The sequence below is a fragment of the Gordonia sp. WA4-43 genome, assembly GCF_020520305.1.
Lineage (GTDB): Bacteria > Actinomycetota > Actinomycetes > Mycobacteriales > Mycobacteriaceae > Gordonia > Gordonia hongkongensis.
Genome location: NZ_CP084736.1, coordinates 692,058 through 749,728, shown reverse-complemented (window position 1 = coordinate 749,728; position 57,671 = coordinate 692,058). Strand labels below are relative to the sequence as shown.

Below are 57,671 nucleotides of genomic sequence, written 5' to 3'. Positions count from 1 at the left end.
GGCATCGCCGCGCGGTCGGGAACGACGAACGGTATCCGGGCGTCGCGGATCCGGCGTTTGGCTCGCACGAGACGCTGCGACATCGTTGCGGGGGCGACCGCGAAGGCGGTGGCGATGTCGGCGGCCTCGAAGCCGAGCACCGACTGCATCATCAGAGGCGTGCGGGCGGCTGCGTCGATGGCCGGATGCGCACAGGTGAACAACAACTCGAGGCGCTTGTCGGGAATGGCGTCGGGGTCCACATCGTCGAAGGGGGTCACTGTGGTTGCTCCGGGAGAGATGGTGTCGTCGAGGATCTTCGACGTACGGTGCGCCGCCGACTTCCAGACGTCGCGCTGCTGGTTGCGTGCGACCGTGAGCAGCCAGCCTTCCGGGTTCGCGGGTACCCCATCTGATGGCCACGAGGTGAGTGCACGTTCGAAGGCGGTGGCCAGTGCATCCTCCGCGAGAGCGAGATCCCCCGACGCGGCGGCGAGAAGCGACACCAGCCGCGAATAGGACTCGCGGGCAGCATGTTCGGCGGCGGTACGCGCTTCTCGCCGGGTCATGCGTTGGGTATCCACGCGCCATCGACGGTGTAGGTCGCGCCGGGCCTGATCTCCACGACACCCCACTCGATCGGCGGTGCCTGACGCGCCCATTCGATGGCGGCGTCGAGATCGTCGACATCGATGACGACGGTTCCGCCGAGCTGTTCCTTGGTGTCGGCGAAGGGGCCGTCCTGAACGACGAGCCGGCCGTCGACCTTGCGCAGCGTCGTCGTGACGTCCGAGTGCTGTAGGACTTCGGCACTCACGAGCACGCCGGCGTCCTGGAGGGCCGCGGTGTAGGCCGCGAAGGCGGCCTGGCCCTGAGCGATGGCTTCCTCACCGAGGGTCGACGCGTCCATCTCCGGGTAGTGCAGCAGCAGCGAGTAATGCATGATCAGGCCTCTCGTTCAGCGGGCCGCTCGTCGGTCCGTGTGCAGTGATGACGAGCGTGCCGGACGCCATTCGACACATTCGGCACATCGTTCTTCGATTACCGCTGCCCCTAATCAGAAGGAGCGCATAACCCCTGCTCCCTGAGGTGCGAGGAGCGCAAGCGACGAGCCACGAAGGGCCCGGCGAGACAAGTTGCCACACCCTTCGTGGCTCGCTTCGCTCGCACCTCAGGGAGCATTCCTTTGGGACGTTCACGAGTGTTTTTTATTGGTCACGATGGCCGCCAGGCCGCAGGTACTGAGGAGGCCCGGAGCTTGCGGAGGGCCGTGTCCCCCCGTTCCCTGAGGAGGCCCGGAGCTTGCGGAGGGCCGTGTCCCCCCGTTCCCTGAGGAGGCCCGGAGCTTGCGGAGGGCCGTGTCCCCCCGCTCCCTGAGGAGGCCCGGAGCTTGCGGAGGGCCGTCACGAAGGGTCATCACAAAACGCCACCACTAACGAAGCCGGTCAGCGCGGGCCGCGGCGTCGGGCCACATCGCAGGGCATGGGAGACCGGGTACCGTCGCGAGCTCGAAGTGCCACCACTCGTTGGCGAAGGTTCGGCACAGACCCCAGCGGTAACCGGTTCGTTCGAGCCAAGCGGCGCCTTCCCGGGGGCCGACGTCGATGGCGTGGCCGCTCACATGTGGCGACTCCTCCGCCGGCAGGACCCACCGTCGAGCGGCTTCCGGGCTGCCATAGGTCGCGATCGCATCGCGCCACATCTGACGCTGCTCCGCGTCTGTCCGCTTACCGGACGTAATCCACAGCGAGACCCCCTGTGCCCGTGCGCTGTTCGACGCCTGCTGGTACGCCACCGCCAGCGCTGGATCGAGGCCGGCGGTGGGCGGCGCGGCATTCGCCGGTACGCCGCCGAGTCCGGATAGCAGCAGGGCCCCGAGTAGGGCGGTACAGATGACCGTGATTCGCCGGGCCGCGATGTCGATGAACCTCATGACCGCAGTAAACCGTACGACCGACGCCTATCGCATCGAACCGTCGGAGCTATTACCGTTTACTGCGGGTGGGCCGCGTGCGAGCCTGTGGAGGGTCGGAAAAATGAAGAAGCGTCTGGTGGTCTGTTGCGACGGCACGTGGAAGTCGTCGAAAGACCCACGAATTTCGAATGTCGAGAAGATCGCCCGAGCCGTCACCACCGATGCCGACGACGGCGCTGTGCAGCTGGTCCATTACGTCAACGGCGTGGGAACCGGGTCGGGCTGGTCTGACCGCGTCATCGGCGGGGCGTTCGGTCGCGGCCTCGATGCCAACCTGATCGATGCCTACCGATTCCTCGCTCTGAACTACGAGCCCGGCGATGAGATCTTCGTCTTCGGGTTCAGTCGCGGCGCATACATTGCACGGAGTCTCGGGGGCATGATCTGGCACATCGGCCTTGTCACCCCGCTCGAACTCGCGCAGCACCCAACCGAGAACCTGTTTGAAACAGTCCTGCGGTACTACCGGATGAAGCGGGAGGATCGTCCGGCGAAGACCCCAGGCGCCCCGGTGCCGGTCAAGTTCATCGGGGTCTTCGACACCGTCGGTGCGCTCGGCGTTCCCGGCATCACCCGCGTCAAGCACAAGTTCCACGACGTGAAGCTCCGCAAGAACGTCGCAGTGGCCAGGCAGGCGCTCGCCATCGACGAACGTCGGCTGACATTCGATCCCTGCGTCTGGGAAGTCGACAAGGCAGATGAGGGCGAGATCGACGTCAAACAGGTGTGGTTCGAGGGGGTCCACTCCGACATCGGCGGTGGTCTGGCGGTCACTGAACCTCGGAACTGAGTCTGTCCTGGATGGTGCGCGAGGCGGAGCTTGCGGGCCTGCAGTTCTGCTACAAGCGATTTACGCCTATCAGCTTCCCCATCGACCCGTCGAACGAGAAGTACGCGACCAACAAGTCGATGAACGCTGCCTACCGCATCGTCAACATCTTCAAGCTCGCGTTCGGCCCGCTGCGGATGCGCGGAGAAACCGTGCGTCACAAGGGTCAGTCGCGATTGCTCGAGGCGAGCAAGAATGATCCGGCAAGGCCGCTGTACATAGCCGCGCCCGCGCTTACTCGGTGGACTGACGACATCGGGTCACGCAAGAAGAGGGCGACGAACATCGGCGCGTGGGAAGAGCTGGTCAAGGACCTATCGGTCCGCGCGGTCGACATTCCTCCGCTCGAGGCGCCGGTGACTACCCGACAACCGGCATCCCCCGCGTCAGAGTCGCTGCTTCCACAGCAATAGTCACTGCGGGTCAACGTCTTTCGTTGCAGCGATCTGGATCAGATTGCCGCACGTGTCGTCGAAGACCGCTACGACCGCAGGTCCGATATCGGTCGGTTCCTGGGTGAACTCCACACCGAGGTCGCGTAGCCGCTCGTACTCGGCCTGCACATCGTCGACGGCGAACTGCGCCAACGGGATTCCGTCTTCGATGAGCGCGTCACGGTAGGGCTTGACCGCGGGGTGGCCAGACGGTTCGAGAAGAAGTTCCATCCCCTCGGGATCGCGAGGGGAGACCACCGTCAACCACCACGTGTTCTCGCCCATCGGAATGTCATGGCGAGTCGTGAATCCGAGTATCTCGGTGTAGAACTCGTGCGCCTTACGCTGGTCGTCGACGAAGACGGACATCAGTGTCATTCTCATGGCAGGTCCTTTCGATGGGCGGGCCACCGCTCGGCGATCTCGCCGAGCGGTGTGGGGTCGAAGTAGTGGAATTTGGAGCGTCCGCGTTTCTCGGTGTGGATTAGCCCGGCTGTCTCCAGCACACCCAGATGCTGCGAAATCGCTTGTCGGCTCAGGTTGAGCCCACGCCGAGACGTGAGACGACCGCAGATCTCGAACAGCGTCTGGCCGTCCCGTTCGACCAGCTCGTCGAGGATTGCTCGCCTCGTCGAGTCATCGAGTGCATGGAACACGTCGGCCACACTTGAGAATAGGCAAGTCGCTGCTTGCATGTCAATGGTGGACGGCGCGCTCGCCCTGAGGTGCCCACCCATTGCTCCCTGAGGTGCGAGGAGCGCGAGCGACGAGATGGTCCTATAGATTGTCAAGCGCTCCGAGGTCGGTGGTGAAGGCTTTGTAGAGTTCGCGGGCGACGTAGCGTTTGAGGCATCGGATGATTTCTTTCTTCGTTTTCTCGTTCTCGCGGCGGGTGAGGTAGGCGCGGGTGGGGGCGTGGGATTTGATGCGTCCGACGACGATCATGTGCAGCGCGCTGTTGGCGCCACGGTCACCGCCACGGTTGAGGCGGTGACGCACGGTTTTGCCAGAGGAGGCCGGCAACGGCGCGACACCGACGAGCTTGGCGAACGTCGCTTCGGTACGCATCCGCTGCGCGTTCTGCCCGATCGTGATCAGCAACCGCGCGGCAGTGATCGGACCGACCTGAGGGAGCGCCAGCACCGTCGGCACCAACGACTTCAGCAACGTCTTCAGTTCCCGGGTCAACGTGGTGACCTCCCGGTGAGTCTGCCGATACCGCTGCGTGATGGACTTCGCGGTGAACACGAACGCCGCACGCGGGTCGGTCAACGACGCCGGGGCCGTCAACGATTCGACCAAGGCGAGTCGTTGCGGGGTGGTGGTGCGGGCTTTGAGTTGATCAGCGAACTCATCGGGCGCGGTGGTGCACAGATCACGCAGCTGGTCACCGAGTTGGGTGCGGTGATCGACCGCCATTCTCCTTGCCACGTAAAGCATTCGGATCGATTCGGTGACACCTGAGGTGTCTTTGGCGTGGCCGCTGGCCCGCCCGGTGAGCACCGCCATCGCTGCGGCGTAGGCATCGAGTTGATCGGACTTGCCCTGGGCTCGGCGGGCCCGCACATCCGGAGCGTTGACCTCGATCACCTCGACACCAGCCGCGGTCAACTCCCGGGCGAGTCCGGCACCGTAGGAGGCACTGGATTCGACCCCGGCCTGCTCGAGGCGGCCGTGGGTGCGGGCCCACGCCAGCAGCTGCCGGTAGCCGTCGGCGGTGGCCGAGAATTCCTGATCGGCCAATGGCTGGCCGAGGGTGTCGATGATCGCTGCGTGATGGGTTTGTTGGTGGGTGTCGACTCCGAGTACGACCACTTGCATATCCACTGCGGTCTCGGTCATTCTGGCGATGTCTCCTTCACTGCGGTGTTGGATGACCTCGCCGGGGCGGGTGGACACGACAGTGAGGAGTCACGGGCTCACGCCCGAACACGGCCCTTATTAGGTCACACCCGCCCCGGTCTCCCAAGGTCGTTTACTGCGGTGATCGCCCGCGGAATGAGGTCGACAGATCTCGTCCATGACACAAGGTCAGCCTCGAAGCAGGTCAGACCTCACCCCGGACAACCACCACACCCATTCTCACTGCCTCGAAGGGCTGGTGAGGCGCCTCGGGATGCCCTTCGTGGTTCGTCGCTATCGCTCCTCACACCTCAGGGAGCAAACGGGGCGGGAGCAGGGGACGGCAGCTCCCTGACGCTAGTGAGCACTCCCGAGGTACGCCTCCTCGATCCGTCCGATGTCACCGGCAAGCGACGCCGCGGAGTCCGTCAGGGCGATTTCGCCGTGGACGAGCACCACTGCTCGATCCGCGATGCCGAGCGCCAGGCGAACATGCTGCTCGACGAGAACCACCGCGGTGCCCTCGGTGTCGGCGACACCCCGCAGGACGGGCAGGATCGATTCGACGACGATGGGTGCGAGTCCCATGCTCAGTTCGTCGATCAGCAGCACTTTCGGCTGCTGCAACAGCGCTCGCCCGATCGCGAGCATCTGCTGCTCTCCCCCGGACAGCTCGCCCGCGGCGACCTTCAGCCGTGCGCGAAGGGCCGGGAAGTGGTCGAGTACCCGGTCGACGGCGTTGTTCCGAGCCGCCCCGCGTCGGCGAATGGCCAGCTGGAGGTTCTGTCGGGTCGTCAGCTGCTTGAACAGCGACCGGTCGTCCGGAACCAGGACGAGTCCGGCACGCACGGCCGCGCGCGCATCCCCCGCCCGGACCGCGTGACCGCCGACGCTGACCTCGCCGTCGAGGCGCGGCAGCAGACCGGCAAGGGTGGTGAGCAGAGTCGTCTTACCGGCCCCGTTCGGTCCGAGCAGGGCGACAATCTCTCCCGCCTCGACGGACAGGTCGAGACCGTGAACGCAGGCCTTGCCGCGCGAGTACCCGGCGTCGAGGCCGCGGCATTCGAGGACCGTCACGGTGTCATCTCCTTGGTCGTCGAATGTGGCTCGGAGACTGCGCTGTCCGGTGGCCATGGATCGTCGGACCCCGCAACCGCCGACGACGGCGTGCCGAGGTAGGCGTTGACGACTGCCGGTGAGCGTCGGATCTCGTCCGGGGTGCCTTCGGCGATGACGGCTCCGAGGTCGAGGACGATGACCCGGTCGCACAGGCTCAGTACGAGATCCATGTCGTGGTCGACGAGGACCATGGAAACCCCGTGAGCGCGGGCTGCCCGCAACCTGTCGCCCAGCCATCGACTCTCGGTGCTGTCGAGTCCGGCGGCCGGCTCGTCGAGCAGCGCCACTTCCGGCTGGCCGGCGAGTACGCGAGCCACCGCGACGAGCTGACGCTGACCTTGCGAGAGATCAGCGGCCACAACATCACTGAGATGGCTGATCTCCAGCATCCCCAGGACGTTACGGACGTTCTCTCCGGTATCCCCCGGCGCACGGCGAGCGGCGATCGCCAGGTTCTCCGCGACAGACAACTCGCCGTAGAGTTCGATGTCCTGGAACGTCCGGCCGAGGCCTTCGCGGCTGCGTCGATGCGGTGCAAGGCCGTTGAGGGTCGTGCCGCCAAGAGTCACTGTTCCGGACGCGGTCGCAAATCCGCTGATGGCGTCGATCAGCGTCGCCTTGCCGGCGCCGTTGGGTCCGATCAGGCCGACGATCTCGCCGGAGCGGAGGTCGAAGCTGACGCCATCGACGGCGGTCACCGCCCCGTAGCGCACCGTGACGTCGCGAGCCGAGAGCAGAACCTTGTCACTGGGCGGTGTGACCGGCGGAGTCGGCGCGGCCTGAGCGTCGTCGTGGGCCGATTGTGGTGCACGTCGTCGAGCCGGCATCGGGATCTTGTGCAGATACCCGATCACGCCGTCGGGACTGGTGACGACGGTGAGCACCAGAAGGACTCCGCTGACCAGCATGTAGTAGTCGCCGAACGACGCGTACTTGTCGGCGGCGAAGTACATCAGCCCACCAGGCGCGATGATGCCGGCGAGGATGGCTCCGGAGATCGAGGTGACGCCGGCGATGTAGAAGACCGCGAACAGCCCGATGCCGGCGAAGACGGCATAACTACCGGCGGTCGCGAGGGTCTGCTGGTACGCCAGCAGCGATCCGCCCAGTCCGGCGAGGAACGACGCGATAGCGAAGGCGATGAGTTTGGTTGCGCCGACGTTGATCCCGGCCGCGGCTGCGGACCGTTCGTTGGCGCGCACGGCCAGCATCGACGCGCCGAGTCCGCTGCGACGGAGAAGTGCCACCGCGTACGCCACCAGGGTCAGCACCACGAGGCACAGGATGCCGAAGGCGATCCGCGGATATCCCTCACCCGCACCAATTCCCAGATCGATGCCGAAGATCGACGGGGATTCGACTGGCGCACCCTGCAATCCGCCGTTGAGCGACGGGTTGCGGAACCAGAACGCCTCGCAGAACACGGCGAGAGCGAGCGTCGCGACCATGAGCGGTAACCCGCGCACCCGGAGAGCGGGCAGGCCGACGATCACGCCGATGACCATCGCCGCGCAGGCTGCGAGCAGCGGGGCGAGCGGGAACGGGATGTTGAGGTCATCGGTGAGTCGGCTGAGCGCGTAGGCGCCGACGCCGGCGAGCGTCAGTTGCGCCAGCGACACCTGGCCCGCGTACCCGGTGACGACGACCTGGGACAGCGCGATGATGGCGTAGATCATCGTGGCGATCACGGCGAGCCGGAGACTGCCGGAGGTGGTGACGAGTGCCAGTACCGCAACGACGACACCGACGATCCCCGGTATCACCAGACGGTTCGGACGCGGTGACCGGCCGAGGTCGTTGCGGGTGACCGCGCCGCGACCCGGCAATGGGCGCCCGCGGATGAGGAGAAACCCGATGATGAGGATCAACGGGACCGCCTCGGCGACACCGGCGTCGGGCATCCAGTCCCAGGTGGTCTGCAGTTTCGTGGCCTCGGACTGCAGCATGCCGATGACAAGCCCGGCGCCGACCGTGATCGATATCGCGGTGAAGTTGCCGACCAGCGCCGCCGCGAGGGCCGGCACGATGAACATCGTGTACGCCACGGGATTGAGTGGAACGATCGGTGCGATGAGCACGCCGCCGAGACCGGCAGTTGCCGACGACAACGCCCAGTTGGCGACCGCGATGCGGTCCGGTGAGAGGCCGGTGACCAGCGCACCCTTCTCGGATTCGGCGGCGGCCTCCGTCGCCACGCCGAAGCGGGTGTAGCGCAGAACGAGTCCCGCACAGATGGCGAGTCCGACGATGACCACGGCCAGCATCAGACGGTCCGTCGGAACTGCGCTGGATCCGATCGTGAACGTGTCGACCTCGAAGATGGGTCCGACGCTGGGCGCGTTCTCGCCGACCCGCAGCGCGATGAGCGCCTGGATGACGAGCATGAGGCCGATCGCAGCGACCGCCTTGGCCAGCGCCGGGGCGGCCCGCATCGGGCGGAACACCAGTAGGTACAGGATGACGCCGAGGATCGCGGCGACGACCACGGAGATGAGTAGCGCTGCAGCGACTCCCAGTTCGGAGCCGAGTGAGATGGTCGCAGGAAAGCCGGGGATGGGGTTGAGGAGTTCCCCCTGGCGCAGAAAGGCGTACGTGTAGGCGGCGTACAGCGCCACCGCGCCGGTCGCGAAGTTGACGACGCCGGAACTCTTGAACGTCATCACTAGCGCGAGGCCGAGAGCGGCGAAGACGGCTCCGTTGCCGAGGCCGAGGACCAGGAAGGCGAGATGGTCGGTCATGGAACTCCCACTGGGAAGTGCGGGGATCGGGGGCCGCGCGGACGCGACCCCCGATCTGGAGAGGAACTAGTTGTTGGTGACGACGGTGTTCTCGAGCTTGGCGTCGGCGGTCACGTCACTGACCAGGATCGCCTTGCTGCACAGCGACGTCAGCGGCGGGAACGCCTTCCCGTCGCAGGTGAAGGTGATGCCGGGTGCGGCCGGGAGCGGAACGTCCTTGGCCTGTGACAGAGCGGTGGTGAACGCTTGAGCGTCGACGGTGCCCTCGAGACCGTTCAGCTCGCCGAGCGCAGTCATGACCTGATAGCCGATGTAGGCGAGGCCGGCCGGGTCGGTGTCGGGCGCGTATTGCGCCATGACGCTGCGGTATTGGGTGACGCTCGGGTCGTCGGAACTGAGGTTGACCGTGGTGAACGCCTTGGCGCCGGAGACCGCGTCGTTGCCGACGGCGTCGAGGACGGGCTTGTCGAGGCAGCTGGCGATGAGGTACTTCGAGGCGTCGGGTGCGACGGTCTGCAGCGTCTTGAGGACCGAGATGCACTGGCGGGTGTCGCCGAGGATGCTGACCGCATCCGGGTTGTCGGCGAGACCGGCGGTGATCTGCGGTGTCGGGTCGGCGGCACCGACCGGCACGGTGACGACGTTGAGTGCGACGCCGGCACGCTGGAACATGGGATCGCCCAGTGCTTTTACCGACGCGGCCGCGTCACCGGAGTCACCGATGATCAGGGTGACCTTCTTGAGTCCGTCCTTGGCGGCGGTCGCGGCCTGTCCCGCGAGGACGGCGACGATGCCACCGGACAGCATGAACGATCCGGGAGTGGCCATCTCCGCTTGTGACACCGGAGCCTGTGCGACGAACGGGATCTTGGCGCCGGCGATGATCGGCAGCATGACCGCACCCTGCGCGCCCAGCGGCGAGACCACGACCGAAACCTGCTGCTCCACCATCTGATTCGCGCACTTGGTGGCCGAGGCGGGTTCTTCCTGCTGCTTGCACACCACCAATTCGATCTGGTGACCGCCGATGCCGCCGCCGTTGTTGTTCAGATACTCGACCGCGGCTTCGCTGCCCTCGCGCACCATCGGCGTCGTCACGGCACCGCCCTCGGGCACGATCAGGCCGACCTTGACCGGGTCGCCGGTGGCCGGATTGCTCGGGAGCTGGCTGGTCTCGCCGGCGGTGGAGCTCTCCGAGCTGTCGTCGGCGCAGGCCGTCAGCGCTCCGAGCGCGAGCACCCCGGAACAGCCGATCACCGTCGCGGTCCGAAGCACACGCCTGAGTGCACTGGGTGATTTCATGCGATCCCCTTCGATCGTGATTCGACAAGTCGCCGCCCCGCTGCGGAGACGGACGAAATGTCGGATTTGCTGACTCGGTGGCGACTGTAACCCGCAGGTCGCGGTCGTCGGTCGGATTCGAAATATTCTGTCCTGCAATGAGTCTCGGCTTAGGTAACGACTGGTGCGCATGGCAGCACAAGTCGTCGGTCCGGCGCCGGAAGATCCCCCCGCGGTCGACTCGCGTGACGTCGTCTCATGGAGCGACGACCTCACACTGGACTCAGAGCAAAAAGTTAGACGCCCATCCAAACTTTGGGGGCGGAATGCAAGAATTGGTCGGTCGGGGTCGCCCCGCCCGTACGGAAGGCACCACTTTGACCGAAGCTCCGGCCATGGGTCGGCGGGAACGCAACAAGCAGCAGACGCGCGAACGCCTGCTGATCGCTGCGCGCGAACTGCTCGCCTCCGAGGGGAGCGCCGCGACGGTCGAGTCGATCGCCGAGCGTGCCGAGGTGTCGCGGGCGACGTTCTTCAACTACTTCCCGAGCAAGGACGACCTGCTCACCGATCTGTACGCCCAGCTGATGGGGACGTTCTCGAACGTCGTCGACGCGATGCTCGAGAAGCCGCTGAGTACGTACGAGCGCGTGGTGGGTGTGTTCGTCGACTTCGCGCGTTCGTCGGTCGCCGACCCGGACTACATGCGGACGGTGACGAGCGAGATCGAACGGATTTCGTCGATGTCGGGGACGCTCGGTGAACGCAGCCACGTGTTCACCTCGGAGGTGCTGCGGCTCATCGAGCGCGGTGTCGAACAGCAGGATGTGCGGACCGATCACCCGCCGGAGTTCCTCGCTCAGATGGTGGCCGCGATCTATGTGTCGAGCATGCGGTACTGGCAGATCGATCCGGGCTTCGAGGTGAGCGAGAGCTTCGAGCGCGCCGGCCGCTATGCCGCGGAGTCGCTGCTGCCGCGGTAGGGCTGGTCAGTCGTCGGGTCGGGCGACGTCGGTCTCCCACCGTTCGCGGCGTTCGTCCTCGGTCTGCTCCCACCATGGGGTGCCGCGCTCTCCCAGGGCGACCTTCGCCGCCTGGACGCCCCGACGTGACTCGGGTGCGCCTTTCGTCCGCTTCACGTCCCGACGCCACGCCATGAGGATCGACTGCAGTTCGGACCGCCGCTCGTCCGGAATCAGCGGGTCCGTCGCCCGCCACTTCCGGCCGTTGACGACGATATGGCGGCCGTCGGGCGTGTGTTCGGGCTCGGGCATGGATTACACGGTGCCACGCGGTTTCGACGCCGTGTGTGACCGGGATCTCGTTTGGGGTCTCACCTGGGGCTTTGCGTAAGTCCTGGGAGTCCTGGGCTGACTCTCAGTGTCTGCTTATGTCAGAAAAGGTAACTTCGCCGTGTCCTTGCCGATACCGAACTGTTACCCAATCTGAGATGGACAACGCTTTGCCTCTTCACCGACTGAACGCCGTCTCTTCGACGCGCCCCGCCACTCGCGCCCTGCTCGACTCGACGTCGCGCACCCGGCGTCCCGGACGCCATCGTGCCACGTCGCACTCCACCGCCCGCACGGCCCTGCGAACGGGCGCGTTCGCCGCGTTCGTCGGTGCGGTCGGCCTGAGTGCCGGCACCGCCGCGCAGGCAGCGGCGCAGCCCGCTCCCCCGTCTGCGCCGAAGATCGCGCTCCCCGAGAACGTGAAGCTGCCGGCTGGCGTGGTCCTGCCGCCTGAGCTCGACGACTTCGCTCGCGACGTCCTGCCGCCGTCGGTATTCGGCCCGGGCAGCTCCGACCTCCCCGGTATCAAGAAGGCAGTGAAGCCGGTCAGCGGCACCGTGGCCTCGGGCTACGGCCCGCGCTGGGGCACCCACCACAACGGAGTCGACATCGCCAACAAGATCGGAACGCCCATCTACGCCGTGACCGACGGCGTCGTCCTCGAGTCCGGCCCGGCATCCGGCTTCGGCCAGTGGGTCCGCGTCAAGCAGGACGACGGCACCGTCGGCGTCTTCGGACACGTCAACGAAAGCTTCGTCCACCCCGGCCAGCATGTGCGCGCCGGTCAGAAGATCGCGACCGTCGGCAACCGCGGTCAATCCACCGGTCCCCACCTGCACTACGAGGTCTGGGATGCCAACGGCACCAAGATCAATCCCCAGGCCTGGCTCAACAAGCGTGGCGTTCATCCGTGACGGTTGGTCGTCCTCGCTATACGACGTCGGTCCTGTCGCAGGAGACCAGACAGAGGATCTGAACGTCGCCTGTTTTAGGTACCTAGACGTCAGCTGGATTGCGAGTACTGCTCGTCGCCGGAAAACGTGATGCAGGGCGACAGCGACGTTACTGTCCACGGCGGACCATACGAAATGATTGAACGAGTGAGGACGACGGAGAATCCCTCGTCGTTCGTGACCTTCCGTTCGTCCGCCGAATTCTTCCGCGCAATCTCAATGGGCTTGTATCCACGCGACTCAAGTACGGAGAAGCCGCGGTCAACCTGCGAGCGTGTCGTCGGTTCGTAGTAATCGACGTTTGTCTCCGACCGAACACTCCACGGCGGCCCGTCGACGAGCGAGTTCTTGCCGGTGCTGCATCCGTGGAGCTTTTCCGGATGCGTCATCGGCTGCTCGGGAAAAGGAAGTGCGACCTGCCATACAGGCACAAGTTCGTTGAGGTTCTGGTTGACCGTTCTCCAGGCCACGTCGACGGGCATCTCTAAAGACGGCCTCTCGGCGCGGATCGAACCTTCGCATCCGCCGGTGATTCCGATAAGGCATATTGCAAGAGTCGCCACTGCAGTGATTTGCCTCAATCCTAGGAACCTCAACGGAGTCCACGCTTGGGGTCAACGGCGTGACTCGTTGATCTTAGTTCGCGAATGTTATCAATTCGACGCATTGATTCTACGAGCGACTTCTCGCAGTTTCGCACCATTGGTCGCCTTCGCTTTGTTGGAGAAGTCGGTGTTGGGAATGACAAAAAAGCGCACCCACCCTTGGTGATACCGTCGGAGAACGCTCGTCGTCTCGAAGTCCAGTTCCTCTCCCTCAATGGTGAGGGTGAACAGATCGCTGTCCAGGGTCGTCTCGGTGGGCTTGACCGTAAACCCCCAGCCATACCCGAGATCCGCGTGGATACGGTTCTCAGGGAGCGTGTCGACTGAAACAAGTTCTATGTACGAGTCGAGCGCCCTTCCTCGTGGGACGTCTGACAGTTCCATGTAAATCGGCGTTGACGTCGAGTACGTGTTGAAGAACTGAGTCAGTGCGTCAATTGCTAGCTGACATTGATTCTCGCCCAAGACTGCACCTCTCTGACCGATGAGATCGGTCTATCGAATCCAAGAATTGGGAATCATCATGCCCGGCGTGAAGACTATCTGATTTCCACCGCCGAGAAGCACGCCACCTGCATAGATTTCCTGAGGCGCGACAGCTCCCTCGAAGTACTTCGTGCCAGCCGGAACTTCAATCCTGGTCACAGCTGTGGCTTGATTCATCCACTCCGGGTTCAGTGCGCTATCGATACGAGCCTGCAAAGGGCCGCTCGGTTCAGTCCGAGTCCAGAACTGACCAAGAGGACGTCCGCCTTCTGTGTACGTCCTGTACAACGTCATCGGGCTCGTCGACACTCTTTCTGTATAGCTGCCACCTCGGAATGTTTCGGCCAACCACTTTTCCAGGGGCCCATCTACGTGAGGACCGTATCTCTTGCCCGTTTCATCGCCAGAGCACGGGGTGAGGCCGAGTGGGTCGATAGTGGCGGTCGGGTCGGCGGGATAGGTGTGCGGGTTCGGCGCGGGCGCCAGCCCCAGCGGGTCTGGACTCAGATACCTTCCGGTCCCCGGTTGGTAGTACCGGCAACGGTTGTAGTACAGCCCGCTCTCGGAGTCCGCGTACTGACCGGGAAACGCCCACGGCGTCGACGAGCCCACCCACGTGCTCTCGCCGTATAGCGTTCTTGCCGCATGCCCGGCGACTCCGCCGGTGCGCGGGTCGACGAGTGTTGTTGGTGTTGCGACCTGATCAGTGACGATCGCGAAGAACTCTCGATCGACTTCGTTCTGGGTCCACTCGACCGGCATGGACGGCGCAACTGTAGGTGAGCCGAGGTTGAGGCTCACGTCCGCGTCGGGTGCGCTGTTCCTTGAGCCAGCACCGTCCGTCGCCGTGATCAATTCTGTACTGCGCGTCTGTGCGAGAGGTGTGTACGCATTTGGGGCGAACGTCCAGGTAGTCGCTGTGAAGCTGGCGTCCGGTACATCGGGCGTCGACTCGGTCTGCTCGACCATCTGCTCGCCGTGCCAGTGAAACCGAGTGACTGCCCCGGTTGCCGTGTTGGTCTTGCTGAGGCGTCGCCCGAGGTGATCGTAGGTGTACGTCCACGTCGTCCCATCAGGAGTGGCCACGCTGCGCAGGCGATCGTGAGCGTCCCAGACGTAATGCCACACATCAGGTTTTCGCGACAGACGCCTACGACTCATCGAGGTGAGGCGACCGGCGGGGTCGTAGCGGTACGACGTCCGGCCGTCGTCGACAAGTAGGGTGCCAGAGTATCGCCAACGGGGACCCTTCGAGGCTCGGCTAGCGCCTCGCACCTCAGGGAACGGGGGCTGGCTACCGCCTCGCGCATCAGGCAGTGGGGGCTGGCTGGCGCCTCGCATGCCGGGTGGCGGAAACTGGCCAACGTCTTGCATCTCGGTCGGCGTGGTCCCGGGAAGCGAGCCGCTGATCCCGTAGTTGGTAATGTTTCCGGTCGCGTCGTAGGTCAGCTTCTCCGAACTGGAGACACCGACCGCCGCAGTAATCCGTCCAAGTACATCGACCTCGTAGTCGGTCCGGCCGCGACCAGCGAGCGTCGTCGTCGAAGCGGTCAGGATGCCGTCGGCGCGGTAGGTGTACTCGGCTCGTGCGACGGTGCGCTCCGGTCCCCCGCCGGCCGATCCACCCGAACCGAGGTTCAACGTCGCCGGATTGGCAGAGACCGTCTCAATCGACCGCCCGACGAGCCGTCCGACCGGATCCCACGACGAATCGATGGCCGTGCCCTCGAAGCGTCGACGCTGCTCGCGACCGGACGCGTCGGTGGTGATGTCGCAGGTACGACCCGCCATCGAAATGAAGTCGAGCACGCCACGTGGGTCGTAGCCGTAACGCGTGTGCACTGCGGTCGGCGTCGTCACCGATGCCGAACGGCCCGCGCCCGTCCAACCAGACTCGATCACCCAGTCCGCGGATCCGTCGTTCACGCCGGTCAATAGCGGCATTCCCGCCGCCGTATACGTCGAGTGCCACCGCCCGAACGCGCCGACGACACTCTCCGGCCGCCCGGCGAGGTCGTAGCTGTACTCGGTGACATCCCCGTCGAAGTCGGGGTTGAGCGGGTCGGAACTACGTTCGGCGACAACACGACCGGCCGCGTCGTACTCGAACGCTACAGTCTGCCCGGCCGCGTTCGTCCGCGTAGCGAGCCGTCCGCCCGCGTCGTACGCGTAGGTCGTTGTCGCGTTGTTGAAGTCGACCTCGGACTGCAACGACCCGTCCGCGTTGTACGAGTAACTCCACACCAGACCGTCCGGGTTGGTGACCGCGACGAGTCGGCGGGCGGTGTCGTAGGTGAACGCGGTTCGCGACCCGTCCGCGTCGATCCGCGCGACCGGCAGGTCGTAGTGGCCGTACTCCCAACGCGTGGTCGCGCCGACGGGATCGACGTAGGCGGCGCAATTGCCCTCGCCGTCGTACTCCCACCGCGACTGTCCACCATCGGGAGCGACGAGACTGGTCCGATTCCCCATCGCGTCGTACCCGACGGTGATTCTGGCGCCCTCGGCGTCGACGACCTCGACCGGCCGCCCGAACGCATCAAATCTGATCCGCGTCGTGTTGCCGAGCATGTCGACGATCTCGGTGGGGAGTCCGGCCGCGTTGTTGCGGTAGCGAACCATCACGCCGTCGGGGTCCGTGAGCGACGTCAGTGCGCCGTGTTCGTCGTAGGTGTGCGACGTGACCGCGCCGGCGTTGTCGGTCACCGTCAGCGGACTTCCATTGTCGGTGTAAGCGATTCGCGTGGTGACCGGACCCGGTTCGACGATTCGGTCCGGCCGTCCTGGACCCGCGTAACTCACTTCCGTCGCTGCACCGTCGGGTCCGACGATTCGCTCGACATCACCGAAAGCGTTGTAGTGCAGCCGTGTCGAGAGTCCATCTGCACCGGTGAGCACCATCGGTTGCCGACTGTCGTTGTAGTCGGTCCGGGTGATCCGACCCAGCGCGTCGATTTCCTGCCGCACCCGATTGTCTGCATCGATGCCGTACAGCGTCGTCGCGCCGACGGCGTCGGTGTAGGTCGTTATCGACCCGGGGCCCGCCGTCCGGAGCTGGTAGTCGAACCGCCCGGACCACACTCCGTTCATGCCGGATTGAATGGTCACACGGCCGAGGTCGTCGTACCGGTTCCAGTACTCCATCCCGATCGAGTCGCGCCACCAGGTCATCCGCCCGGCGTCGTCGTAGCCGAAACGCGTTGTCGCACCGACGGCGTTGGTCGACGCGGCTAGATGGCCGCGGTGATAGGTGAATGTGCACAGTTGCTGGTTGGCCGGAACGCCGTTCACCCCGGCAACCAAGCGGTAGCCGAGGATCCGAGCGCTGTCGCACTGCACCTCTATGCGGTAACCGGCGGAATGCTCTACCGCAGAGGGTCTTCCGTGCTCGTCGAACACGAAGCGGATGCGGTTGTGATGACGGTCGGTCATCGCGGAGACTGCGATGCTCCCGGCCGTGACGTCGACGCCGTCCAGTTCTGGGATCGGGATGAAGAACCAGCTGACGAGCGTGCGGACATGGGTCAGCTGGTACCCGTCCGTCGCTGTTGCTCGCAGTTCCCAGTCGGTGTCGTTCACGCTTCGCGACACGGAGTCATCTTGCGGCTTCGGGAAATTCGTCATCGTGCCGTCGGCGTCGACGATGGTCACCAGGTCGTCGCCGACGATGGCGCGGGCGTCGAACGTCGACGGCGTGGTCGGCCCGAGCCACCGTCCCCAGCGGTATCGCGAGCGATGTCGGTGGGTGAGCCGCAGCGGTGAGACGCCCGGGAGGTCGACATCGGTCAGCGGAAGGAAGTACTCGCCTGTTGCGACGTTGACCGGCTCGCCGTTGCTCCGACACTGCTCAGGCGCCTCATTGCCCTCGCTGGTGTCGGCGCGATCCGTCGAGCCCGCGTCGGTGCGTTCGGGGTGGGCGGGGTCGATCGGTTCGCCGGTGTCGTTGTCCGGGGCGGAGTTATCGACGTCTGGGTTGTCGCCGTCAGGTCGATTACCTGGGGCGGGGTCGCGCGGCGATGACGGTGCATCGGGACTCGCCGGACGTGGGCTGGCCGGCGACGGGCGTTCCGGTGTGAACGGGCGGTCGGGAACCACCGTCGGCGGGATCGGACGGTCGTCGGGTCCGGTGCGCGGCGGGTTGGGTGTTGTGTCCGGCGTGTTCCGCACGGTGGGTTCGGGCACGTGATGGGTGTTCGACGGAACCGGACGGCCGCGGTCCAGGTCGCGCGGTGTAGTCGACTCCGGTGTGGTGCGCGCGGGCGGCGTGCGGTCCGGGGTGTGATCGGGTGCGCGCGGAGGCGTCGCAGGAGCATCCGCACGCGCCGGGGCGACGGGACCAGCCGACGTCGGAGCGGGTTTCGATTGCGCGGGATCGGGTGTGGCATGTGGCGTCGAAACCGGGTGGTGGCCGGCGACCGGCCCGACGGGTCCGGTTGCGGGCGTGTCGGTGTGCTCAGGTGTGCGCGTTGGGGTTTCGACGACGTCTGGTCGAGTTGTCGGCGCGTCGGGATGGATCGAGGCCGGCGTGGGGTGCGGGCCAGGTGCGTCTGAGTCGGGGCGCGTGTGAGGTGTTGTGGGACTTGCTGGTTCGTCGGCTTTGGGTGGGTGCCCGCCGATCGGCTCGTCGTGCCGGGTTGGGGTCCGGTCGACAACGGGCTCGTCGGGCTTGGGCGCCGACGGTTCATGGTGCGTCGGGTTCGTGCGCCATCGCGGTCGACGGCGTTGTGTCCGGGAGTTGACTGGCCGGGTGAATGGTCGGCACCAGGTGCGGCTGCGGGAGTGGTGGTGTCGCCACGGTTGGGTCCGGGCGGGTCGTCGTCACCCAGTTTTCGTGGTCCAGATGGGTTGTCCGCGGGTCCCGGCGTCGGAGATCCCGGTTCGTCGGAAACGGGAGAGGGAGCGGGCTCAGGTTTCGGAGCGGGAGCCGGGGTCTCAGGATCGGGTGTGTGCGGGCCGGGCCCGTCGACAGGCCCGCCGGCGACGGGCTGGTCCGGCGACGCTGCGTCAGGGCGTGCTGCAGGCGGTTCAGGCGCTCCCCCGCTGGGCGGAGTGTCGACGGCGCCCGGGGAAGGTGTGCCGGCGTCGGGGGTGGGCGCCGGATTCGGTGAGCCGGCGGGCGCCGGTGGTTCGTGGGCCGGGGCGTCCGGCGCGGGACCGTCAGCTCTGGGGACCGGAGGCGCGTTGTGGTCGACAGCGATGTCGGGACCTTGTCGTCCAGGTAGGTCGGCACTGGGGCTGGCGCCAGGCGTGTCTGGCGACGATCCGTGTGGCGCGGGCGTCGGGTGTGGTGACGCGGGCGGGGCGCCTGGGTGACGTGGTGTCGGGTTGATGTGTGGAGTTGGTGGCGTCGACGGGATGTTGCGACCGGCCTTCATGAAGCCGGTCAACATACCGCCGCCCTTTGGACCCGGGGCAATCATCATGGCCGTGTTGCCGATGACATTGCCGAGTGCCTGGGACGGATCGGTCGACCATCCGGATCCGGCGAAGTTCCGGACGAACTCGTCGGGATGGGCGACCTGGTGCACGATCCCGGTGACCATGGTCGCCGAGTTTCGCATGTAGTTGTGGGGATTCGCGATGTTGTACGGGTTCTGCGGGAGCATCGTGTTCAGCCCCCTCACCACCTCGGTGACCGACCCGATGAGACCTGCCTCGAAGTGTGTGAAGCCCGTGAACGCGGCAGTCCCGACGTCGCTGGCGGTCATGCGCGCCTGATCGAACGCGGACGGCATCGGCGGCGCCATATTCGCGGCGTCGCTCAGTTCGGCCTTGACGCCCGGGGCCGACGAGTTGCGGTGGTCGCGGCCGACTTTGAGGACTCGCTCGGCCTCGGCCTTGTATCCGGGCCAGGGGTCGGGTCCGGGATGGGTGGGCGGGGTGTCGCGTCGATCGTTCTTGTAGTCGTCGAGTTCGTCGTTGTAGATGTTGGCCTTGGTGACCCATTCGTCCCGTTTGCGCTCGCCCTCTTCCCAGATGCGCACGGCCTCGGCGGCTTTCTGCTGCGCAAAGGTAACGACGCCGGCCCAACCTGTGAGTGCTGCAGCGGCTTTGGCTGCGGCGTCGCCGGCGGCGAACCATGGTGGAACCTGGCGGCCGATCGCATCGGCAAACTCTTGTGCGCCGTCGCCCGACCAGTCGTCCACCGAAATGGCGCGCAGGCCCTCGCCGGCGGTGACGAAGTTCCCGGCGAAACCCGTGAACTTCTCAGCGAGCGAGGTGATTCCGGCCGGATCACCAAGAATCAGCTCCCTGGGGTCTTTGGTCTCGTCCAGATTCTTTTCGTCGGGCATGGCGCCCAGCGAGTTGGCGACGTCGTCACCGAAGTCTTCGACGTTGGTGGCGATGCTGTCGAGGCCGATGGCGCGCAAACCGCCGCCGAGGAGCTCCGTGGCGCCGTCGATGAGTCCGCCGACGACCTCCTTGCCGCCTTCGAGGGCGTCGAACAGCCCCACTTACTTCGTCTCCGGCGTGCCGGCTGGTTCGCTCTCGGCGGTGCTCGGTGAGTCGGCGGTGAACCCGTCACGCTCGAAGCCGTCGATCGTGTCGGTTACGAGCGATGACGGATCGACCTGGTGGCGTGCGATGGTCTCGAGGTCCTCGACCACCGTCCCTCGGAGTTGTTCACCGAGCTCCTGGTGTTTCCGTATCTCTTCCGGCGTCAGGGCCCACTGCGGATCGGTGATGGCGTTCTTGTTGTGCTCCCACAGATCGCCCCACGACATTCCTTTGATCTCGTCTGGGGTGAGGCTCGGGTCGCCGAACACGTCCATCGCATAGTTCTTGAGCTGGTCGCCCGCCCATTTCTCTTCACGCTCGTAATGGCTGGCACCGAGCCCGAGTCCTCTCGACAACTCAGCGGCCCCGGTCACCAAGGCTCGAACACCCCACTCCCAGCGGTCGCAGTACTCCTCGAGTCCGCTCTTCGGGTCGGCATGTCCGATAGTTCCGCCGTCGAGGTCGAGGTCCCCGTATCCGCGACCGAGCGCCGCGCTGTAGTCCGATCCGACGCCGGTGTCGGCGAGTCCGTCGATCACGCCGTTGATCCCGGCGCTGGCCTTGTCGAGGGCCGAGGGCTCAACGTGCAGGTTTTCAGTCATCGGACTACCCTGCCCTCGTCGTCGTAGTAGCAGTGCGGTGTCAGCTCGCGGGATGGCGGGAACGTCATCGTCGACGGCGTCGCGGGATCGACGACGAGGCCGGTGGGTTCGGGGGCTTGGTCGAGGACTCGGTCGATCAGCGCATGACCGGGAACGTCGAGGTAGCGGACCTCGTCCAGGTCGCGGTCGGTGAGCTCGGCGAAGTCGCGCAGGCGTTCCGGCGTCGTGAACGCCAGCATCCACGGGATACCGGCCTCCACCAGCGTGAACAGGCGTCCGTGGAGGTCCAGAGGAACAGCGAGGGTGGCATCGCGGAGGGCATCGTAGAGCCGAGGTGGATCGCCGAAACCGGACAAATACGCCCGCACCTCATCGACATATGTCGTCATCACCGGACTCCCCCGCAGTCATCACCGTGTGCCGGTAGATGCTAGATCATGAAGCAGGAGTTCTCGCGGTGGTCTCCACAGGACGGCTGAACTTGTATTCGCGGTGACGCCGGGTTGAGTACCGTCCGATCTCTGTCCGCGAAGACTCGGGAATCTCGTTTCTGCTTCTAAGTCCCTATGTTGGGTGTAACCAGAATCCGCCACTACGCACTTGTCGCGAGTTCGTCCACAACTCGGCGGCCCCCGCCACAATGACCCCGCGTCGTACTAGTCTGTTCGACGAGTCGGCCCCAGCACGGGTCCGTCACCGGGAGGGGGACCCATGAGCACGCCATTCGCCGACGACTCTCTGCTGCCCCAGGCCGTCCCGGAAATGCCCGTCAGCCCGCACGGTCGAGGAACTGTACTGCGATCAGAGCGTGCTGACTGGGAGCGTCGCGCCGCTGTGGCTCGGGACACGCAGGAGGCGATGGCAGCCGCTCACACCCTGTTGGTCGGCGTGGCTGAATCGAATTACTTCGGTGATTGCGTCGAAGGAGAACGGTTCTATGGGTTGCTGGTGACTGCAGTCGCATCACTCGCTGACCAGTGCAAGCGACAAGCTACGCTCGCTCGGGCTCTCCGCGAGCAATGCCAAGTCGCAGGTCAGAGGATCGACGAAATCGATGCGCAAAGCGCTGCCGAGCTGAAGGCGTAAATGTATGAACCGGAGTGTTCGTATCTTGCCGATCGCCTTCGCGCTCGGCGCCTGCCTCGCGGGGTGTACGACCCCTGGGCTACCTCAATCGGAATCGATTTCCTCTCAAGTGCAGTCGACGTCGACTCCCGCGGTCAGGCAGACCGACGACGCTGGTAGAGTTCTGCCCTTCGAAACGGAGTTTCCCAACCGCTGGAGCATCAACAATGACGGGTCACCCTACGAGCCCTGTACTCAGGTTTCGAGTGAAACGCTGCGTCAGTTCGGTCTAGTTGCAGATTCTGCAGATGACGTCGCCGGGTCCGACTTCCAGACGGCGAGAGGATGCCGATGGAAGTACGGCGACGACGACATGTCCTTCGTTGCACAGTTCGTGGGTAACATCATTCATCCCGCCGAAGGGTTGACGGGGCACAAGAAGTTGAATCAGGCAGGCAAGACCTGGTTCCCAGATACTTCCCTGAACGGGCGACGAGTCCTTGTGAGTTCGATCGGGGCCGGAGCTTGCTCGGTCTACATACAGTCGGGTAGTGCGGTAGTAGTAACTACGGTTAGCAGGTTCGATCTGGAACCGCCTCCTACACAGGCCTTATGCGAAGTCGCTACAGACTTCCTAAGCGCAACGGTGAACCAGATTCCGCGCTAGCGGCCCTGGTGTTCAGAGCCTGGGCGCGAGTGGTCGCTCTGGCGGCAGTCCGAACTCGTGCGCACACTGGCATCGCCCTTCTCCATTACTGTCACGCCTCAACCTCCACCCCGTGTCGTATTGCGAACTCGGCGAGGCCGTCGTCGTAGCCCTGGCCGACTGCGCGAAAACGCCACAGGCCATTTCGTCGATAGATCTCCGCGATGATCATCGATCGTTCAGTCGTCGCGGCGTCTAAAACCGCTGTTGCGAAGGTGAATTCGGCTGCGTCAACCGTCACTGAGATAGCGCCGACATCCCCGAAGGTTGCGTCGCCGTCGATTGCGGCACCAATCGTGATTCGCTCGATCTCTTCTGGAGCCGCGGCGAGGTCGATGCTGACGCCTTGCTCGCGGTCACCGTCGATCGAAAGTCGTGCGACACCATCTGGACTGGCCGGCTGGTTGTAGAAGATGAACTCGTCGTCTGACGGGACTCTCCCGTCACCCGCCAACTCGAATGCGACAACATCGACTTCGGGGTCGTTGGACGGGTCGCTCTTCGCAGATGTCCACGCAACGTTGACCGTGAATCTATCCATCCCCTTCGGAATGTCGACGACGGCACCAGCGGGCAACGACGTTGGCGCGGGCGTCGTTTCCGCGGTGCCGTCATCGACGCGCTTCGGTTCAGTTACAGCTGGTTCGCTGGCGTCCGCGACACTCGAGACATGATGGGCCTCAAGGACCGGGAGACCCCGATCACGGGCTTTCGCAAAGCGTCCATCGGCTTCTCCTCCGCTCAGCACAAGAACATGTGTGACTGCAGCAGTCAAGTTGATGGCAGGCACCGCACCAAGCTGGACAAGGCGTGCCCGCACCGCCGTCGCGTCGCTGTGGAGTCCTCCCAGCACGAGAACCCGTCGACCGGACCATGGCAGTGAACTCGACGCCCGTCGCGGGGGTGTTTCGCGAGTCCGGGCCGGCGAAGGAATGACCTCTATCACCGGAACCGATTTCAGTGTGCCGGGCACGACGCGCTCGGCCAACGAGATCGCAGTCGCTTCATCAACCAATGGGATTCCCAGTTCTTGCGCGCGCTGCAACTTGCGGCTGTCCGGTGCCCCGGGATTGGCGACTAGCAACCCCGTCTTGCCGCTCACCGCGTTCATCACGTCCAATCCTGCATCGGCCAGACGGCGAGCCAGCTCGAGGCGAGGCGCATGCGTCGATCCCGTGATCACGACTTTGGTGCCCTGGATCAGTCCCACAGCCGAGTCATAACGGCCGGGGTCGGTCCACGGACAAGGCACTCTGGTGACCTTGTCTGGATACGCGCGAGTCGCAGCACCGCACGCGACGACGGGCAGTGGCAATCCCAAAGTGCTCGCAAGGCCGGTACTCCGTCGAAACACCTCTAGCAAGGTCCGCACGTCATCGCCGGCGTCGTGGGCGGCTCGTTGTGGGACCGACCAGTGTTGAGCAAGTGTCGAGAGTTTGGCGTTGGGGACGTCCAATTGGAGCCGCCGCGTCAAGGTGATGGTGCACAAACGATGAGTGATCGGGAGAGTAACCCCTGCTCGTCGCGCCTCCTCGACGAGGAAGCCGTGGTCGAAGACCGCGTTGTGCGCAACCAGCGTCCGGCCTTCGAGCAGTTCACGTAGGTGCTCCACTGCAGAGTCAAAGGTCGGCGAACCGTTGAGACGCTCGCGCGTAAGGCGATGGATGTGAACGGGACCCGGATCGCACCCGGGGTTGAACAACGACGAGTACTCGCCGACAACGTGTCCGTCTGTGTCCAACGCGATCGCGGCCAAACCGAGTACACGGTGCTGACGCGAACTCAATCCGGACGTCTCGACGTCGACAAGCGTCCAACCTCGCCCTACAGATGACACAGCAACCCCGCATTCGACAGCTCGACTGGTGCATCCGGAAGGCGGATCCTCGGCCAGCGTACGGGCCCTGGGCGCAAGGTGCATCCGGACAACTCGGTCACTGTAGCGGTTGGCCAACCGACAGGAGGCAAACCGTGGGTTCGAACCACAAGTTCGGCACAGAACTCGATTCGTCTGCGGGCCTACTGCTTCCGCGACCTGGTGACGGGTGTCAATCCAACACGCGAGGCGTTGTAGTCCGTTCGGACCAACCGCGACGGTGTCGGACCTGTCCGATACATTCGGTGCGTTCCCACGCAGATGGAGGTCCGATGTCCAACGAGCTCGTTCAGGTACCTGTGTGGACGCTGGCCACAGATGAGGCGGACATCCCCGCTGTTCTGAGCGACACAGCGCTGACTCCTGATCGACTCGCGGGGCTTCGTCGTGCCCTCGCTGAGTTCAGCGAAACGCCCCTGACGACGTTGGAGGCACATACGGCACCCGAGTCGCTCGATCGGTCGAAGGGTATACACCTGCACGGCGTGAGTCCTTTGGCGCAGCAGTTGTCTCAGCTGGTGAAGAGTACGCCCAAGGTCGTTACGGACGGCGGTGAAACGCTGTACCGCATGGTCCTGCCGACCAAGGTTGCGGCACAGGTTGCTGGCGGCATGGTCAAGCCGATGGCGTCGTCGACCGTCGCGGGCGGCGTGCACAGCGCGCTCACGAATGGGTCCAAGATCGCCGCGCAAGCATCCTTCGTACCTGTCACTGCGGGAAAGGCCGCCGCGGCGGGTGCCGCGACAGGCTCGGCGACGACGGCGGGAGTTGCCGCCGCCGGCGCCGGTGCACTGACCGTCGCCGCTCCCCTGGTCTTGATGGCTGTAGCTGTGGGTGTGAGCGCTTACGCCGACCAGCAGCGCCAAAAGACCCTCGAACGGATCACTGAACTACTCGAGAAGCTTGTCGCCGACAATCTAGAGTCCGAGCGGCACGCGTTGGAGGCCTGCCGGGGTGCTATCCAGAAGGCGACCTCGATCGTGCTCGACGAAGGGCGCATCGGAGTGACCCTGGGACTGGACTCCGCGGTGTTCGCGATCGAAAACGCCGTGTCGAAAGCCAGGTCCCGAATCGAAAAGTGGGAGAAAGCGTTACAAGCGTTCGACACTGACAAGGTCGAACTGAACCACCTCGCGAAGGCGATCCCAGGTGTTGAGGCCGCAGACAGCGAGTTCTACGTCCACGTCGAGCTCGCCCAGCTCGCCATCGCGATGAAGCGGCGTGTCATCGTGCTCCAGGCTGTCGAGCACGCGCAGCTGTCGGAAGGAAACCCGTTCGAACGCTTCGCTGCGATGCTGCACAAGGAGCAGCACGACATCGAGGCACTCGATCGCCGCCTGGATGGCGTTCTCCTCCGCCTGTCAGCGCTGCAACTTGACCGGTCTCACGGCATCCGCGACATCATGTTCTCCTCCGGCGAGGTGGACAAACTGCTGAACACAACGCGTCGACTGCGCGATCTCGGGCAGCCGGTGCAGATTGCCGGACGGCAGTCGGAGGTCACCATCGACATGGTCCAGGAGAAGGACGGTTCGGTGATCGTCTTTCCTGCGATCGCCTCGTAGGGGTCAACGATGGGGCCGGTGAACGGACGCAACGCGGACCCCAACGTGGTCGCGGCGAAGATGGTGCGGATTCGGGAACCCCACGTAGCGCCACTCAACGAACTCGCCGATCGGGTAGCCGACACCGAAGGCCTACGTCGAGGTGAGGTGCCCTACGTCGACCCCGACACCGGCGGTGTGAACGCTCGCATGCTCGTCCTGCTGGACAACCCGTCGACCAAGGCCGAATCGACCAGCGGCTCCGGTCTCTTGAGTCTGGACAACGACGACCAGACAGCGCGGAACTGCCGCGAGGCGTATGCCCGCCACGGAGTCGACTGGGGTGATGTCGTTCACTGGAACGTGGTGCCGTTCCCGGTTGCCGGTGTGAAGAACGGTGGATCGACCCCGGCGGAGCGGGCGCGCGGGGCCCGTTGGACCCGGGAAGTGGTGGATCTGCTCCCGAAGCTTGAGATCGTCCTGCTTCTCGGTGGTTCCGCCCGCGATGGTTGGCGTCGTGCATCCATCACGCGCGCCGGCATCTACGTGCCGGCAGGCAAGATTCCGCACTGTTCGATGCGTGGATTGAATACCGCAGGCGGGCGCGAGAGGTTTGAAGGCGCGATAGCCGACGTATCGACGAGACTGATGCCGGCCTGAGCACCCACCTGAAACGGATGGGGACTGCGTTGACGTTCTGCCACCGGCGTGCAGTCGCAGCTTCGGGACGCCACGTGGTTCCGACCAGCGTGGGCCAATGCGCTGTGCAGCAGGATCTCTCGCTGCCGTTGAACCGCCCTATTGTCATCGCATGACGACTGACACGGATGGTGCCCAACGAGTGTTGCGAACACGCTCCGCGTCCGCACCGTCCACGGTGTGGCTAGCCACCGGACTGATGATCACCGGAGCGAGCATCCAGCTCATCGGCATGTTCCACGCGCTCTCGTTGGTCGACGCAGTTAGGGAAGAAGCACGTCTGCGGCAGTCCGTTCGCCTCAGTGACGGATCGACCTATCGGAGCTCTGACGCACTAGATGTCGCGAGCGAGACCGGAACCAACGTCGCGACCGGTTTGATCGTCGCGTCCTGCATCGCACTTGCCGGACTCTGGCTACTGCTTGCGTACGCCAACCTGCGCGGTTTCCGCTGGGCACGCGTGGCGGCCACCGCCATCGGCGCGGTAGGCATCGTCTCCGGGATCACGTCCGTAGCAACCTATGACAGGTCAGTGACCAGCACGCTCGACGTCCTGCTGTTGGTCATCGAAGTCGCCGTACTGAGTCTCCTTTGGCACCCGCGTTCAGCGCCCCACTTCCGCCAGAAGTGACCTGACAGTCGGCCAACGCCCCGCTGCGTTTCGGCTCGGTCGATGATTCCGGCGCGTTTGGCAGAATGCGGGCATGGTCGAACAGAGCATCTGGATGCAGAAGTCCGCCGCGGATCCCAACCACTCCAGCTGGTACGTAGAACGCTTCCGCACCCTGGCGCGCGAGGGTAACGACCTGGTCGGCGAGGCTCGGCTCATCGACGCGATGGCGTCGCGCGGGTCTCGCATCCTCGACGCCGGGTGTGGCCCGGGGCGCGTAGGCGGGTATCTCGCCGAGGTCGGACACGATGTCGTCGGCGTCGACGTCGACCCGGTCCTCATTCAGGCCGCGGAAGAAGACCATCCGGGCCCGCGCTGGCTGGTGAACGATCTCGCCGAACTCGACCTCCCCGCCCGCGGCATCGACGAACCGTTCGACCTCATCGTCTCGGCCGGCAACGTGATGGCGTTCCTCGCGCCGAGCACCCGTGTCACCGTCCTCGAGCGGTTGCGCGCACATCTGCGCGACGACGGCCGCGCAGTGATCGGGTTCGGCGCCGGCCGGGACTACGCGTTCGACGAGTTCCTCGAGAACGCAGCCACCGCCGGCTTCGCTCAGGACCTGCTCCTAGAGTCTTGGGACGTCCGCCCGTTCACCGACAAGTCGGAGTTCCTCGTGGCGGTCTTGCGGCCCGCATAGAGGCCACCTGGTTGGCATCTGTAATGCCAACCGTCAAGAGCCATGAGCGACACCCGAATCAGTCGTCCGCGGTCGCGAACGTCCCCTCAGTGATCTCGACGTCAGGCGACAGCGGCTGCCGCATCCGCCAGCGTTCAGTCAGCTTCGACACGGCGATCTTCCACTCGCCGTCTTCGACGACGTACTCGTCGTCGTACTCCCCCACCATGACCGTCTCGGTCCGGTCGAGCAGGTTGACCTGTCGAAAACGCAACGACCACCGCCCCGTCGCAGTCGTCTCGCTGGTGAGGGTGATGTCCGGATGCATGCCGTGGTGCATGTCGAGGATGGCGAACCGGTCGTCGACCTTGTGCAGTGCGACCTGCCGAAAGATGTCCGTCAGGGCGTCGGCATCGTCGAAGGTGCCCATTGGCCCGTAGTCGATACGCGCGCCGGCGCGGACGAAGCAGCCGCGAAAAGCGGCCGCGTCTTTGGCATCTGACGCTCGCCAGTAGCGGTACTTGAGTCGCTCGATCGCAGCGACGTGATCATGCTCCGAATCAGTCGTCATTGTTATCCGTTCTCAGCTGCACAGGCCCCGCCGGCGGTCCGCTCGGGCGTCAGGGGCAGCGTATGTCCGATCGCACCAACCTCATGCGTATTCGCGGACACCGACCGGGCTGGTCTCCGAAAGGCAGCGCTCGCCCCGAGGATTCGGGACGCTACCGCGAGTTGGGGACGTTGGCCCCGCGGACGCCAGCACCGTCCGGCGTCATCCGCAGCTGCAAGGTTGACCAGAATTGTCAGTGGTCGATGCGATCATCTGGGAGTCATGAGGGGTTCTCGCCCCGGGTCTGCGTTCGTCGTCAACCGCCTTACGCCGTCGCGCTCCCTCACCACGAGCAGCGTCGTCGCCTAGGGCTTGGATGACAGCACGATCGAGGCGGGTTGGAGGAAGGAAGACGGATGAAACTCTCTGCTGCGCTCGATGTCGAGGTCGTCGCCCACGAAGCCGCCGACGAGGTGACCGTGCTGCTCGAACTGCAGGCACCGGCCGGTCCCGTCACGGACCGAACACCCACAGCGTTCCAGGTCGTGCTCGACCGGAGCGGGTCGATGTCCGGCGCTCCCCTCGCCGGCGCTCAAAAGGCTCTCGCGAGCGTGGTCACCCAACTCGACCCGACCGATGTATTCGGGCTGGTCACCTTCGACGACGCGGCCGACGTCGTGGTCCCCGCCGGGCCTCTGACAGACAAGCAGCGCGCGACCGATGCCGTTGCTCGCATCGACGCCGGGGGTCTCACCGACCTGTCATCCGGCTACCTACGAGCTCTGCAGGAGCTGCGACGCGGAACGACCGCGGCAGGTATCCGAGGCGGGACCGTGCTGATCGTCAGCGATGGTCACGTGAATCAAGGGATCCAAGACGTCGACGCCCTCGCCGGCGTCACGGCGAAAGCCGCCGCTGACGGCATCGTCACCTCGACGCTCGGTTACGGCCGCGGGTACGACGAGACGCTGCTGTCCGCGATGGCGAAGGCCGGCAATGGGAATCACATCTTCGCCGACGACCCGGATGCTGCTGGGGCGGCAATCGCTGGCGAGGTGGACGGATTGCTGGCGAAGTCGGCTCAGGCCGTCACCCTGACCGTGCGTTTCGTGCCGCAGGTGCAGAAGCTGGCCCTGTACAACGACCTCCCAGTCCACCAGACCTCCGAACGCGAGCTGATGATCGAGCTCGGTGACCTGCACGCGCTAGAGCGGCGAAAGCTGTTGCTGCAGATGAATGTCGATGGACTGGCTGCGCTTGGGGTCACTCAGGTCGCCGATCTGGAGTTGCGCTACGTGGAGACGGCCACGCTCACCGAGCACACGGTCACGCTGCCCATCTCGGTCAACGTGGTGCCGGGCGATGAGCTGGGTGATCGGATACCCGATCCGAAGGTGCAGTCCGAGAAGCTCTACCAAGAAGGTCAGGCCGAGAAGCTCCGGGCGTCGCAGGCCTTCGAGCGTGGTGACATCGAAGGTGGCGAGTCGGCGCTGGGTGTCGCTCGGGCGCGCCTGACGGAGGCCGCCTCATTCTGCCCGCCCGAGGACCGCGAGGCCATCGATGGGGAGGTTGGCGCGCTTGACGCGCTCGCTGCCGATGTCCGTACGACAGGTGCCGGTTACGTGTCCAAGGCGACCCGCGACTCGTATCATCTCGCCAACCGGAAGCGTGGTCGGCGCCGGGACTGAGCTCGTCCTCGATGACACTGTCCCCAGGTTCTGCCCTCAACGCCGACGAACCACCGCGTCGAGCGCGACCGAACTCTTCACCAGGAGGAACGATATGCACCTCAACACCGCCCAACTCGACCGCGCCGCAGGTGTTCTCCTCGGGACAGCCGGTGGTGATGCGCTCGGCGTTCCGTACGAGTTCGAGTCCCGCGTCCTGCGCGGCGACGAGGCGCCCCAGATGCTCGGCGGAGGTCTAGGCGACTTCGCTCCCGGCGAATGGAGTGACGACACGTCCATGGCGATGACGATCGCCGACGTCGCGGCGACCGGTGCCGACCTCACCACGGACGAGGCGCTCGACGCCATCGCCGACAACTTCCTGCGCTGGTTCGACGGCGGCCCGGCCGACATCGGCATCCAGACCCGCGCTGTTCTCAGCGCGACAAGGCGTCGGCTCAGCCGCGGTGGATTCGGCGCGGGCGCGATCATGCGCGAGGAGGCGAATGCCTACGCCGAGCAGCATCCGCACTCGGCCGGCAACGGTGCGTTGATGAGAACCGCACCCGTCGCGCTCGCGCACCTCGACGATCGGGACTCCCTCGCTGACGCCGCGCGGCTGGTGGCCGGACTCACCCACGCCGATCCCCTCGCCGGTGATTCGTGTGTCTTGTGGTGCGAGGCGATCCGGGTGGCGGTTCTGGACGGCAGGTTCGACGTCCGCGCCGGACTCGACCTAATACCCGACGAGAGAGTCGACCAGTGGTCGGCATGGCTTGACGCCGCTGCGTCTGAGCCTCCGAAGTCGTTCTCGCCGAATGGGTTCACCGTCACTGCGCTCCAGGCAACAGTTTCGGCTATCTTGCAGACCCCGATCCCCGACGCGATGCCATGCCGTCATCTGCAAAGCGCACTCGACACCGCAATCCGGATCGGCAACGACACCGACACGGTGGCAGCGATCGCCGGCGGTCTGCTCGGTGCTCGATGGGGTGCGAGTGCCGTCCCCTGGTTCTGGCGTCGCGCCGTACACGGCTGGCCGGAACGCGACGGACGACCCAGCGACTCGCACGACCTGATCGCGCTGGCAGACCTGGCAGTGCGGGGTGGCGAGCCGGATGACAAGGGCTGGCCGCTGGTCGACGATGTTCCGTACTCCGAGCACGCATTCACCGACGCAGTCCCCCACCCGTTCGACGACGGGGTGCTGCTCGGAACGCACGCGACTATCGACCATGGTGCCGACGCGGTCGTGTCGATGTGCCGGGTCGGGCGGCGCCAGGCGTGTTTCGGGAAGGCGACTGAGTTCGTCGCGTCACGGCTCATGGACTCGGGTGATGCCGCCGAGAACCCCAACCTCGAGTTCGTCCTCGCGGACACGGCGGACGCCGTCCGTGGGTTGCGTGCCGAGGGCAAAACGGTGTTGCTCCACTGCGTCGCCGGACACCAGCCGACGCCGAGCGTTGCGGTCGAGTATGGCGTGATGCTCGGACACTCGGTCGAGACGGTGCGTGCTGCGGTGCTTGAGGCTATGCCTGGTGCACGCGGAGGTGGGGTTGTCTGGGCGGCAGCGGGTGAGCCTCGGCCATGAGGACGGATACGTGGGCGCCACTGGTGCCTGGCGAGATACACGAGAGAGAGGGTCTGTGATGTCCGGAGGAACATTATCCGCGGCTGATCTGCGGATATGGATAAGTGCGGCGCTCGAACCGGTGGTCGGTCATGAGGCGGTTACCGACGATGACGGTGACTTCCCGATCCGGTTCGAGACGGGTCTGGTATTCATCCGCGCAGTAGAGAACGAGCGGTCGATACATCTGTTCTCGACCCTGGTGGAGGACGTGGTCAAGACCGACTACGCGGCGTTTGTGGTCCAGACCCTCAACCGAAACAATCTGCAGCTCAAGTTCTTTCTGGTCGGAGATACGATTCGTGTTCGCGCAGTCTTGTATGCGGACCCGCCGATCGAATCGCATCTTGTGCGATGCCTTGCCGAGTTCGAAGCAGTGATGGGCGACGGCGCCGACATCGCGCACGACGTAGGCGGTCGTTTCGCCTGGGATGCTGCCTCGCCGAACTCCGATGATGACGACGAGTTGCCCACACCCGTCAAGATCTTGATCCAGCTCGACAGTAACGGCAACGAAACCTTGTCACCCGAGGACGTCGCACGGATCTGTCATCACGACACCGACGAGATCCTCGAGTACATCCGGACGGTCGAAGAGCAGATGATCAACTGGCGAAACCGGGCAGACAACGCGGCGTCGGAGGGCGACGGAGAGGAAGCCGAGGCGTGCTTGCACGAAGCGCGCGGCTGGGAGAAGACCGCGTCCGATCTGCGCGGGGCGCTGCGATACGTCGCGCTCGGATCGTGAGATCCATTGCCGCCCCGACTGTTGTGTCGGCCGCTACTCGCCGGCATAGCCGAGTCGCCAGGTCAGGCTAACGCCATTACTTCGACGTCCCAGTAGCGCTAGGCTCGCCGTATGGCATCGTCAGGGTGGCAATTCTGGGAAGTGACAGACGATGGCGGCGAGTTGCGTTGGCTCGGCGCCACACGACCCACCGGGCGTACGGCAGTTAACCGTGCGACCGTGTGGACACTCATCCCCAGCACCAGGATGTTTATAGCGAACTGGTTCGTCAGCGAAGCGTGGTCAACTGAGGACAGCGGGTTGTTCTTCGAAGACATACATTCCACCTACGCCCAGAGAATTGCGCTTGACGTGCCGCAGCCCACGAACGAGGACCTAGCGCGGATCACGCACCCGGAACGGCTGCTCACGCTGGACGATGTGACGAGCCACTCCGTGCTCAAAGTGCTGGGCAAACGCGTCGACACCAAACTGCAAGAGCGACGATAAGCGTCTGATTCGATTCCTGGGCTGAGTTGAAGACACATCATGTCATATTAGTCCGGCACGGCGGGAGCAGTTTCCCACACCTGGGACGACAGACAGTCCCGTCTCCGAGGAGATTGTGGTCAACGTACAGCCATAGCGGTGCCCCTTTGCCGTGGATTCGCTGCGACTGCCAGCAATTGGATTGCAGCGCAGCCGAAATCGGTTGCACCGCATCGCAGTGGCTCGACGCACGCGCTACGACCCAGGCATTACCGCCGCCAGACCCTCACACAGAGAGCGCACTTCACCGACTGTCGGCGACAACTCGTACGCATGCTGGTGACAGCATGCGCTCAGTTGATGCCATAGCGAAGCCAGTCGATCAGCTGTCTCACGATCATCGAGCGCCTTCAGGATCGCCAGCCTAGACCGCATCGACGCCCACTCGCAGGGAGCGTTGACCACACCGCAGCGCTCGAGCACGGTCGCTTCGAGTGCTTGGCGCGCCACCACCGCAGCGAGTCGGGACGCGTTACCCGAGGTCGAGTCCCCTAGGCCTCGCAGCAATTGCTGGGCATAGGCGAGGAGTTCGGCCGGCGTCACCGCTGGTCCAAGATGTCGTCGATAGTCTTGCGCAAATCTCTGACGTCGTCTTTGCCGATGGTTGCGCCCTTGTGTACGCCCTTCGTTGCGATGGACATCGCCGCAGAACGATGCTGCCGCCGAGACTTCCACCCTGAGAGGTCTGAATCGGTTGCGCCGTGCAGGGCAAGTGCCACACAGGCAGTCGCACTCTTAGCCTCGGCCCATCGCGCTTCCGTGTCGTGCTGCGGCTGACCGTCGACGTTGCTGCGTGTGAAGTAGACCTGGCGAGCTGCTGCTTCGATGGCAAACCGGAACAGACCGGGACACGCTCGCCGTTTGATGTCGTCGGGTACGTTCTCGTCGGCGACGACCGCGAAGGCGTCGTCGACGTAGCGACGCGCAGGTTCGTCGGCGCTTTTCACCACGAGCTGCGAGCCCGACTCCCGGGTGACCTCGATGAGGTGTGCATCGATCGAGTGCTGGCGAATCGCGGTCGCGAGACGATCGTCATGAGAAAACACGATGACCTGCCGGCTGGCGGCGAGGTCGGTCAACACGTTCAGAAAGCCGTCGATTTTGGCCGGGTCCATCGCTTGGATTGGATCGTCGAGCACGATGAACCGGAACGGGCTCGCCATGGCCGTCGCTCGCGGTAGAAACAGTGCGAGCGCGAGGGCGTGTAGTTCGCCCTGACTCATCACCGACAGGGCGCCCACTGGCTTGCCGTCGACGTGTCCCTTCAAGACCGCTTTGCGTTGTGTGCGTCTACCTTCGAGCGCAATCTCCGAGATCTCGACGTCGCTCTCCTGCCGCAGCTGCGACCAGATCGCTCGCGCCCCTTCGGAGATCGGTGCGAGCCGCTGCGCCCTGAAGCTTTGCGAATTCTCCTGAACCCACTTGCGAGCTTCTTCAATCACTTTCACCGTGTCGTCGGTCTCGCGGGCAAGCCGTTCCAACGCAAGCCATTCCAGCGCGTTCTTTGCGAGGGGCACCCATGCGTCTTGGAGTTCCGCCGCCGCACTCGCAGCTTCTGTCCGGAGTGCTGCGAGCGCTTCAGAGAGAGGGGGAAGCTGGGCCTCGATGTGACTTGGCAGGTCATCGACGCCAGCGGGTACCGCCGAGGCTGTAGCGAACGCCTCGCGGTAAGTCGCCAGGCTAGGCAACTCAACATCGGCAACCGGCGATACATCTCGAAGTGACTCGAACAGTTGGCGCGCTGACTGCTCCAGCTGGTCCACGTTCCGTCGCGCTTCCCGATACATCGCCAGCTGTGCGTCGTCGGCGGCGATGGCCTCTCGGGCGTGAGCTTCCCAGTCGACGGTCAGAGCACCCGCGCCGCACACCGGGCAGGCCGGAGCGTCGGTGTCGTGCGCGCTCCGGTACTCCAGGGCTCGCCGGAGAAGATTGGACCGCTGCTCGGCGGTCCGCATCGCACTGTCGGCCAGGGTTCGTGCGTTGCTCAGGGCATCGTGAAGTTCGGTAGCGATCATCGCAGCGGAATCGAGGTCTGGCAGGTCGATTCCTGCGATCGCGTCGAGGGCAGCGGTCGTAGCGTGTTCGGATGAGTCAGTACCGGCTACTAGGTTGGCAATCGCATCTAGGTCGGGAGTTCGCGGGCGCACGAGTCTGGCCAGCGCGGCAGCGCGTTCGTCATCCGCGACGGCGAGCACCTTCTTGAGCGCACCAAGTGAGTCGCGTGCGGTCTTGCGCGGGCGCCGACGTTCCGCGTGCTCCGCGTTCAATCGAGTTTCTGCGTCCTGCACCTCGTCGATTGCAAGCAACTTGTCCAGCGCGTCGTATAGCTTCGACGGCTCTTGCTCGAGTAGGCCGCCGATCTCGTCGTAGCTCAGAATCGGGCGGTAGATCTCGATCGCCGTGGACCAGCCAAGCGCGTCGACGCCGTGTTGACGCTTCTCACCCTCGCGCTGGGACCAGTGCTGGGCGTCGTTCAGCGCGGCTCCGTCGGGCCACTGCGCGCCGATAGACGTCTTGGGTCCGTTCTCTGTGGTGAAGTCGACGCGCACTTCACATGGGTCGCCCTGGTGCAGATTGCGCCAGGTGTCGACCCACAGTTTTGCCTTGTTCTTCCAGCGGTAGCTCTGACCGGTGAGTGCATACTCGAGGGCCTCGGCGAAGCTCGACTTGCCCGACCCGTTGCGTCCGCTGATAACGGTGATGCCGGGGTAAGGCGTGATCGTCAGGCTCGCCTGCGGACCAATCCCACGGAAGCCGGCAACACGAATCTCGCGCAGAAACGCACCGGCAGGTTCCTGCGCCTCCGGCGTGGAGTTGGGCCGTTGATGAGTCACTGCCCTACCGCCGAGCTGCTCCGATAGTGCGTCCTCGCTGTCGAGAGCAGCAATCACCACGTACTTGGCTTCGTCACTCAGCTCGTCGTCGGCGTCGAGCAACTCCCAGACGGTCTCGAGCAGGGACGCCTCACGGATCGACTTTGACTCGGTCACCACACTCCCCCTCGACGGAACTATCGCCGACCTTGCCACACCGTAGAGACAGACTTGCCGCTGTTGTCATCACGCTGTGATCTACTCCGACTCGTGCATGATCCTTGGCCGCGACACCAAGAACCAATCCCGACCTGTCCGCGATCGCTACGCTCGACGGGGCTAGGAGGCAGCAATGACCGACCGTGACGACATAGGCGTCCGCGAGTTGGAATTTCGGCGGCGATGGCACAGGGCACACATCGCCCGATTCAACGCAGTGAACGACAGCACTCGCGTGTCGTGGCGAGAGGAGCGGCTCACCCCTCACGCGGCCGATGCTCGACAGCTTCTCAACACGCTCGGCCGAACCAGAGATTTGAGCTCGTTCCAAGCCGAGACGGACCGCTGGGTGCGCAGCTTCGATTCTGGATACGGCGGCACCGGCGGACAGATGATCATCAACCAGATCAACAAGATGTCGCCTGATCCGGACGCTGCCGTCAGCGTCCTAGTCGACGTACTGTCTCCACCTCAGGACCTCGATGATGCCGTTCGCAAGATCCGCCTGCTTGCCGATCATCTCCAAGAGATTCGAGTCGGCGCACACCCGAGCCCCAAGCGTGCTCCGTTTGTTGCCTCCTACTACTGGGCCCTCGATAACCCGCAGACGTGGCCCGCGGCGTGGCCGAAGTCGGCCGAGTACATGAACTACCTCACCGGGAACGCCGAGTTCAACGACCAAGGCGAGAGATATGCGGAACTCTACCGTTGCGCAACCGAGATTGACGGTGATCCACGACGTTTCGAACAGGTTGCCGCGTGGTGGGCGGACGAGCGCCCAGTCCTTCTGGACGACGTTCTGTGCGACCGTGCAGCCCTCCGCGAAGGCGCGAAGGATCGGGGCGATGCTCCGGAGTCGTACCGCGCCAACGCCGCTGCCCTGGTTTCGGTCGCAAAACACTTCGGTACAACCCTGGAGACGTCAGTGTCGGAGGCAGCCGGACGAACTCTCAAGACGCGCACCCCCGGCGTGATGTGGGATGCGGACTGGCCCCGGGGCGATCTCTGGACGGATTGGCGGGTACCGGGCACTTACGGGTTGTCGGTCCGCGTGTGGCTCAATGCGAAAGGACTCGCCATCGGGCTGCGCCCGTTTCCCGACGCCGAAACCGGAGCGGCCGAACGCGCCGTCGAACTAGCCGAGAGTCATCCTCTTGCCGGATACGAGCTTCTCGCAGGGAGGTCGCGCGTGGGCCGGAACGCCGGGTTCACCGGCGGCGGCACGGGCGAAGTGATCTATGCGCGCTGGTTCGACCGGTCCACGTTCCCAGCGCTGGACCTACGATCCGAGGTTCTCCAGACAGCCCGCGACGTCGCGCCGATCATGTCGGAACTCAACGGCGAAAACATGACGCAGAACGAGGAGGACGACGCCTTGGCCGCCGTGGTCGCCGAGTTCAAGTCCACGACCGGATACCCGACGCCGGGTCACGACCAAGACAGAGCCGATCGCCGTGACTTCGCCAAGTTGCTTGACCCCGAGGAGCTGTCGATTGTCGATCGCGCGGACCTGCGGCCGATTTGGAATACGCAACGCTACGGTGGTACCGGTCCAATGTCGATCCTCAACAAAAGTGTCCGTGACGCGGACGATGCCGAGTATCAGCGCATCATCGATACCTTCACCTACGTGTGCTGGGGCGACGAACCGCCGGCCACACGGATCAACCGGGCCTTGGAGGACGACGAGCTCCGCGTCAAGGGATTCGGCGAGTCGGTCATGATGAAGATGCTCGCCATCACTCATCCCGAGCAGTTCATCACCGTGTACCCGTACACCGGCCCCAAGGGCAAGTTGCGAATGCTTAAGCTGCTGGGTCTCGACACCCCGGACGAAGCCGGACGGGGACAGCTTCAAGTCGCCTCGAATGACGCCCTACGCGCACGGCTCGACAGCTACTTCCCCGGCGACCCTCTCGGCATGGGTGCCTTCCTCTACTGGTACGCCGAGAACGACGAGGTGCCCGACGACGAACCGATCGTCGATCCGCTCGACGACCTTGCGGAAGAGTTGCTGGTCGAGCGCGCCTTCCTGGACGACGTCGTCGCACTGCTCGAGGACAAGAAGCAGGTTGTGTTCTACGGCCCACCGGGGACCGGAAAGACGTACTTCGCCCGCAAACTGGCCGAAACCCTGGTCCCCGAAGCTTCCCGAAGACCCATCGTTCAGTTCCACCCGTCCACATCGTACGAGGACTTCTTCGAGGGGTACCGACCGGAGACCGACGTAGACGGGGTCATGACCTACCGCCTGCAGCGTGGCCCGCTCGCCGAACTGGCGGCACGCGCCAACGATAAACCGGGACATCGTCATCTCATGATCATTGACGAGATCAATCGAGCCAATTTACCAAAAGTGCTTGGCGAGTTGCTCTTTCTACTTGAGTACCGGGATACACCGGTGCGGACCTTGTATCGCCCGGATGATCCGTTCGAGCTGTCCAAGGACATCTGGTTCATCGGGACGATGAACACCGCCGACCGGTCGATCGCCTTGATCGACGCTGCCCTGAGGCGACGATTTCACTTCATCCCGTTCTTCCCGAACCATGGCCCGATGGCTGGGCTCCTTGGCCGCTGGCTCCAGCGTGAAGGCGAACCGGCGTGGGTAGGCGAGGTGGTCGCACAGGTCAACGATGAGCTCGATCGTGAACTCGGGGGACCTCATCTCCAACTCGGGCCCAGCCACTTCATGAAGCGCGGACTCGACAAAGAAGCGTTGCAGCGCATCTGGGTGTACGACATTGAGCCGTTCATCGAAGACCAGTTCTTCGGCGACGCCACACGGATCACGTACTTCCGATTCGACCAAGTGTGGAAGCGTTTCAATGACCTGGCCGGCGAGTCGATCAGCGAGAATCTAGGCGAAGACGAGCCGGACCTCGGATGAACGTGCGTGTGACCCTCAAGGAGTATGAGTCGCGCGAGCTTGTGCTGACACGTGCACAAGCCGAGTCCCTCGAACTGACCGGCTTCGTCGAAGTGTCACCCGCGCCCGGTGACCGGTGGCGCATCACGGCAACGTCCCACGTCGGGACGCTGGTCGTCGATGGTATTCGCCTTCTGATACGGCCAAAGATCAACCCTCAGAACCTCTTTCTTCTTCTGGAGCCGGGTCTTCCGCACAGCGCCTGGCGCCGGGAGGCTTTCGATTACGACGTGTCGTCGGATCTACTCCCCTCGGTGATCGCCTTTTTCGCGCGAACCCTCGAGACCACGCTCGCTCGGGGAGTCTTGCGGTCGTATAGGACGATGGAAGAGACGCTTGTCGCGCTGCGCGGGCGCCTCGACGTGCCCAGGCAGTTCAAGCGCGCGGGAGTTCTCACCCAAGTCGCGTGTACGTACGACGACTTCACGGAAGACATCCCGGAGAATCGGGTGTTGCGGGCTGCCGTACAGCGGGCGCTTCGTATCGCCCGAGTCGACCCGGCCGACCGACAACGACTAATGCGTCAGCTCGTGGCGCTCGACGCGGTCGAGGACCATGCCGTCACGCCCGAGGACGTCGACCAGATACACCTTACTCGGCTGAGTCAGCATTACGCGGCCGCACTGCGGCTCGCGCGTCTCATTCTCGCCAACCTCACGCTCACCGATTCCCACGGAACAGCACCCGCCTCATCGTTCATGGTCGACATGAACGATTTGTTCCAAAGTTTCGTCACCGAACGATTGCGGCGCGAAATGAGGGGTCGTCTCGACGTAATAGCCGAGCCCACCGTGCATCTAGGCACGGGCCGCCAGGTGACTATGCTGCCGGATCTGTTGTTCCGCAGTGCGCACGGACAGCACGTCTACGTCGGCGACATCAAGTACAAGCTCGCCAAGGACGGACGTGGACGTAGCGGGGACTACTACCAACTGCTCGCTTACACGACCGCGTTGGAGCTTCCGGAGGGGGTCCTCATCTACTGTCGTCACGAGAATGATGACACCGCTAGCAGGACGGTTATCGTACAGAGTGTCGGTACGAGGCTGGTTCTGAGATCGCTCGATCTGAGCGACTCTCCCGAGCACGTAGAACTTGAGCTCCAACGGTTGGCTGCGAGTATCGCTGCGGCGGTGAAGGGCTGACGAAGCAATCGTCGATCCCTCGGACCAGGGCGGGACAGAGAGTATCTGCAGAGTGTCGTTCAGTAACCACAGAGGCGCTTGCCGAATTGTGCCTAGATGCACTCGCGCCGGTGATCGCGCCATCGGCAGAGAACCTCGACTTCGTGCTAGCGGACACGCCGACGCCGTTCTCGGGTTACGTGCCGGGCAAGACCGTGCTGCTGCACTGCGTGGCCGGACACCAGCGGACGAGCAGCGTCGCCATCGAGTACGACGTGACGCTGGGACATCCGCTCGCGCAGGTGAGTGGCTCTGTTGGCAGGTCCCCGATAGCCGGTCCAGGCAGTTCTAGAGCCAGTTTCTTCTAGCTGTCGGTCAGTCGATCTCGCAGCCCACAGGGTGGTGCTGGTGGGTGCATCGGGCAGCGTACTCGGCCGGGGTCTGGTAGCCCAGCGCCGAGTGGCGGTGCCGGTGGTTGTGGTCGTCTTTGAAATCGTCGATCACCACGCGAGCTTCGAGCAGGGTTGGCCAGCAGTTGCGGTTCAGGCACTCGTCGCGAAGCCGGTTGTTGAACGATTCGATGAACCCGTTGTTTCACGGCGTGCCGGGCGGAATATAGGAGATGCCTACCGACCCTGCACAGAACGCCTGGAGCGCCTCTGAGATGAACTCAGGGCCGTTGTCCATGCGTAGCACCATGGGTGGGCCACCCCAGATCGCGAAGGTCTTCTCCAATTCCTCGACCAACCGGTCGGCGGTGATCGAGCGATCCACGATGTTGAGCAACGACATCCGGGTGTGTTCATCGACCATTGATGCGATCTTGACCTTCTTGCCATCCACGGTCGAGTCAAACTGAAAGTCCAATGCCCACACCACCTTCGGCGCATCCGCCGCCACGATCGGCACTGACGATTGCCCGGCTCGTTTGCGCCGCGGCGCCCGGCGCACCTGCAGGCCCTCCTCCGTCCACAGCCGATGCACCTTCTTCTTGTTCACCTCGATACCGTCGTCGAACCGCAGGTGCGCCCACGCCCGCCGGAACCCGTGTCGCGGGTGCTTGCGGGCGTAGGTGCGTAGCTGTGCACGCATACCAGCGTCCGGGTCGGCCGGTGTCTGAGCCAACGGCAGACGCCGGTAGGTAGACCAGCGTGGGAGTTGGCAGGCGCACCGCGACCGCAGAGTTCTCGGATCGACAGTGTCTTGATCGGGGTAAGTGAATACGACTTCACACCGAGCGTAACTGTCGAACCCTCCAAAGCGCTCTGCGACTACTCACGACCTCGACCATGAGCCGTGGTCCGAAATCTTTTGGGTGTGGTGGCGCCCCTCGCTGGCGCGCTATCGAAGTCGTGTTGCTTTTGCCCCTGCGTTCTAACCGCCGTTGCGATGTGGTTCACTGCCTCTTGAGTAGCCCTCTTCACGTTGTGTCGACAGGCGTCAGCTACCGCAAGTGCTTGCAGCGCAACTAGGTCCTAGAGAGAATGCCATGACCGCACTGGAGTCCCCCTTCGTCGATATAGCCCGTAGTGACTGGATCGCCTTTAACAGGTCGGCGTTCGCGATCTGGGATGCGTATCCTGTCACTCCAGGCCATGCTCTGGTAGTTTCGCGCCGGGAGATTGAGGACTGGTGGGTCGCTACAGCTGAAGAGAAGGCCGACCTTCTCGAACTGGTCGATCAAGTTCGGGACGTGATTCTGACGCAGCACGGGCCCGTCGACGGTTTCAACGTCGGTTTCAACGCTGGACGTGCGGCCGGCCAGACGATCGATCACCTGCACATTCATGTCATTCCGCGTCGAGTAGGCGACGTTCCTAACCCGCGCGGGGGCGTTCGGCATGTGATCCCAGAAAAGGGTGGCTACCTGGCGCCGAACGAGTCAGTGAGCGGCGGCCTGTCCCCCACCTCGCCAGTCCTCATCGATGGCCGCGCCAAGTTTCTTCTGCCAGAGTTGGTGGCCCACCTGCGCAACTCTTCCTTGGACCACATCGACATCGTCGTCAGCTTCGTCAAGATGTCCGGGCTCGGTCTACTCGCTGGTGCACTCAGTGATGCGTTGGATCGGAGCGCCGTTGTACGAATTTTGACTACCGACTATCTAGGTCTCACCGAGCCCCTCGCCTTGGCAACGTTGCACGACCTGACAGATGACCACCCGAACCACCTGTCGGTCAGAATCTTTCACGACGCTGAAACGAGCTTCCACCCGAAGGCGTATCTCTTCTACTCGTCCGCCGCGGGGGCCGGCGAGGCAGCATTCGTCGGCAGCAGCAATCTCAGTAAGTCTGGCCTGAGCGGCGGGATCGAGTGGAGCCTGCACGTTGGCTCCATCGACGATCTCAAGCGCGGCTTTGAGGACCTGTGGTCAGACGACCGCAGTGTCCCACTGACGAAGCAGTTGATCGCTGACTACCAACCTGCGCCGCAGCACGTTCCTGCCGTTATCGAGGTCGTCGATCCTCCCGAGCCTGCGCCATCACCCCGGCCTATCCAGCTGGAAGCCCTAGAGGCACTCGCAGGTACCCGCGACGACGGTTTTCGAGCCGGAATGGTCACCCTCGCCACTGGCCTAGGAAAGACCTGGCTTGCAGCATTCGATGTTGCCCGCTTCGGCGCGTCCAGGGTGCTTTTCGTCGCGCATCGCGAGGAGATTCTCACCCAGAGCCGCGACGTCTTCAGGCGGATCATGCCTACGGCCAGCATGGGGCTATATTTCAGCGGACACAACGACTACCAGGCTGACGTCGTCTTTGCCTCCGTTCAGACTCTGTCGCGCAATCTCCAACTCCTCGATCCCGGGGCATTCGACTACATCGTGGTCGACGAGTTCCATCACGCGGCTGCCGCTACGTATCGTGCGGTCCTCGACCATTTCACCCCGAAGTTTCTGCTAGGTCTCACCGCCACTCCCGACCGGATGGACGGTGCCGACCTCCTGGCACTATGCGCTGATAACCACGTGTACGACTGCGATCTCGTCGACGGAATCCGAAGGTCTGAGCTCGTCCCCTTCCACTACTGGGGTGTACCCGACCCCGTTGATTTCGAGCCAATTCCGTGGCGTAATGGCAGATTCGATCCGGTTGCTCTAGAAGCAGCGTTCGCCACCCAGGATCGCGCTCAGGCAGCGTTCGAGGAGTGGCAATCACGACGGGGCGCACGAACGCTAGCGTTCTGCGCATCGAAGCATCACGCTGACTTCATGGCTGAGTTCTTTGCCAACCGTGGTGTCCGCTGCGCATCGGTACACAGTGGTCCCTCTAGTGCGCCGCGCAACGAAACCACCGAGGCTCTGCGCGACGGAGAACTCGAAGTCGTGTTCGCAGTTGACCTTTTTAACGAGGGTCTAGATATTCCTACCATTGACACCGTCCTGATGCTTCGTCCGACGGAGTCTTCCATCATCTTCCTCCAACAGCTCGGACGTGGACTCCGAGTGTCGGATGACAAGGATGCGTTGACCGTCATCGACTTCATCGGTAACCATCGCTCGTTCCTGCTGAAGCCGAGAACCATCCTCGCTCTTGCGAAACGCATCGCGCCGACGACGCTCCAGGTCCTGCAGGCAATGGAGGACGGCGAGTTTGACCTTCCCCCAGGTTGCTCAGTCGACTACGAGCTCGTCGTGGTTGACATGCTCAAGTCATTGACTCGCACGACAGCAACCGACGCGGTCGAGGAGTACTGCCGTTCATATCAGGAGGATGAAGGACTTCGACCGACTGCGGCACAGACATTCCGCGCTGGTCACGATCCAGCGGCCGTCTCCTCGAAGCACGGCAGTTGGTTCGGCTTCTTGAACACGTTGGGTCTCCTCGGACCCCGAGAGGAAGCCGTTTTTTCCGCACACGCTGATCTCCTTCGGGCGATCCAGGTCGAGGACATCACGAAGTGCTACAAGCTGATCGCCATGCGGGCATTACTGCACGACGGACGCTTCTGCACCGGCGACTCGGTGGCTAACAACGCAGCGACGTCACGGCAGTTACTCCTAGCGGATCCGCGTCTGGCGCGGGAAGTGCCACAATCTCAGTTCCCCGACCTACAGCACGCACCTGAGCGCAAGTGGGCGTCGTACTGGCTTAGCTGGCCGATCTCTCGGTTGACCGGCGCGGACAGTTCGCTGTCGCGGTCGAATCATCTGTTCCGCCTCGACAGTGATCGCATCATCCCGAGCTTCACCGTCTTACAAGACCACCGGGCTGTGTTCGAGAGTATGGCCGCCGAACTTACTGAGTACAGACTCGCCAAGTACCTACTGAAGCAGGACGCTGGCACCAAACGTCGATGGCCCTGTCGGATAGCGTTCGTCGACGGCCTCCCGACAGTTTTGCTTGACCGGCGGCAGTACACAGACCTTCCCACCGGGAATGTGAAGCTGGTGGTTGACGGCTCTACCTACGGAGCAGTCTTTGGCTCTGTCGCAGTCGAGGCCATTCGCGCAGGCGGCAACGAGAACGTTGCACCGCTGCTGCTGAAACGCTGGTTCGGGCCGATCGCTGGACATCCTGGCTACGCACACTCCGTCGAACTCGTTCAAGAGGATGGCGAGCTCGCACTTCGGCCTGAACGTACTGACGACGGCGGCCGAGTAGAGCTACCCCTGTTCGGTGACTTCAGCTCGGCTCTCGGTGCGTCGTCCAGTTCTGGAGTGCGAGGCGCGGTCGGCTCTCGGATTGCTGTACGAGAACGCACGGATATCGAATTGTCATTGGGCAATCAGTTCGTCTGCTTTGCCGATGCCGGCGCGTTAGATCCCAGCGGTGGCATCCTCGCCGGCGAGCCACTCTTGTTCGAGTGGACGTCGACGACGTCGCCGGCTGAACTCATCGGCGAGACAATTCTGGCCGAGGTGGAACGTGGCGCTCGGTCTGAGCGGCAACTTTCGACGGTGACTCAGGTCGACAACAGTATCGTGCTGGAGTTGGCGGACGGGACGCGGCAGACCACCACGAGAGCCGAACTACTGAAGGCGGCGCGTCTGGTGACGGAACTCTCCGAACGGGACATCAATCCCCTCGCGGACCGAATCGGTGACCAACTAAAAAGCTTCGATGTACCCGAACTGTACGGAGAAACATACAACCCCGGCAACTGGCGGTCTGGGCATGTGTCGCTAGCTCGATACGCAGTGCTGTTCGTGACCCTCGAGAAGCGTGCGGACAGTATTCAGTACGTCGAGCATTTTGAAGGACCTGACCTGTTCGTGTGGAGTTCCCAGAACTCGACCAAGCCCGAGGGTAAGAAGGGCCGCGAGATTCTCGAGGCTCCAGCACCCGGGAAGTCGATCGAGTTGTGGATGCGGCGCAAGCCGAGCGATCCGTTCACGTACCTGGGTCGTGTCGTACCTCTGGCACACGAGGGTTCGCAGCCGATGACTGTCACATACCGACTGCTCACACCGCTGTCCGGAGAGCTGCGCCGGCGGTTGAACTTCGATCAGCACAATCGTCCAAGCGACTAAGCAATCTACCGCCCAGACCTCACATGATGGTCCCTGTCGGCGACGGACCATCACATGGTCGACGCGATTCGGAAGATCCGTTTGCCCTCGGCGAACCCTATAGTGTCGGAACTACTGGCTACGACTTCGCTTCTTTGGGCGTCGTCCTCAGGCTCGAGACCGGCTGACCGGTTTGCTTCACTTTCCACAGTGACCATCCGTCCACATGGGACTGCTCGCCATCACCGTAGAACCGGAGCTGCGCTAAGGCAGCCTCATCTGGACCCTCAAACATGCGACGCCCGACAATCGCGTAATCGAGAACCACGCTTCAGTCGTTCGTGTCGAGTACTGCCCCGGGGACAAATCCGACTTCGCACTCCATGTAAATAGGAATGGTGTTGTGTGTCACCAGGTTTCGAGGTCGCTTTGATGTCATGGTGGGAAGGAGAATCTTCCGAGTGCCAAACGGCCGCTGTGAACCCTGTTCAGTTTCACCCTGCGCCTTGCTCTCACCTGCACGACGGTTCACATCCTCTACGCGTGGTCCGCGTTTCCCCTGACCGAGTTCAGGCGTCCTGACCGACACCCCATCTCGATCCTCTGTACGCACTGCCGGGATCGTAACCGGTGCATCGTCCGACTTTCTAGGTTGGACCTCTGGTAGCTGGATTTTCCTAAGTGCGCTGTCACCCAGCTGGACAACCTCGTCATAGTCTCGCTTCATATGGACCGCAATGCTGCTGTTGTCGAGGGGGTCCTCGCCATCTAGACCGAACCGTCGGATCAAAATCTCAGCTTCCTCCGGGTCCAACTCGACGAGCGCGCGGAGGATCTCGTCGACGCCCTTGCACTGCTTGAAACGCACCGCACTCGCAACGACGCTCCGAATATGCGCACTAGCTTGCTGGGTCATCGCCGCACTTTCCGCCACCGTGGTAGTAGCTGTCGCAGCCAACTCGTGCTCATACCTACTCAGCGCCTCACCGTGCTTGTCTAGTTCCGGTAACCATTCCCTCATCAGTGCGGGAACACTGTGGACCTCAATTGTTTCGAGGTGTTGAGCGATCTCGGTGAGCTGCTCGAGGAACGTCCCATGCGCACCGTTCTTCGAGTCTTCAGAGCTTCCCTCGGCGTAGAAGATGAGGAACATCGCGGCACGCCCGTCGGCCTTCGGCCGAAGCACTCGGCCCATGCGTTGAATCATCTGCCGACGAGTTCGGCTCGCAGCAAGGACGATCCCGACATCCGCCTCTGGGACATCGATTCCCTCGTCGAGAACACGGGGAGCAGCCAGCGCTGTGAGACTGCCGTTCTTGAATGATTTGAGGAGCGCGATCCGCTCTTTCCGCGTCAGATCGCTGGTGTATGGGGCCGCTGCCACTCCTTCTTGCAGGAGAGTCTCAGCAGCGGACGCGGCGGCCGACTTCGTCTCGGCGAACGCGAGCGTTCGACTTGATCGTTCGAGCCCAGGCGCAATCTCGGCGAGTGCTTGCTCTTTGCCCGAGAGTGAGGCAAGCAGGTCGCGACGTTCTGAGAATGCTTTGAGGTAACGCCGAGCGGGCCGGACTGACGGATCGCCGCCGAAGTCGTCCTTTGCAAGTAATTGGACGTCTTTGAGGAAGGTTCCGAACGGCTCTGCCCGGCAACCGTGTCGAGAGATGAGATTGGCTCGCTCCGCCCGAGCTACCTCATCGAGGTGGTCATAGCGCGCTCGTTCGCGGGGCGCGAACGGTACTGGCACGAGTGCCACGTTCACTGGCGCGAGGATCCCGTCTTCGTACCCACGTTGATAAGTACAGCCCGATATAACGTTCTCGAAGAACGGCATCAAGACTTGTTCGATGCCGTTGTCCGATCGTTCAAGGGTCGCAGTCAGCCCCAAGCGATGGTCGAATGAGTGGGTCAGGACCTTCGCGAAGGACTCCGCGGCGTATCTGTGCACTTCGTCGGCGACTACGAGCGAACCATCCGGCGGGCGTTCTACGGCGGGCATGACCGCTGATTGGACAGTCGACACAATCACATCAAAGTGACGAAATGAATCCTGGTAGGCGTCGCCGCGTCGCCCCACTCGCAGCGAGTCATCCGCGGCGACGAGCCGTTCGTGCCACTGGCGGAGTAGGTCTCGCGACGGTACGACGACGAGTACTCGGCGACCAACAGCTACCGCTTCCAGCGTGGCTGCGATTCCGACTTCAGTCTTCCCTGACCCGGTGACCGCCTCTATGACGCCTCGTCGTCCTCGTTTGCGCCACTCGTCGAGCGCCTCTTCCTGCCAGGCGCGTAGCTGTTTCAAGCTTTCGCCATCCGCGAGCGAACCCACAGCATCGTGCCGGCCTTCGTCATCTCAACCAGGTGACCGCTTTCCACTAATGCGTTCAGCACGTCCCGTGAATCGCCCCGGGTTTGCTGGAGGCTCGGTTAGTTGGTTCCAGCGTTTGCGGGGACCGGGTTCTCACGGTAGCTGGTGACGGTGTGGGTCGACCAGTAGGCGCTCTCGTACTCGACGGGTGGGACGTGTCCGATCTCGCCGTGCAGGCGGCGGTGGTTGAACCATTCGACGTACTCAGCGACGGCGATCTCGACCTCGCCCACACCTGCCCAGCCGCCTCGCGGGCGCATCACGGGGTTACGGATGCATTCGGCTTTGAACAGCGAGTTGAACGCCTCAGCCATCGCGTTGTCGTATGAATCCCCTTTGGAGCCAACAGATGTCACCGCTTCGGCTTCGGCCAGTCGTTCGGTGTAGCGGATGGCTCGGTATTGCACTCCGCGGTCGGAGTGGTGGATCAGCCCGGCCACGTCGTGGCCGGCACGCGACCGTGCCCACAATCCCATGTTCAGGGCGTCGAGGGCGAGGTCGGTGTGCATGGTGGTCGAGACCTGCCAGCCGACGACCATCCGCGAGAACACGTCCAGGACGAACGCCGCGTACACCCAGCCCGAGTGGGTGCGGATGTAGGTCAGGTCCGCCACCCACAACGCGTTCGGTGCCGCCGCGGTGAACTGACGGTTGACCCGGTCAGCCGGCCGGGGTGTTTCAGCTCCCTCGCTGCGCGTGGTCTTGCGTGTCTTGAGTCTCGCTATCCCTTGCAGCCCATCGGCTTTCATCAATCGCTCGACGGTGCAGCGGGCAACACTATGGCCCTGTCTGCGCAATTGGGCATGCACCTTGCGGGCACCGTAGACGCCGAGGTTGTCGGCATGCACCGCGCGGACCTGGGTAAGGAGCTCCCGGTCACGCACCACACGAGGCGCCTCGGTCTTCTGGGGGCTCAGGTGGGCTCGTACCGTGGACGGAGCGATCTGGGCGGACGTATCGCGCAATTCCGCACAGATCGGATCGACTCCGTGTTCATCGCGGTGAGCCGCGACGAACTCCACGATCAGCGCTGTGGGCGGTCGATCTCCGCCGCAAAGAAAGCCGAAGCCTGCTTCAAGATCGTGTTCGCTCGCCGCAGTTCACGGTTCTCCCGCTCCAACGCCGCGATGCGGTCAGCGTCCTCACTCGTGGTGCCCGGGCGGACCCCGCCGTCGATCTCGGCCTGACGAACCCAATTGCGCAACGCCTCGGGATGGACTCCGAGCTGATCGGCGATCCGCTTGATCGCACCTCTCGACGAATCGGGATCTTGTCGCGCTTCACATGCCATCCGGGTGGCCCGGTCCTTGAGTTCCTCACTGTACTTGCGTGGTGCTGCCATGCTCTCCATCCTTCACAGGTTCGAGAGCCTCCGACAGACCCGGGGCGGTTCACCGTGTCTCGCTCTCATCGAGTCTTGCGATATGACAGGCACGGTCGATCGTCAACGGAACGCTGGACCATGCTGCAGCGACAAGGACCTTCTGAAGAGTCACGTTTGCGGTCGAAGACCCGGCGTTCGAGCTGTCGGATTCGGCTGCTGATCGACGGAAGAGATCGTCCCGGGCGTTCAGGCCTGGCGTGTAGCCACCGTCCTTCTGCCCATCGTCGACCGCGGACTGAGGTTTTCGTTCGATGATCAAAGGGACGGAGTTCTGTACCGCCGACGACGTCTTTTCCTTTTCCGCTGTCGTCACGGGGGCGGACTTGGGGATGTCTTGGTTGTCCGACTCGTCTTCGCAGTCCTCGATCGGAACGATCGTCGGTGGGACATCGGTGTGATCGTCTGGCCGCCGTTCGTCTCCTCGGACGACCGTCGAAACTGTCGAGTTTTCGGTCCCGTGGCTACCACCCGGCTTGATTCCCAAGCTGTCGAGTTCGGTCCAGAGCGTCGACATAGCTTGTACGCGGTCCGCGTAGAACTCGGACTCGCGTACCCGCCAGAAGGTCCATCCGCATCGTCGGAGTTCGATCTCCCGCTCGAGGTCCTCCCGCAGCTGTTCGGGCGTGGTATGGAACGCGTCGCCGTCACATTCCACTGCTAGCCGTGACGCACTTCCAGTGCCGACCAGGTGCTGTCCACCGACGAACTGATCCGGGTGCTGACGGTGGCGGTGCGCGACCTGGGGATCGAGCGCATCCGGTTCACCGGCGGCGAACCACTGTTGCGCCGCGACCTCGAGGACGTCATCGCCGCCGTCGCGGGCCTCCCGCAGTCACCCGAGATCGCGATGACGACGAACGGACTCGGTCTGCCCCGGCGGGTCGACGGACTGGTCGAGGCCGGCCTCGACCGCATCAACGTCTCGCTGGACACCATCGACCCGGTCCGCTTCGCCGAGATCACGCGCCGGGACCGTCTGACGGATGTGCTCGACGGCCTGGCGGCGGCGCGCCGCGCCGGGCTCGACCCGGTCAAGGTCAACGCCGTGGTGCCCGACCGTGGCGATTTACCCGGAGTCCCCGACCTGCTCGCCTACTGTCTCGAGCACGGCTACGAGTTGCGCATCATCGAGCAGATGCCACTCGACGCCGACCATGCGTGGCAGCGAGCGCAGATGGTGACCGCACAGGAGATCCTCGCGACCCTGCGGAAGCGATTCACCCTGCTGCCCGACCCCACGCCGCGTGGGAGCGCTCCGGCCGCCACGTGGCTCGTCGACGGCCACCGCGGCACGCACGGCCCGGCACGCGTCGGGGTGATCGCGTCGGTCACCCGGCCGTTCTGCGGGGACTGCGACCGCACCCGGCTCACCGCGGACGGATCACTGCGCAACTGCCTGTTCGCGACGTCGGAAACCGACGTGCGGCACGCGCTGCGCACCCTCCCCGACGACGAGATCGACGCCGCCCTCTCGCGCCTGTGGCGCGCGAACATGTGGGCCAAGGCGGCCGGCCACGAGGTGAACGCGGCGGGCTTCACCCAACCGGATCGGCCGATGTCGGCGATCGGCGGCTAGGCTCGCGTCCGATGCAGCTCACAGTTCGTTTCTTCGCGGCCGCGCGCGCCGCGGCCGGTGCCGAGGAGAAGGTGATCGACGTCGACCCGTCGACCCCGCTCGGCGCCCTCGAGGGCATCCTCGCCGCCGGAAACCCCTCCCTCGCCACGGTTCTCGAACGCTGCTCGTATCTGCGCGACGAGATCGCGTTCTCCGATCGGACGCGTGCGCTCGGCACGTGCACGACACTCGACGTCCTCCCCCCGTTTGCCGGTGGCTGACGCCACACCCGGGTTGTGACCTTAGTCACATCACGACAAGGTCGATACGGCGGTTGTTCACCGGAATCTGCGGGTTGACGTGGTAACCGCGGGCAACGATCTCGTTGAAGACTCGCTGCTCGAAAAGACTGTCGAAACGAGGGTCTCGCACATCGTTGGATACGTTCTCGGGTACCGGTTCCGACGTAGCGACCGGCCTCGAAGTCATGTGCTCGAGCAGCGACTTGCGGAGATCTCCGGTTCGCAACCGGTCCAGTGTCACCGAGTGGAACAACCACATCTGGTCCTTGGCACGAGAGGCGCCCACATTAAAGCGTTGCTCAAACTCTGTCCGAGTGAGAGGTGCGAAGTTGTAGTCCGGCGCCACCACCAAGGACAGGAGAATCACGTCACGCTCGTCGCCTTGGAAGTCGGGCGGAGTTCCAACCCGGAAGCGACGCTCCTCCCATTCATCTTCCGAGATCTTGCCCCGCAACGCGTTCTGGATCGCGGCCACTTGGCCATGGCCCTGCAGGACAACGACGTCTAGTGTCTTGCCGTCGTATCGCCCGTCATCGAGACATACTCGCACTTGGTCGGCGATGGCCATCGCCTCCGCCTTGTTCGCTAGGGTGGTGCTGCCTTTTCCAGTGACGGTTGCGCCAGCAACATACGTGCTCTGAAGGGGCGGTAGGCGATCGGAGCCGAATTGCCGAACCGGCACCAGCGGAGCGTCCCGATAGAACTGGTTGCTTGACCAGCTGATGATCTCCGGCATTGACCGGAAGTGCTCCCGGAGACGGACGACCTGGCCAAAGCGTGACCGCAAGAGCGAGAAGAGACTCGACCGTGGCGTGAACGTATTTCGGACGTGGTCGGGAAGGTCGCCAAGGTAGTTGTCCAGGCGCGTGAACACATCGTCGAGGCCACCGAAAGCAACTTCGCTTGGCGTGCACTGCTTGTCGTCGCCAACGACGATCACTCGCGGTGCGAGCCATAGAAGGTAGAGATTCGTGATGTCGACCTGGCTGGCTTCGTCCACGATGACGACGTCGAAGGCGCCTGGCTGGGGCGGGATCGACGCGAGTACCTGTTGCGTAGGCATGACCCACGCCGGCACAGCACTTTGCGCCTCCTGCATCGCCATGCGGGCTGCCTGCCGGAACCTCTCAGCGTGCTTGCCGGTTCCCTTTCCGATGCTGCGAATGTGATCGCGGTAGGCCTGAAGCGCCGTAACCTCGGTGGCGCTCATGCGCTCGAGAGCGCTCTTCCACGCCCGTTCTGCCGCCAATCGCGCTGTGAAAGAGCTGATATCAGATGTTGCGGCGTCGAGTTCAGTGCTGAGCTGCGCCTCCCGCCCGGGAGTCCGCTGTTGCTGAACCCACTCGTACGCACGACGCCAGTGCCACGCTTCAGCAATGGTCTCGAGGCGAACACCCAAGCCAGGGTCAGAGAGGTGACCCTGGAGTTCATCGAGCAACGACGGGGCTGCCGTTCGCACACGCTGCACAAGAGCCTGGCACTCGTGGTGCTCGCGCTGTTGTTGCTGCGCACGCAGATACGCGCTCACCGCTTCACCGAACTGATGAGCGGATGCTGCTCGAACGCTCTCGGTGAGCTCGCGAGCTTCGGGCGCTGGCGCCGGCCCGAATGCGTTGCCAAGCACATCGGTGATGCCAGTCAGTTCTTGACGGGCAGATCGGCGCTGCAACTCGAATGTGATTGCGGACGCCGCTTGAGACAGCGTGTCGGCGTCGTTGACGCTACGGACGGCCAGATGCCGCCGAGTGCTCTGATACAGGGTGTCGGTTAGCGCGCGGCAGCTTGCCACCAATCGTTCGATCGACGCGAGGTGTCGACGCAGGATGACGAGGTTGTTCACCTGCGCCGTACGCGAGGAGTCGTCGGCAAGGTGGACGCCGAGATCCGCAAGGATTCGCCGTGCGGACTCGACGGCGTCAAGTCCTTTGAGGTGCGCGACGGCGACCTCGAGCTACTCCGCTCGACGCACCGGCTCGCCGTCGACAATCAGATTGAGTTCGAGTTCGTCATACGCCTTCTGCTCGGCGGAACGACGGAACCGTCCTTTCCACTCAGCGCCATCCTGCAAGCGGGCCATCCACGCCTCTACGATCTGGAGAACCCTACGTGACACGCCAGGTGCATCGACCGCAGCGCTACCGACGGCTCGGTCGCACCGGGTGGCGTCCTCGACGTGGGTGTCGAGTTCTGGAACCCTCGCCCACAGATGGTCAATCTCAGCTGCGAGCACGCGGTTTGCGAGCTGCTGGTAGTCCGGAGACAGCGCACGGACGATGTCGACCGCTTCCCTGAGCGTGCCGCACTGGAGCAGGACCTGCTCGGCGGTTCCGCTGTCGACACTCTCGATAATGTCGACAAGATCCTGAGTCTGAGCTGGAAGATCCAGCGGCGGGCGGTGGACCGCGTCGAAGAGGTTGGTCATGCGATCGGCACTAGGTAGGAGGCTGTCCAGTGCCGGCAGCATCTGCTCCGCGCGAGTCCCATGCTCGGGCGTCTGCAGCTCGAGGAGCCGGACCAAGTCCCGAAACTCTCCGGGCGCAAGAGGCGGCTCGTCCGCGTACAGAGGACCCGGGAGCCATGCGAATCGCTCACGCTGCTCCTCCAACCGTCGCACGATGGAGGCCAGCGTCCCGCTGTATCCCGGAGCGACTTCGGGATGCTGGTACGTCTCCGATTCCCGCAGCGCTCGGATCGCCTCGAGGATTGTCGATCGACGTGCCAACGCTTGCTCGCGCTTGTCGGTGAGGTCGGCGATCGTCCGTTCGGACGCCTCGGGGATGAACGAGGTCTTACGCTCAGCGATCGTCGCGACGCTTCGGTTGAGCTCCTGCGAACCGCCGCGAGCCAGGTCAGTGATGGACACGCACAGTTCCTGCATGTCCGCCGACAGTTTGTCTCGGAGCACTTGCAGCGCCTGTGACTTCTCACTCGTCACCAGCACTCGTTGTCCCCGCGCAAGGAGCGCGGACATCAGATTCGCGATTGTGTGCGTCTTACCCGTACCGGGTGGGCCTTCCACGACGACGCCACTGTCGCCGCCGAGTCGCTCAATGATCTTCGACTGTTCGGCGTTGGCGGGCAGCGGGAACAGAGGGTCCTCGGCAAGCTCGCTCGGCGCGGTAGCCCCGGTGGACTCAAGCCACGCGACGCGCTCATCAGCCTCAATCGCGGTCACGAGCTGCGCTAGTCCGAGCGGCGTCTTCGCAGACACCTCTTCGGCCTGGCTGATCATCTGGTTGTAGTACTCGACCAGCGCAAACGCGCCACGCTTCCGCAAGACCAGAGCGGGTGCGAGGGCGAGCGAGACCTCACCGGTGGTCGTGGAAGGTTCGAGCTCGTCGGTGACCGGGATTTCCAGACCGAGCGCACGAGCCGCCCAGGTCTTGAGAAACACCTGGATCGACTCGTCAAGGGGTGAGCTCGACTCCCTGAGCTGCGTAAGGAGTGTCCGGCTCCCCGATTGGTCAAAGATCTCGAGCCCCGTGAGGAGCTCGCTGTCTTCCAGTCGACAGGAGGAAAGCTCGACAAACCTCACCAAAAGGTCACCACTGGTTTCGTCCCGCTCGATCGTCGCTGCCTGCGTGACGAGATGGGTATTCACACGCGACCCGTCAGCCTGTTTTGACGGCAGGGACAGGAGTCCGGATGCGACGACAAGCTCCACCGACTCGGGCCTCGCCGCGAGCTCATGCATCATGTCGGTCAGAGCTTGGTAAAGCTCATGATGAGGTCGACGCTGCCGATCCGTCTGGGCCCACATTGACCATTCCTGGTGCCAGCGCTGGTACGCGGCGCGAGCTTCAGCAACCTCGGATTCAGGCGTCAAACTATTAGGACCGGGCTCTCGGAATTGAGGACCGGCGGTAGCGCTGCGGTCGACAGCCCCTGGATCGTCAACCCAGGTCAGTAGCGTTAGAGGCAGCTCGGGAGGCTCTTCGAGATGCACTCGCGGCGCACGAACAACCACATCGCCGGCCGTTGCTGCACGTTCGACCTGGTAGGGCGTGCTTCCAGGGAAAAGCCAGTGGTGTTCCTCGTGGTCCTCAACCCTCAGCACGGGTCGTGTCCGGGCCTTCACCATCTCCCGGAGGAACTGCATCAATCTGCCAACGCGATCCTTGAGGTCGACGTCGTTCTCTCGACTGGCCACTAAAACCCACTAACTCAGGCCGCGGCGTCGCGGCTCGCCATAATCGAGAGTCACAATAGCTGGCGGCCGTGACAGTTAGCGCGGGTAACTGTCGTCCGACAGGGTGCCTATCCTGGCTTCTCAGGGTGGACGCCCTTGAATTCGATCGTTCAGGGGACATTGGAGTGGCCCGTTTGTCCTGTGGCTACCGACCCGACGTCGCATTTGGGCTCTTGAAGAGGTCTCGCGACTAGCTGTTCTACCTCTCGTCGATGAGGTATGCACTCTTTGTGGAGTTCCAAGCAGCAGTAGCAACCTATGTCGGACAACGCCCCGCCGATCTGCGGGAACGACAAAATACCCAGCATGAAGCCTTCCTGGACCGCTTTCCCATCTCGCGATGGCTGGATGGTGACATCGAGCTCGATGACTACGCGCTGAACACCCCGGACTTCCGCAACAGCTACTCCTACTTCCTGGAATGGGGCACACCGAACCTAGGCTCCATCAGTGGAGGTAGCTCGCACAAGCACGTCATCTTCAAGCGAAACAGCGGTGGGTGGGCTTATCCGAGCGGGTACAGCGACGTCAGTGAGGCGTGGGCTGCACTCAAAGCAGGCTTTCGCACCATGCTTGACCTCGCACAGAACAACGACTGGGCGTCGACCTCCGAGATCGACATCTTGCGCGGTGCCCGAACCGTGCGCCTGAAGTCGTTGTTTCTCTACTTCCCGTCGCAAGTGCTACCCATTTACAGCCATACACACCTCGTGCACTTTGCTCAGTCCCTCGGCCTCGCACCGACTGGTGACACCATCGACGTGAATCGTCGTCTCTTGCAGCATCTTCGGAGTCTCAACGAGTTGTCAGAGGTCGATCCACTAGATTTCATCGGTCTGCTGTACGGATGGAATCCGCCTCCGGGTTACAAGACGCCGAAGTACTGGAAGATTGCCCCCGGTCCCGGGGCGAAGTTCTGGCCCGAGTGCGAGGAGGGCGGCTACATCTGTGTCGGCTGGGACGAGATCGGCGACCTGACAACCTTCGACAGCGAAGACGACTTCAAGGAGCGCTTCGCATCGCTATACGCCGCGAAGTACAACGGTTCAAAGTCTGCTCTCACTCAGAAGGCCAGGGAGCTATGGAACCTCACCCAGATCGCGGACGGCGACAAAGTCATCGCCAATCGTGGTACGTCCGAAGTGCTCGCGATCGGAACCGTGAAAGATCCTGGCTACCAATGGCGTCCTGACCGCAACGAGTATCACCACACGATCAATGTCGAGTGGGATCTCGACGAGGCTCGCAAGCTCGCAGAACCGGTCAAGAAGTGGGCTCTCACGACGATCGCGAAGATTCCTTCGACGCAGCTGGATAAGCTCCTCAATTCTCAACAGCCGGCCATTGCCCCGCATGACAAAGACGGTATAAGTACCGACGACGAGCTTCGCTTTACAGACTGGAATCGCGTCCTCGAACGTAAGGGCCAAGTTATCTTCTACGGTCCTCCAGGAACCGGAAAGACGCATGCCGCCAAGGGATTTGCCAAATGGATACTCAAAGACCAAGCCCCTACCGAGGACTACCTCACAGAGGTCACCTTCCACGCGTCGTATGCATATGAGGACTTCGTCGAGGGATTCCGGCCTAAGCAGGGCGCGAAAGACCTGACACTTGAGCTTCGCGATGGCATCTTGAAGCGGATCGCCACCCGAGCGACGAAGGACCAAGGCAACCGCTACGTCGTAATCATCGACGAGATCAATCGTGCTGACGTGCCACGCGTTTTTGGCGAGCTCATGACCGTCGTTGAGAAGCCTCGACGAGGCGAACGGGTCCTCTTGCCTACATCAGGCGAATTCCTCTCTATACCGACCAATCTCATCATTCTCGGCACGATGAACACGGCCGATCAGAGCATCAGAGCACTGGACGCCGCGCTACGTCGGCGATTCGGATTCATCGAACTCATGCCTGAAATAGAGCTCCTGGTTGGAACGGTCATCGATGATCTGCCACTCGATCAGTTCGTCGATGAATTGAACCGTCGCATAACAAAGCTCGCTGGGCGCGAACGACAGATCGGGCACTCATTCTTCCTCACCGACGGAGTACCGATCGATGCGACAGCTGCGTTCGCCGATGTTGTGCGCACTGAGATCGTTCCCCTGCTACAAGAAATCGTGTACGACGACTACACGCAGCTCCGTGAGTTCCTCGGAAGCACCGTCGTCGATGCAGCGGAACAGCGGCTTCACGCAGTAGTGGGCGACGACGCTCAGCTCGTGGCGGCGCTAGCAGCAGACTTCGACATCAAAGCTCAGACAACTGCCGAATGATCGAACTCGAACTCCCGGAGTACGGCGCGATAATCGCGCAGCATCCCCCGATACTGATCGACCAGCAGGAGCGAATCACCGCAGACTTGGGCAAGAAGCTGAGCGTTCGGTGGTTGTCCAACGACCGCGTC

General features: G+C 63.6%; 45 protein-coding genes, 4 pseudogenes and 1 other annotated feature (2 of these 50 cut by a window edge). Of the genes and pseudogenes, 22 read left to right on the top strand and 27 right to left on the bottom strand.

The genetic code is table 11. The features are described 5' to 3' along the window. From LEL84_RS03400 to LEL84_RS03390, 3 genes are all read right to left on the bottom strand, one after another. Positions 1-548: the 5' portion of an RNA polymerase sigma factor gene (locus LEL84_RS03400; RefSeq protein WP_226513351.1), read on the bottom strand. Its footprint begins 688 nt before the window's first position; 548 of the gene's 1,236 nt are visible here — the first part of the coding sequence; it begins with the start codon at positions 546-548; the stop codon falls past the left edge of the window. Next, positions 545-922 (bottom strand): YciI family protein, encoded by a 378-nt coding sequence (locus tag LEL84_RS03395; protein WP_068971428.1) that lies wholly within the window; start codon positions 920-922, stop codon positions 545-547. Before LEL84_RS03395 ends, LEL84_RS03400 begins: the two co-directional genes overlap by 4 nt. A 489-nt stretch (positions 923-1,411) precedes the next feature. Next, complete coding sequence (locus LEL84_RS03390) at positions 1,412-1,912, bottom strand: M15 family metallopeptidase (RefSeq protein ID WP_211540245.1); 501 nt, start codon at positions 1,910-1,912, stop codon at positions 1,412-1,414. On the opposite strand from LEL84_RS03390, the gene LEL84_RS24810 reads away from it, so the two are divergent. Further along, positions 1,872-2,744, top strand: coding sequence for a DUF2235 domain-containing protein (locus LEL84_RS24810; protein WP_319005257.1), 873 nt, complete (start codon positions 1,872-1,874; stop codon positions 2,742-2,744). The two genes, LEL84_RS03390 and LEL84_RS24810, sit on opposite strands and share 41 nt — an antisense overlap. Before the next feature lie 11 nt (positions 2,745-2,755). Beyond that, positions 2,756-3,196 (top strand): hypothetical protein, encoded by a 441-nt coding sequence (locus LEL84_RS24805; protein WP_319005256.1) that lies wholly within the window; start codon positions 2,756-2,758, stop codon positions 3,194-3,196. On the opposite strand, the gene LEL84_RS03380 is transcribed toward LEL84_RS24805, so the two are convergent. From LEL84_RS03380 to LEL84_RS03355, 6 genes are all read right to left on the bottom strand, one after another. Beyond that, positions 3,197-3,601, bottom strand: a complete 405-nt coding sequence (locus LEL84_RS03380) for a VOC family protein (protein ID WP_226513350.1) — start codon at positions 3,599-3,601, stop codon at positions 3,197-3,199. Further along, positions 3,598-3,882, bottom strand: a complete 285-nt coding sequence (locus LEL84_RS03375) for an ArsR/SmtB family transcription factor (RefSeq protein WP_226513349.1) — start codon at positions 3,880-3,882, stop codon at positions 3,598-3,600. The genes LEL84_RS03380 and LEL84_RS03375 overlap by 4 nt, the downstream gene beginning before the upstream one ends. Before the next feature lie 112 nt (positions 3,883-3,994). Next, positions 3,995-5,059: an IS110 family transposase gene (locus LEL84_RS03370; RefSeq protein WP_212743643.1), complete on the bottom strand. Its 1,065-nt coding sequence runs from the start codon at positions 5,057-5,059 to the stop codon at positions 3,995-3,997. 357 nt (positions 5,060-5,416) lie between these two features. After that, positions 5,417-6,136, bottom strand: a complete 720-nt coding sequence (locus tag LEL84_RS03365) for an ABC transporter ATP-binding protein (protein WP_226513348.1) — start codon at positions 6,134-6,136, stop codon at positions 5,417-5,419. After that, entirely contained in the window at positions 6,133-8,916 is a 2,784-nt protein-coding gene (locus LEL84_RS03360; protein WP_226513347.1) for a branched-chain amino acid ABC transporter permease/ATP-binding protein, read from the bottom strand. The genes LEL84_RS03365 and LEL84_RS03360 overlap by 4 nt, the downstream gene beginning before the upstream one ends. Before the next feature lie 66 nt (positions 8,917-8,982). Further along, a complete protein-coding gene (locus tag LEL84_RS03355) occupies positions 8,983-10,218 on the bottom strand; it encodes an ABC transporter substrate-binding protein (protein WP_226513346.1) in 1,236 nt (411 codons plus the stop codon). Positions 10,219-10,574: 356 nt separating this feature from the next. Here LEL84_RS03355 and LEL84_RS03350 point away from each other — a divergent pair, with 356 nt between their 5' ends. After that, entirely contained in the window at positions 10,575-11,180 is a 606-nt protein-coding gene (locus tag LEL84_RS03350; protein ID WP_226513345.1) for a TetR/AcrR family transcriptional regulator, read from the top strand. 6 nt (positions 11,181-11,186) lie between these two features. On the opposite strand, the gene LEL84_RS03345 is transcribed toward LEL84_RS03350, so the two are convergent. Then, positions 11,187-11,471 carry a hypothetical protein gene (locus LEL84_RS03345; RefSeq protein WP_226513344.1) on the bottom strand — a complete coding sequence of 95 codons (285 nt, stop codon included), beginning with the start codon at positions 11,469-11,471 and terminating at the stop codon, positions 11,187-11,189. Between the two features lie 176 nt (positions 11,472-11,647). Between LEL84_RS03345 and LEL84_RS03340 the strand changes: the two genes are divergently transcribed. Continuing rightward, on the top strand, positions 11,648-12,403 hold the full coding sequence (locus LEL84_RS03340; protein ID WP_226513343.1) for a M23 family metallopeptidase: 756 nt from the start codon (positions 11,648-11,650) through the stop codon (positions 12,401-12,403). 89 nt (positions 12,404-12,492) lie between these two features. Here LEL84_RS03340 and LEL84_RS03335 read toward each other — a convergent pair whose 3' ends face one another. The 6 genes and pseudogenes from LEL84_RS03335 to LEL84_RS03310 all read right to left on the bottom strand — a co-directional run bounded on the left by LEL84_RS03335 (position 12,493) and on the right by LEL84_RS03310 (position 21,022). Continuing rightward, positions 12,493-12,924, bottom strand: coding sequence for a hypothetical protein (locus LEL84_RS03335; protein WP_226513342.1), 432 nt, complete (start codon positions 12,922-12,924; stop codon positions 12,493-12,495). A 171-nt stretch (positions 12,925-13,095) separates the two neighbouring features. After that, complete coding sequence (locus LEL84_RS03330) at positions 13,096-13,512, bottom strand: hypothetical protein (protein WP_226513341.1); 417 nt, start codon at positions 13,510-13,512, stop codon at positions 13,096-13,098. 30 nt (positions 13,513-13,542) lie between these two features. Further along, complete coding sequence (locus LEL84_RS03325) at positions 13,543-17,715, bottom strand: RHS repeat-associated core domain-containing protein (protein WP_226513340.1); 4,173 nt, start codon at positions 17,713-17,715, stop codon at positions 13,543-13,545. Between the two features lie 1,607 nt (positions 17,716-19,322). Beyond that, positions 19,323-19,988: pseudogene (locus LEL84_RS24880) on the bottom strand (putative T7SS-secreted protein); the annotation flags it as partial. Next, entirely contained in the window at positions 19,989-20,633 is a 645-nt protein-coding gene (locus tag LEL84_RS03315) for a hypothetical protein (RefSeq protein ID WP_065630018.1), read from the bottom strand. It abuts the pseudogene before it with no gap. Beyond that, entirely contained in the window at positions 20,630-21,022 is a 393-nt protein-coding gene (locus LEL84_RS03310; protein ID WP_065630037.1) for an SseB family protein, read from the bottom strand. The genes LEL84_RS03315 and LEL84_RS03310 overlap by 4 nt, the downstream gene beginning before the upstream one ends. A gap of 322 nt (positions 21,023-21,344) precedes the next feature. Here LEL84_RS03310 and LEL84_RS03305 point away from each other — a divergent pair, with 322 nt between their 5' ends. Next, positions 21,345-21,719: a hypothetical protein gene (locus LEL84_RS03305; protein WP_068971625.1), complete on the top strand. Its 375-nt coding sequence runs from the start codon at positions 21,345-21,347 to the stop codon at positions 21,717-21,719. Positions 21,720-21,723: 4 nt separating this feature from the next. Continuing rightward, the gene (locus LEL84_RS03300; protein WP_226513338.1) at positions 21,724-22,365 is read left to right on the top strand and encodes a DUF3558 domain-containing protein; all 642 of its coding nucleotides are present in this window, start codon (positions 21,724-21,726) and stop codon (positions 22,363-22,365) included. A gap of 91 nt (positions 22,366-22,456) precedes the next feature. On the opposite strand, the gene LEL84_RS03295 is transcribed toward LEL84_RS03300, so the two are convergent. Then, the gene (locus LEL84_RS03295) at positions 22,457-23,614 is read right to left on the bottom strand and encodes a TerD family protein (RefSeq protein WP_319005270.1); all 1,158 of its coding nucleotides are present in this window, start codon (positions 23,612-23,614) and stop codon (positions 22,457-22,459) included. A gap of 198 nt (positions 23,615-23,812) precedes the next feature. Next, positions 23,813-24,325 (bottom strand): annotated as a pseudogene (locus tag LEL84_RS24800) (exonuclease domain-containing protein); the annotation flags it as partial. 227 nt (positions 24,326-24,552) lie between these two features. Between LEL84_RS24800 and LEL84_RS03290 the strand changes: the two are divergent. The 4 genes from LEL84_RS03290 (at position 24,553) to LEL84_RS03275 (ending at position 27,833) form a co-directional block, all read left to right on the top strand. Further along, the gene (locus LEL84_RS03290; RefSeq protein WP_226513337.1) at positions 24,553-25,845 is read left to right on the top strand and encodes a hypothetical protein; all 1,293 of its coding nucleotides are present in this window, start codon (positions 24,553-24,555) and stop codon (positions 25,843-25,845) included. A 9-nt stretch (positions 25,846-25,854) separates the two neighbouring features. After that, positions 25,855-26,484, top strand: coding sequence for a uracil-DNA glycosylase (locus LEL84_RS03285; protein WP_226513336.1), 630 nt, complete (start codon positions 25,855-25,857; stop codon positions 26,482-26,484). Positions 26,485-26,722: 238 nt separating this feature from the next. Next, positions 26,723-27,154, top strand: a complete 432-nt coding sequence (locus tag LEL84_RS03280; protein ID WP_226513335.1) for a hypothetical protein — start codon at positions 26,723-26,725, stop codon at positions 27,152-27,154. Positions 27,155-27,227: 73 nt separating this feature from the next. Continuing rightward, on the top strand, positions 27,228-27,833 hold the full coding sequence (locus LEL84_RS03275; RefSeq protein ID WP_226513334.1) for a class I SAM-dependent methyltransferase: 606 nt from the start codon (positions 27,228-27,230) through the stop codon (positions 27,831-27,833). A 58-nt stretch (positions 27,834-27,891) separates the two neighbouring features. On the opposite strand, the gene LEL84_RS03270 is transcribed toward LEL84_RS03275, so the two are convergent. Next, positions 27,892-28,383, bottom strand: a complete 492-nt coding sequence (locus tag LEL84_RS03270; protein ID WP_226513333.1) for a nuclear transport factor 2 family protein — start codon at positions 28,381-28,383, stop codon at positions 27,892-27,894. 395 nt (positions 28,384-28,778) lie between these two features. On the opposite strand from LEL84_RS03270, the gene LEL84_RS03265 reads away from it, so the two are divergent. From LEL84_RS03265 to LEL84_RS03250, 4 genes are all read left to right on the top strand, one after another. After that, entirely contained in the window at positions 28,779-30,050 is a 1,272-nt protein-coding gene (locus tag LEL84_RS03265; protein ID WP_226513332.1) for a vWA domain-containing protein, read from the top strand. Between the two features lie 94 nt (positions 30,051-30,144). Next, positions 30,145-31,620 carry an ADP-ribosylglycohydrolase family protein gene (locus tag LEL84_RS03260; RefSeq protein WP_226513331.1) on the top strand — a complete coding sequence of 492 codons (1,476 nt, stop codon included), beginning with the start codon at positions 30,145-30,147 and terminating at the stop codon, positions 31,618-31,620. Positions 31,621-31,678: 58 nt separating this feature from the next. Next, on the top strand, positions 31,679-32,407 hold the full coding sequence (locus tag LEL84_RS03255; RefSeq protein WP_226513330.1) for a T3SS (YopN, CesT) and YbjN peptide-binding chaperone 1: 729 nt from the start codon (positions 31,679-31,681) through the stop codon (positions 32,405-32,407). Between the two features lie 111 nt (positions 32,408-32,518). Then, entirely contained in the window at positions 32,519-32,896 is a 378-nt protein-coding gene (locus LEL84_RS03250) for a hypothetical protein (protein WP_226513329.1), read from the top strand. A gap of 578 nt (positions 32,897-33,474) precedes the next feature. On the opposite strand, the gene LEL84_RS03245 is transcribed toward LEL84_RS03250, so the two are convergent. Further along, complete coding sequence (locus LEL84_RS03245; RefSeq protein WP_226513328.1) at positions 33,475-35,925, bottom strand: AAA family ATPase; 2,451 nt, start codon at positions 35,923-35,925, stop codon at positions 33,475-33,477. Between the two features lie 175 nt (positions 35,926-36,100). Between LEL84_RS03245 and LEL84_RS03240 the strand changes: the two genes are divergently transcribed. From LEL84_RS03240 to LEL84_RS03230, 3 genes are all read left to right on the top strand, one after another. Continuing rightward, positions 36,101-38,857, top strand: coding sequence for an McrB family protein (locus LEL84_RS03240; RefSeq protein WP_226513327.1), 2,757 nt, complete (start codon positions 36,101-36,103; stop codon positions 38,855-38,857). A gap of 8 nt (positions 38,858-38,865) precedes the next feature. Next, a complete protein-coding gene (locus LEL84_RS03235) occupies positions 38,866-40,041 on the top strand; it encodes an McrC family protein (RefSeq protein WP_226513326.1) in 1,176 nt (391 codons plus the stop codon). Positions 40,042-40,151: 110 nt separating this feature from the next. Continuing rightward, positions 40,152-40,388, top strand: coding sequence for a hypothetical protein (locus LEL84_RS03230; protein WP_226513325.1), 237 nt, complete (start codon positions 40,152-40,154; stop codon positions 40,386-40,388). A 7-nt stretch (positions 40,389-40,395) separates the two neighbouring features. Here LEL84_RS03230 and LEL84_RS03225 read toward each other — a convergent pair whose 3' ends face one another. Both LEL84_RS03225 and LEL84_RS03220 read right to left on the bottom strand, forming a co-directional pair. Next, positions 40,396-40,602 carry an integrase core domain-containing protein gene (locus tag LEL84_RS03225; protein WP_226514229.1) on the bottom strand — a complete coding sequence of 69 codons (207 nt, stop codon included), beginning with the start codon at positions 40,600-40,602 and terminating at the stop codon, positions 40,396-40,398. 12 nt (positions 40,603-40,614) lie between these two features. Beyond that, the gene (locus tag LEL84_RS03220; RefSeq protein ID WP_226513324.1) at positions 40,615-41,112 is read right to left on the bottom strand and encodes a DDE-type integrase/transposase/recombinase; all 498 of its coding nucleotides are present in this window, start codon (positions 41,110-41,112) and stop codon (positions 40,615-40,617) included. Between the two features lie 397 nt (positions 41,113-41,509). Between LEL84_RS03220 and LEL84_RS03215 the strand changes: the two genes are divergently transcribed. Next, positions 41,510-45,487 carry a DUF3427 domain-containing protein gene (locus LEL84_RS03215; RefSeq protein ID WP_226513323.1) on the top strand — a complete coding sequence of 1,326 codons (3,978 nt, stop codon included), beginning with the start codon at positions 41,510-41,512 and terminating at the stop codon, positions 45,485-45,487. Between the two features lie 310 nt (positions 45,488-45,797). Here LEL84_RS03215 and LEL84_RS03210 read toward each other — a convergent pair whose 3' ends face one another. From LEL84_RS03210 to LEL84_RS03200, 3 genes and pseudogenes are all read right to left on the bottom strand, one after another. Next, positions 45,798-47,765, bottom strand: coding sequence for a DEAD/DEAH box helicase (locus tag LEL84_RS03210; protein ID WP_226513322.1), 1,968 nt, complete (start codon positions 47,763-47,765; stop codon positions 45,798-45,800). Between the two features lie 125 nt (positions 47,766-47,890). Beyond that, a protein-coding gene (locus tag LEL84_RS03205) for an IS3 family transposase (protein WP_226513321.1) occupies positions 47,891-49,173 on the bottom strand; the annotation gives its coding sequence in 2 pieces (ribosomal slippage) (positions 47,891-48,885 and positions 48,885-49,173; 1,284 coding nt in all). After that, positions 48,767-48,895: a sequence feature (AL1L pseudoknot), on the bottom strand. Its footprint overlaps the gene before it by 129 nt. 49 nt (positions 49,174-49,222) lie before the next feature. Continuing rightward, a pseudogene (locus tag LEL84_RS03200) lies at positions 49,223-49,903 on the bottom strand (AAA family ATPase); the annotation flags it as partial. On the opposite strand from LEL84_RS03200, the pseudogene LEL84_RS03195 reads away from it, so the two are divergent. Continuing rightward, a pseudogene (locus LEL84_RS03195) lies at positions 49,898-50,791 on the top strand (GTP 3',8-cyclase MoaA); the annotation flags it as partial. The pseudogenes LEL84_RS03200 and LEL84_RS03195 overlap by 6 nt on opposite strands. An 11-nt stretch (positions 50,792-50,802) precedes the next feature. Continuing rightward, positions 50,803-51,051 (top strand): hypothetical protein, encoded by a 249-nt coding sequence (locus tag LEL84_RS03190; protein ID WP_058251628.1) that lies wholly within the window; start codon positions 50,803-50,805, stop codon positions 51,049-51,051. Between the two features lie 25 nt (positions 51,052-51,076). Here the strand turns inward: LEL84_RS03190 and LEL84_RS03185 are convergent, their stop codons facing one another. Next, entirely contained in the window at positions 51,077-52,912 is a 1,836-nt protein-coding gene (locus LEL84_RS03185) for an AAA domain-containing protein (protein ID WP_226513320.1), read from the bottom strand. A 111-nt stretch (positions 52,913-53,023) separates the two neighbouring features. Further along, positions 53,024-55,222 carry an AAA domain-containing protein gene (locus LEL84_RS03180; protein WP_226513319.1) on the bottom strand — a complete coding sequence of 733 codons (2,199 nt, stop codon included), beginning with the start codon at positions 55,220-55,222 and terminating at the stop codon, positions 53,024-53,026. Between the two features lie 269 nt (positions 55,223-55,491). On the opposite strand from LEL84_RS03180, the gene LEL84_RS03175 reads away from it, so the two are divergent. Then, positions 55,492-57,540, top strand: a complete 2,049-nt coding sequence (locus LEL84_RS03175; protein WP_226513318.1) for an McrB family protein — start codon at positions 55,492-55,494, stop codon at positions 57,538-57,540. Then, a protein-coding gene (locus tag LEL84_RS03170) for an McrC family protein (protein WP_226513317.1) crosses the window boundary here: on the top strand, positions 57,537-57,671 show its 5' portion. It continues 1,152 nt past the right edge of the window; 135 of the gene's 1,287 nt are visible here — the first part of the coding sequence; its start codon is at positions 57,537-57,539; its stop codon lies off the right edge, out of view. Before LEL84_RS03175 ends, LEL84_RS03170 begins: the two co-directional genes overlap by 4 nt.

What these genes read in the sequence shown, in the direction of transcription:
- LEL84_RS03250 (WP_226513329.1), top strand. Translation starts at nt 32,519, where the DNA reads ATGGCATCGTCAGGGTGGCAATTCTGGGAAGTGACAGACGATGGCGGC.
- LEL84_RS03340 (WP_226513343.1), top strand. Translation starts at nt 11,648, where the DNA reads ATGGACAACGCTTTGCCTCTTCACCGACTGAACGCCGTCTCTTCGACG.
- LEL84_RS03280 (WP_226513335.1), top strand. Translation starts at nt 26,723, where the DNA reads ATGATCACCGGAGCGAGCATCCAGCTCATCGGCATGTTCCACGCGCTC.
- LEL84_RS03370 (WP_212743643.1), bottom strand. Translation starts at nt 5,059, where the DNA reads ATGACCGAGACCGCAGTGGATATGCAAGTGGTCGTACTCGGAGTCGAC.
- LEL84_RS03360 (WP_226513347.1), bottom strand. Translation starts at nt 8,916, where the DNA reads ATGACCGACCATCTCGCCTTCCTGGTCCTCGGCCTCGGCAACGGAGCC.
- LEL84_RS03390 (WP_211540245.1), bottom strand. Translation starts at nt 1,912, where the DNA reads ATGAGGTTCATCGACATCGCGGCCCGGCGAATCACGGTCATCTGTACC.
- LEL84_RS24810 (WP_319005257.1), top strand. Translation starts at nt 1,872, where the DNA reads ATGACCGTGATTCGCCGGGCCGCGATGTCGATGAACCTCATGACCGCA.
- LEL84_RS03380 (WP_226513350.1), bottom strand. Translation starts at nt 3,601, where the DNA reads ATGAGAATGACACTGATGTCCGTCTTCGTCGACGACCAGCGTAAGGCG.
- LEL84_RS03215 (WP_226513323.1), top strand. Translation starts at nt 41,510, where the DNA reads ATGACCGCACTGGAGTCCCCCTTCGTCGATATAGCCCGTAGTGACTGG.
- LEL84_RS03270 (WP_226513333.1), bottom strand. Translation starts at nt 28,383, where the DNA reads ATGACGACTGATTCGGAGCATGATCACGTCGCTGCGATCGAGCGACTC.
- LEL84_RS03275 (WP_226513334.1), top strand. Translation starts at nt 27,228, where the DNA reads ATGGTCGAACAGAGCATCTGGATGCAGAAGTCCGCCGCGGATCCCAAC.
- LEL84_RS03240 (WP_226513327.1), top strand. Translation starts at nt 36,101, where the DNA reads ATGACCGACCGTGACGACATAGGCGTCCGCGAGTTGGAATTTCGGCGG.
- LEL84_RS03310 (WP_065630037.1), bottom strand. Translation starts at nt 21,022, where the DNA reads ATGACGACATATGTCGATGAGGTGCGGGCGTATTTGTCCGGTTTCGGC.
- LEL84_RS03190 (WP_058251628.1), top strand. Translation starts at nt 50,803, where the DNA reads ATGCAGCTCACAGTTCGTTTCTTCGCGGCCGCGCGCGCCGCGGCCGGT.
- LEL84_RS03305 (WP_068971625.1), top strand. Translation starts at nt 21,345, where the DNA reads ATGAGCACGCCATTCGCCGACGACTCTCTGCTGCCCCAGGCCGTCCCG.
- LEL84_RS03355 (WP_226513346.1), bottom strand. Translation starts at nt 10,218, where the DNA reads ATGAAATCACCCAGTGCACTCAGGCGTGTGCTTCGGACCGCGACGGTG.
- LEL84_RS03300 (WP_226513338.1), top strand. Translation starts at nt 21,724, where the DNA reads ATGAACCGGAGTGTTCGTATCTTGCCGATCGCCTTCGCGCTCGGCGCC.
- LEL84_RS03255 (WP_226513330.1), top strand. Translation starts at nt 31,679, where the DNA reads ATGTCCGGAGGAACATTATCCGCGGCTGATCTGCGGATATGGATAAGT.
- LEL84_RS24805 (WP_319005256.1), top strand. Translation starts at nt 2,756, where the DNA reads ATGGTGCGCGAGGCGGAGCTTGCGGGCCTGCAGTTCTGCTACAAGCGA.
- LEL84_RS03395 (WP_068971428.1), bottom strand. Translation starts at nt 922, where the DNA reads ATGCATTACTCGCTGCTGCTGCACTACCCGGAGATGGACGCGTCGACC.
- LEL84_RS03220 (WP_226513324.1), bottom strand. Translation starts at nt 41,112, where the DNA reads ATGCGTGCACAGCTACGCACCTACGCCCGCAAGCACCCGCGACACGGG.
- LEL84_RS03345 (WP_226513344.1), bottom strand. Translation starts at nt 11,471, where the DNA reads ATGCCCGAGCCCGAACACACGCCCGACGGCCGCCATATCGTCGTCAAC.
- LEL84_RS03315 (WP_065630018.1), bottom strand. Translation starts at nt 20,633, where the DNA reads ATGACTGAAAACCTGCACGTTGAGCCCTCGGCCCTCGACAAGGCCAGC.
- LEL84_RS03335 (WP_226513342.1), bottom strand. Translation starts at nt 12,924, where the DNA reads ATGCCCGTCGACGTGGCCTGGAGAACGGTCAACCAGAACCTCAACGAA.
- LEL84_RS03265 (WP_226513332.1), top strand. Translation starts at nt 28,779, where the DNA reads ATGAAACTCTCTGCTGCGCTCGATGTCGAGGTCGTCGCCCACGAAGCC.
- LEL84_RS03260 (WP_226513331.1), top strand. Translation starts at nt 30,145, where the DNA reads ATGCACCTCAACACCGCCCAACTCGACCGCGCCGCAGGTGTTCTCCTC.
- LEL84_RS03290 (WP_226513337.1), top strand. Translation starts at nt 24,553, where the DNA reads ATGTCCAACGAGCTCGTTCAGGTACCTGTGTGGACGCTGGCCACAGAT.
- LEL84_RS03285 (WP_226513336.1), top strand. Translation starts at nt 25,855, where the DNA reads ATGGGGCCGGTGAACGGACGCAACGCGGACCCCAACGTGGTCGCGGCG.